Below are 57,671 nucleotides of genomic sequence, written 5' to 3' on the forward strand. Positions count from 1 at the left end.
CCACCACGTCCATGAGCTCGGCGTCCGCGCTCGCCAGCACCGCCTCCAGGTCGGCGGCGGCCGGGTCCGCCCCCGCGTCGGCGGCGGCGGACAGGCGGCTGAGGGCTTCGTGCACTGCGGTCATGGCAAAAATCTTGCCACAGCGCCGCGGCGGGGAACCTTTCGCATGGTTCAGGGGAATTGCGCGCAAATGACCTCCGGACGTCACGCTCGGACCGGAGCGTCGCGATCCGCCTACACTTGCTACAGTGGGTGGTCGGTGCTGCGAAGAACGCTGCAGGCTGGATCTCCTGCTCGCGTTTCGAACGACGAACCGCTGAAACCTTCCGGAGAGAACCAACCGTGCCGATCGCACCTGGACAACCGGCGTTGATCGCCGTCGCAGTCGCGACCCTCTGGGCCCAGCCCTCGGCCCCTGGACCGGAGGACCGACTCGCCCTCGGCGTGCCTTCGGCCATCAGGGAATGGGTCGCCCGGCTCACCAACGACATCCGCGCCCACGGCCTCAAGGGGCGTGTGCGGACGCAGTGCCTCCTCGGGACCCCCGTCGACGTCCTCCAGATCACCGACGGCTGGGCCCAAGTGGCCTGCCCGGCGCAGGAGACCTCCGGGTGGCTGCCGATCGACCAGCTCGTCTACCCCGCCGAGGGCGACGCGGAAGGGGTCGAGCACCTCGTCAGCGCCACCGCGACCGCGGTCCGGGACGAACCGGGCGGCGACGTCGCCATCCCCGGCGTGACCCTGGGGACCCGTCTGCGGGTCGTCGGCAAGCCCTACCGGGGCTGGGTGCCCGTGGCCCTGCCGGGCCCGCGGCAGCCCGGCTGGGTGCCCCAGCGCGACCTCGCCGCCGAGCCCGTGTCCGCGGCGTCCTCGACCGGCGTGATCGCCGCCGGGCTCGACGCGGTGAAACTCGCCCAGCAGCTCCTGGAGATCCCCTACCTGCACGGCGGCGTCAGCGCCTACGGGATCGACTCCCCGGGGCTGGTGTGGATCGTCTACCGCCAGCTCGGGATCGACGTGCCGCGGTTCAACGAGGCGCTCATCGACATCGGCGAGTCGGTCGACTTCGAGGACCTGCACCCCGGCGACCTGGTGTTCATCGAACACGGCGGCGACCCGAAGACCCCGGCGATCATGGCCGAGCGGGGCCAGACGGACCTGCCGGAGGTCATCTTCTCCTCCCCCGTCTACGGCAAGGTCGTCGTCGAGTCCCTCAAGGACTCCGAGCTGACCCAGATCACCGCCTGCCGCCGCCTGCCGGTGCGAGTCTGAGGGCCCGTTCCCGCGACGCGCCGCACGAGCGGCACCGGCACGGCGAACCCCGCCGGCGGCTCCGACCGGGCCCGAGAACGAAACGGCCCGCCGCCCCTTCCCATGGGCGGCGGGCCGTTGCCGTTCCGCTTACTTCTCGGCGACCGCCACCGCGGGGGCGGAGGGCTCGTCCAGCACGGCTTCGGACTCCGCGAAGAGCTCCTTCCAGGTCTTCCCCTCGCGATGCAGCAGGACCCCGTTGGCGATGACGACCGCGGCGAGCACGCCGACGATGACGCCGAGCGAGAGCGCGGTCGGAACGTGCGGCAGCCACTCGATGTGGTGCCCGCCGTTGATGAACGGCAATTGGTTCTCGGCCAAGCCGTTCATGACGAGCTTTACGCCGATCCAGCCGAGGATCGCGGACAGGCCCAGCGCGAGGAACTTCAGCGACTTGAGCATCGCGGCCAGCAGGAAGTAGAGCTGGCGCAGGCCGAACAGCGCGAAGATCGTCGCGGTCCACACCAGGTACGGCTCTTGCGTGAGGCCGAAGATCGCCGGGATCGAGTCGAGCGCGAACAGGATGTCGGTCGAGCCGATCGCAAGCATCGCCAGCAGCAGCGGAGTCGCGTAGCGGAGCCCGTCGATCCGGGTCAGCAGCTTGCCGCCGTGGTACTCCTTGCTGACGCGCATCTTCGACTCGGCGAACTTCATGAACCTGGAGGGTTCGTACGCCTCGTCGTCGCCCTTGTCGCGGAGCAGGCCCACGGCCGTCCAGATGAGGATCGCACCGAAGATCAGGAAGACCCAGCTGAACCGCTCGACGAGGACGGAGCCCAGCGCGATGAAGATGCTGCGCAGGGCGATCGAGAGCACGATGCCGACCAGGAGCACCCGCGACTGGAGCGGTTCGGGTACCCGGAAGGCCTGGATGATGAGGAGGAATACGAAGAGATTGTCGACCGACAGGGCCTTCTCGGTGAGAAACCCGGCGAGGAACTGGCCCCCGTACGTGCTGCCCTGCGTCCAGAACATGACGCCGGCGAAGACGAAGGCGGCGGCGATGTAGACGCCTGACCAGGTGGCCGCTTCACGCAGGCCGGGACGGTGGGGATTACGGATCGCGCTTGTCAGATCCAGGACCACGACCGCCGCGAGCACGATGAGCGTGAGGGCCCAGACCCAAGGTGGGAGTTCCAATGTGTTGCCTTCCGCATGACTCTGGATGGTCACATGGTCTCTCCCGATCCTCGCGGACCAGCGCCACCGGGGACCGCTCAGGATCCCGTGCATTGACGACGACGCTAACAGCGGCAAGCGCTGCAGGATACTCCCCACAAACCTGATGATGATCGAACTGAACCAGTCTGCCTGCTCGAACCCGACTTGTCATCAGTCAGATTTGTGACTTCACTCTCGACGCCGTTCCAGGGGATTCCGACGCGGTGAAAGCTGTGGGAGGCTCCGCGCATGGTTCTGGAAGTCGCTGAAATCAAGATCACCCCCGGTCGGGAAGACGCTTTCAAGGAGGCCTATCGCCAGGCCCGGGAGTTCGTGCGGGTCTCCCCCGGGCTGCGCTCGATGCGCATGACCCAGGGCGTGGAGAACCCGAGCCGGTTCGTGCTCCTCATCGAATGGGACTCGGTCGAGGCCCACGATCAGGGCTTCCGCGAGACGGACCGGTTCCCGAAATGGCGTGAGGCCATCGGGCCGTTCTTCGCCGAGCCTCCGTTCGTGGAGCACGTCGTCGACGTCGATTGAGCGATGGGGGCGGGCGCCGGTTCGGCGGCCGGAGACCGCCCGCCGTATGCAGTCGTGCGCTGCGCGGTCTGGTGGAGGTGCCCGAGCGCGCGAGTCAGCCCGCGACCCGAGCGTTTCGGCGGTCCCCTGCCGACCGTCTCACCTACACCAAAACCGGGGCAAGCCTGACACAGGGAGCCAACCGACTCAAGAAGCGAGTTCTGTCCCGTGGACGACTCAGGCCCCGGCCTGGTCGATCTCGCGGAGCTCCCGCTTGAGGTCGGCGATCTCGTCGCGGTAGGCGGCGGCCAGTTCGAAGCGCAGCTCCCTTGCGGCGGCGAGCATCAGGTCGTTGCGCTCCTCCAGCTGCTTGAGGATCTCCGAGCGGACCTTGCCGGCGCCCTTCTCCTGCTTGCCCTTCGGCAGCTCCGCCCACGGGTCGTGCTCGACCAGGTCCTTGGTCTCGGCCGCCGTGTCGTACAGGTCCTCCATGATGTCGCCGATGCGCTTGCGCAGCGGCTGCGGGTCGATGCCGTGCTCGAGGTTGTAGGCGATCTGCTTCTCGCGGCGGCGGTCGGTCTCGTCGAGCGCCGCCTTCATCGAGTCGGTGAGGTTGTCGGCGTACATGAGGACCGTGCCCGAGACGTTCCGGGCCGCGCGGCCGATGGTCTGGATCAGGGAGGTCGCCGAGCGCAGGAAGCCCTCCTTGTCGGCGTCGAGGATCGCCACGAGCGAGACTTCGGGCAGGTCGAGGCCCTCCCGGAGGAGGTTGATGCCGACCAGCACGTCGTAGTCGCCGCGCCGCAGCTCCCCGAGCAGCTCGACCCTGCGGAGCGTCTCGACCTCCGAGTGCAGGTACCGCACCCGGATGCCGTTGTCCATGAAGTAGTCCGTGAGGTCCTCGGCCATCTTCTTGGTCAAGGTGGTCACGAGGACGCGCTCGTTCTTGGCGGCCCGCTCGTTGATCTCGTGCATGAGGTCGTCGATCTGGCCCTTGGTGGGCCGGACCTCCACGTGCGGGTCGACCAGGCCGGTGGGGCGGATGACCTGCTCCACGAACTGGCCGTTCGTCTGCGCCATCTCCCACTTGCCGGGGGTGGCCGAGAGGTACACGCTCTGTCCCACGCGCTCGCGGAACTCGTCGAAGCGCAGCGGGCGGTTGTCCATCGCGCTGGGCAGTCGGAAGCCGTAGTCCACGAGGTTGCGCTTGCGTGAGGCGTCGCCTTCGTACATCGCGCCGATCTGCGGGATGGTCTGGTGCGACTCGTCGACGATGGTGACGAAGTCCGAGGGGAAGTAGTCGAGCAGCGTGTGCGGCGGGGTGCCCGGCCCGCGGCCGTCGATGTGCCGCGAGTAGTTCTCGATGCCGTTGCAGGTGCCGATCTGGCGCATGTTCTCCAGGTCGAACACGGTGCGCATCCGCAGCCGCTGCGCCTCCAGGAGCTTCCCCTGGTGCTCCAGCTCGGCGAGGCGCTCCTCGAGCTCGACCTCGATGTCGCGGATCGCGCGGGCCATCCGCTCGTTGCCGGTGGCGTAGTGCGAGCCGGGGAAGATGAGCACCCGGTCGACCTCGCGGATCACGTCGCCGGTGAGCGGGTGCAGGTAGTAGAGCCGGTCGATCTCGTCGCCGAACATCTCGATGCGGATCGCCAGCTCCTCGTAGGCCGGGATGATCTCGATCGTGTCGCCGCGGACCCGGAAGGTGCCGCGGGTGAAGGCGAGGTCGTTGCGGCCGTACTGGACGTCCACGAGCCGCCGCAGCAGCTTGTCGCGGTCCCATTCCTGGCCGACGGCCACCTCGGTGGCCTGCTCCAGGTACTCGGCCGGCGTGGCGAGGCCGTAGATCGCCGAGACCGTCGCGACCACGACCACGTCGCGGCGCGTGAGCAGCGAGTAGGTGGCGCGGTGGCGGAGCCGCTCGACCTCCTCGTTGATCGAGGCGTCCTTCTCGATGTAGGTGTCGGACTGCGCGACGTACGCCTCGGGCTGGTAGTAGTCGTAGTAGGAGACGTAGTACTCGACCGCGTTGTTCGGGAGCAGCTCGCGCAGCTCCTTCGCCAGCTGCGCGGCCAGGGTCTTGTTGTGGACCATCACGAGCGCGGGCCGCTGGAGCTTCTCGATGAGCCACGCGGACGTGGCCGACTTGCCGGTGCCGGTCGCGCCGAGGAGGACCACGTCCCGTTCGCCGCGGTGGATGCGTTCGGTCAGCTCGGCGATCGCCGTCGGCTGGTCGCCGGACGGCTCCCAGTCGCTGACCACCTCGAAGCGCCCATCGGCGCGCGGAATATCGAATGCCACGGCCCAACCGTAGCGCCGGGGTACGACACTCCTCCACCGCATTCGCGTCCCCGGGCCGGTGACTTTTCACGGCCCGACTCGTTTGACCATCCGTGAGCTCTAGTACCGCAGTTCCCTGGAAATCGGCCCTCATGTGGGTCACGGCCGTCATCGCCGCGATCGCCCTGGCCGGGTGGTTCGCCGTCTCGTGCGGTCCGACCGACGCGAACGCCGAGCGGCCCGTCAGCGAGGAGGAGGCCGCGCTGCTGGCGGGTATGCGCGAGCGCAACCACGACGCCGATCCGGTCGCGGTGCGCATGAGCGTGCCGATGGACGGCGAGACGGTGATCGCCGACGGCTACCTCGACTGGCGGCTGCCGATGCTGTACGCGCGCGTGCCGGACGCCGAGGGCGACCACCGGCTGGTCCAGGCCGTCCCGGGTCTCGTCGCCACCCGAGCCGACGACGAGGCGGCGTTCGCCGAGCTGCGGGTCCCCGAGGACGGCTGGACGACCCGGCAGATGCTGTCGGGCGCGGGCACGCCCCTGGAGACCACGTTCGACATCCTCGCCTCTTCGCTGTTCACGCTGACCGCCGAGCAGGCCGACGACCCGGCGGTGTTGGGGGCGCAGGCCACCTGGCGCGAGGAGGGGGTCATCGACGGCGAGCCCGTCGACTCCTTCCGAGCGCCGATCATGGTCGAGTCCGACGAGCGGGGAGCGAGCCCGGAGGCCCTGTACTCGCTCGACGAGGAGGGGAACCTCCGCCGCTTCCAGGTGAACACCGGCGAGGAGAGCCTCTCGGCGGTGGACTTCCTGCGCGACGTCGGCTTCGACCCCACGGCCCTGGTGCCCGTGGACCTCCTCGGCGGTCCCGCGATCGAGCCGAGCGCGGTCGACGAGGACCTCGCCGCCGTCATCGCGGCGGTGCGGGAGCGGAACTGGTCGCGGTCGGCCACCGTCGAATTGACCGTGCCGACCGCCGACGGGCAGATCACGACGGGCACCGGCTCGATCGACTGGCGCACGATGACCGCGTACCTGCACCTCACCGACGCCGCGGGGCAGCGGCTGTTCTTGGCGCGGCCCGGCGGCTACGCGACCCTCCCGGTCGACGACGGCGAGCTGCCCGAAACCCCGCCCGCCGAGGGGTGGGCGGCCCATGCGCTCACCGACGAGGACGTCGCCGAGACCTTCGGTCCGGTCGAGTCGCTCGTGTACCGGCTCCTGGAGATGAGCGCCGAGGAGGCCGAGGACGCGGAGGCGATCGCCGAGTCGGCGTTCCTGCTGCGGGTCGACGAGACCGACGGGGGTCCGGTGCAGGTCGTCGAGTTCCCCGTGGCGGGCGACGCCGAGGCGGCCGTGGGCCGGTCGGCGTTCCGCTATCACCTCAGCGACGAGCGGCTCAGCGAAGTGGAGATGGTGTCCTACTTCGGGGTCGCCAGCGCCGAACTGGCCTACGAGGACTATCCGATGGTCGAGATCCCTTGGGCCGTGAGCGAACAGATCGGGTGAGCCGGTCGGAGCGCCTCCGGCTGCGATGAGCGGGACGTGCGGCCGCACCGATGCGTGAGCGCTCCGGTGCGGCCGGTCGATGAGCAATAGGCGCGCAGGACGCGACGCGGCTGAGGCGTTCGCGCGAGGCGGCGGGTCGGTCGCGCAGCGCGGGACCCGGCGCGGACGTGTCGACGGGTCCGGCCGTTCGGCCGGGCCCGTCGGTTCTCGCCTCCGCTAGCAGACCGGGGGCTGCCAGCCGGTCTCGGCGGCCCAGCGGTTCGCGCGCGGCCAGGCCTCGCGGTCGAACCACGGTTCCTTGGCCTCGGTGTAGCCGGTGGTGGAGTCGACCTTCGCGGCGAGCACGCCCTTGGCCTGGGCGTAGTCGGCCCGGGAGGTCGCGTCGGCGCGCATCCAGTCGCGGAACAGCAGGGCGAACCGCTGGCCGGGGCTGTCGATGGGCCGGAAGTGGACGTGGGCGATGTTGCCGGGGTCGGCGTAGCCGTAGAAGCGCTTCTCCCAGTCGGCTTCGTCCGGGTACTCGGGCTTGGGCGAGTCGTGGAGGACGCGGCCGAAGAATCCGGCTTCGCCGAGGTCGTCGGCGAAGGCGTCCACGATCCGCAGGGACACGACGGTCACCTGGATGTCGATGACGTCCTTCGCGGGGAGCCCCGCGACGGCGGTGGAGCCGACGTGGTCGATGCGGACGGCGCTGGGGCCGAGGACGCGGCGGAGTCGGGCGGCGAGGCGTTCGAAGCGCCGGGGCCAGGCCGGGTCGGATTCGACGAACTGGAGTTTCTCGGGCCGTGTTTCCGCGCGGCCGGCGAGCAGGTTGTCGGCGTAGGGGACGATGCGCTCCTCCCAGAGCATGGTCACGCGGTGCTCCAGCTCGTGGAGCCCGTCGCGGTTGTCGAGGACGACGTCGCAGACCTCGCGGCGCTCCGCGTCGGAGGCCTGGGCGTCGATGCGTCGGAGGGCGTCGGCGCGGGACAGGCCCCGCTCGGCGAGGCGTTCGAGCCGGAGCTCTCGCGGCGCCTCCACGTCGATGTTGAGATGGAAGCCGGGTGCCTGGCCGGTCTCGGCCAGGAGCGGGATGTCTTGGACGACGATGGCGTCCGCGGGCTGGGCGTCGGTGAGTTCGCGGGCGCGGGCGCGGACGCGCGGATGGACGATCGCCTCCAGTTCGGCCCTCGCGGCCGGATCGGAGAAGACGGTCTTGGCGAGTTCGGCGCGGTCGAGCGAGCCGTCGGCGGTGAGCACGTCGGGGCCGAAGCGGGAGACCACCGCGGCGAGTCCTTCGGTGTTCGGGGCGACGACTTCGCGGGAGAGGGCGTCCGCGTCGATGACGCGGGCGCCGAGTTGCGACAGCTTCGCTGCGACCGTGCTCTTACCGGCTCCGATGCCACCGGTCAATGCGACTTTAAGCACAAGTAAAACACTACCCGCCCCAGGCGAACAGCCTGGGACGGGCAGTGGTCTGTCAGTTGAAAGAGTGACGGGTGCTAGTTGCCGGCGAGCTTCTCGCGGAGTGCCGCGAGCGCCTCGTCGGTGGCCAGCGTGCCCTGGGGCTCGGCGGGAGCCGACTTCTTCTCAGAGGTCGTCTTCTTGGGGCCCTTCTCACCCTTGGGGGCGGCTTCGCCCTCGGCGGGCTTGGCGGGGGCCTCGGTGATGACGCGCTCGGCGATCTGCTTGCCGTGCTCCTCCCAGCGGGTGCGGGCCTCGGCGTACTGCCGCTCCCACTCCTCGCGGGCCTCGTCGAAGCCTTCCATCCACTCGCCGGTCTCCGAGTCGAAGCCCTCCGGGTAGATGTAGTTGCCCTGGTCGTCGTACTGCGCGGCCATGCCGTACAGCGTCGGGTCGAACTGCTCCTCGTTCTCGACGAAGGCCTCGTTGGCCTGCTTGAGGGAGAGCGAGATCCGGCGGCGGTCCAGGTCGATGTCGATGACCTTGACCATGGCGTCGGAGCCGACCTTGACGACCTGCTCGGGCACCTCCACGTGGCGCTCGGCCAGCTCGGAGATGTGCACCAGGCCCTCGATGCCGTCCTCGACGCGGACGAACGCGCCGAACGGGACGAGCTTGGTGACCTTGCCCGGGACGATCTGGCCGATCGCGTGGGTGCGGGCGAACTGGCGCCACGGGTCTTCCTGGGTCGCCTTCAGCGACAGGGAGACGCGCTCGCGGTCCAGGTCCACCTCGAGGACTTCGACCTCGACCGGCTGACCGACCTCGACGACCTCGGACGGGTGGTCGATGTGCTTCCAGGAGAGCTCGGAGACGTGCACCAGGCCGTCGACGCCGCCGAGATCGACGAAGGCGCCGAAGTTGACGATCGAGGAGACCGTGCCCTTGCGGACCTGGCCCTTGGCGAGCTGGTGCAGGAACTCGGTGCGCACCTCGGACTGGGTCTGCTCGAGCCAGGCGCGACGCGACAGGACCACGTTGTTGCGGTTCTTGTCGAGTTCGATGATCTTCGCCTCGAGCTCGCGGCCGACGTACGGCTGCAGGTCGCGCACGCGGCGCATCTCGACCAGCGACGCGGGGAGGAAGCCCCGGAGGCCGATGTCGAGGATGAGACCACCCTTGACCACTTCGATGACGGAGCCGCGGACGACGCCGTCCTCGTCCTTGATCTTCTCGATGGTGCCCCAGGCGCGTTCGTACTGCGCCCGCTTCTTCGAGAGGATCAGACGGCCTTCTTTGTCCTCCTTCTGGAGGACGAGGGCCTCGACGTGGTCGCCCACAGAGACGACGTCTTCAGGGTCGACGTCATGCTTGATCGACAGCTCGCGCGAGGGGATGACGCCCTCGGTCTTGTAGCCGATGTCGAGCAGGACTTCATCCCGGTCGACCTTGACGACGGTACCTTCGACGATATCGCCGTCGTTGAAGTATTTGATGGTCGCGTCGATCGCGGCGAGGAGGTCCTCGTCGGAAAGAATCTCTTCGACCGTGCTGTTCTCAGCGTTGCTCGAGGTGGCCTCGATGCTGCTCGTCATGTGGGCTGGTGCTCCGGATACGTAAGAATCGTGGGCTCGCAGCCGCGCCCTCGCAAGACGCGAATGCTCGCAGTTCGTTCCCGGGCCGCCCTTGCCGCTGGCACGCGCCCTGCTCCCTACTGAGGACGCGGACATGCCCAGGCCATCCCAGGTTACCGTGCGCGATAATCCCGCGCCAGTCCGGGCCCGAACCTCGTGTCGATTGCCACCGCTAATGGGCGGCGGCTTCCCAGGAGGCGCCGAAGCCGGCGGACACCGTGAGCGGCACCGCGAGCTCGGCGGCGTTCGACATCTGTTCGCGCACCAGGGTTTCCAAGCGGTCGGCCTCACCGGGTGCGACTTCGCACACCAATTCGTCGTGGACCTGGAGGAGCACCCTGGAGCGGAGGCCGGAGGACCGCAGCGCGCGGTCGACGCCGAGCATCGCGGTCTTCATGATGTCGGCCGCGCTGCCCTGGATCGGGGCGTTGAGGGCGGCCCGCTCGGCCATCTCCCGGCGCTGGCGGTTGTCGGAGGTGAGGTCCGGGAAGTACCGGCGCCGGCCCATGATCGTCTCGGTGTAGCCGGTCTTGCGGGCCTCCTCGACGACGCGGCGCAGGTAGTCGCGGACCTTCCCGAAGCGCGCGAAGTAGTCGTCCGAGAGCTGCTGCGCCTCCTCGGTCGAGACGCCCAGCTGCTGGCTGAGCCCGTACGTGGACAGGCCGTAGGCGAGCCCGTAGGACATGGCCTTGATCTTGCGGCGGTGCTCGGCGGTGACCGCCTCCGGCGCGACCCCGAAGACCTTCGCGGCGACGACCCGGTGGACGTCCTCGCCGGAGACGAACGCGTCGATCAGGTTCTCGTCGCCCGTCAGGCTCGCCATGATGCGCATCTCGATCTGGCTGTAGTCGATGGTCATGAGCGACTCGAAGCCCTCGGAGACGACGAACCCGGCCCGGATGGCGCGGCCGGCCTCGGAGCGGACCGGGATGTTCTGGATGTTCGGGTCCGCCGAGGAGAGGCGCCCGGTGGCGGCCACGGTCTGGTGGAACGTGGTGTGGATGCGCCCGTCGGTCTGGATCGTGGCGCGCAGGGTCGCGACGATCTGCTTGAGCTTCTCGACGTCCCGGAACCGCAGGAGCTGCTCCAGCAGCGGGTGCCCGGTCTTCACGAACAGCTGCTGCAGCGCCTCGGCGTTGGTGGTGTAGCCGGTCTTGGTGCGCTTGGTCTTCGGCATCTTCAGCTCGTCGAAGAGGATCTCCTGAAGCTGCTTGGGCGAGCCGACGTTGAACGGGCGGCCCACGATCTCGTGGGCGCGGTCGGTGGCCTCCTTCGACTGCATCGCGAAGCCGGCCTCGATGTCGGCGAAGTGGCCCTCGTCGGCGGCGATCCCGGTGATCTCCATGCGCGCCAGCACGCTCGCGAGCGGGTACTCCAGGGCCTCGGCCAGCTGCGCCTGCTGCCGCTGCTCCAGGCGGGTCCGCTGCTCGACGGCGAGCTCCCGGACGGCGGCCGCCGCGGCGCAGTCGGCCTCGAGCCGCGCCGAGTCGTCGGACATGGCCGCGTCGAGGCCCATCAGCGCGCCGTCGGCGGCGGGCGTCTCGGGGGTCTCCAGCTCCCGGCCGAGGAACTGCATGGCGAGATCGCCGAGCGCGTACGAGCGCTGCTCGGGCTTGAGCAGGTACGCGCCCAGCACCGTGTCGGCCTCGATCCCGGCGACCTCGGGCCAGCCCGCGGCGTCGGCGCCCCACAGGAACGCCTTGACGTCGTGGACGACCTTGCGCTTCGCGGGGTCGGCGAGCCAGTCGGCCCAGGACTGCTCGTCCTCGGCGTCGAGCTGCGCGGGGTCGAACCACAGCGCCTGGCCGCCTTCGGCCAGCGCGATGGAGTCGAACGAGCCCGCCCCGGAGGCGAAGGTCCCGGTGTAGGCGATGGCGACGTGGCCTTCGCGGGCGTCGAGCCAGGCGGCGAGGCCGCCGGGGACGAGCGCGGCGGCCTCGGTGTGGTCGACGGCGGCCGCGGGGGCGGCGACGGCGCCGACGGCCTTGTCGGCGAGGTTGGCGTTGAGGCGCTCGCCGAGGGCGCGGAACTGGAGGGCGTCGAAGAGGCGGTTGGTCTCGGTGACGGACCAGCCCTCCCACTCGAGGTCGGCGATGTCCGCGTCGAGTTCGAGGTCGCGGACGAGGCAGTTGACGCGGTGGTTGCGGAGCACGTCGTCGAGGTGGTCGCGCAGGCTCTGGCCGGCTTTGCCGGTGATCTCGTCGACCTTGGCGACGAGGCCGTCGAGCGAGCCGTACTTGACGATCCACTTGGCGGCGGTCTTGGGGCCGACGCCGGGGACGCCGGGCAGGTTGTCGGCCTTCTCCCCCACGAGCGCGGCGAGGTCGCGGTAGCGGTCGGGGGTGACGCCGTACTTGGCCTCGACGGCTTCGGGCGTGTACCTGGCCAGCTCGGTGACGCCCTTGACCGGGTAGAGGAGGGTGACGGCCTCGTTGACGAGCTGGATGGCGTCCCGGTCGCCGGAGGAGATCAGGGTCGACAGGCCCGCCGCTTCGCTGCGGGCGGCGAGGGTGGCGATGATGTCGTCGGCTTCGAAGTTCTGCTTGGTGAGCCACTTGATGCCGAAGGCGTCGAGGAGTTCCTGGATGATCGGGATCTGGCTCTTGAAGTCCTCGGGGGTCTCGCCGCGGCCGTCCTTGTACGCGGGGTACTCGTCGGTGCGGAAGGACCGGCGGGAGACGTCGAAGGCGACCGCGACGTGCGTGGGCTCCTCGGCCTTGAGCAGGTTGATGAGCATCGAGGCGAAGCCGTAGACGGCGTTGGTCACCTGGCCGTCGTCGGTGGCGAACTTCTCGGCCGGGAGGGCGAAGAACGCGCGGAAGGCCATCGAATGGCCGTCGATCAGGAGCAGGCGGGATTGCGAAGCGGTCACGCCCCCGAGCCTAGCGAGTGGGTCCGACAAGTCCGGTACGAGTGGGCGGCGGCGTGGCTCGGGAAGCGAACAGGCCCGCCGACCCTCCGGTCGGCGGGCCTCGACGGCTCAGGGGTCACTCGCTGGCCTGGGCTTCCTTCTGCTCGGCTTCGGCGATGACGCGCTCGGCGACGGCCCGCATCGAGAGCCGGTGGTCCATGGCGGCGCGCTGGATCCAGCGGAACGCGTCCGGCTCGGGCATGCCGTACTGGGTCATGAGGAGGCCCTTGGCGCGGTCGACGAGCTTGCGGACCTCGAGGCGCTCGGTGAGGTTCGCGACCTCCTTCTCGAGGGCGGTCATCTCGGCGAAGCGGGTGAGGGACAGCTCGATCGCCGGCACCAGGTCGGACTTCTGGAAGGGCTTCACGAGGTAGGCCATGGCCCCGGCGGACTGGGCCCGGCTGATGAGGTCGCGCTGGCTGAAGGCGGTGAGGATCACGACCGGCGCGATGCGCGCGGAGACGATCTTCTCGGCGGCCTGGAGTCCGTCCATGATCGGCATCTGGATGTCGCAGATGACCAGGTCGGGCTGGTGCTCCTGGGCGAGGCGGACGGCGGCCTCGCCGTCGGCGGCCTCGGCCACGACCTCGTAACCCTCCTCGGTGAGCATCTCGGCCAGGTCGAGGCGGATGAGCCCCTCGTCTTCGGCGATGAGCACGCGCTTGCGCGGCTCCTCGGCGGCCTTGCTCGTCATGCGGTCCGTACCTTTCATACGCGGCGGTGTACGTGGGGCGTGCGGCGATGCAGGCACACCAGGACGCTAGCTTAGCCGCAGCCGGATGCGTCCGCACGTTCCTATGCCGAGCGTTTCGGACGACAGGGCCTCGGCTTCGGCGGCCGCGCCGCTTGCGTATCATGTGACGCCGTTTCGGGCCCGTTCGCGGCGCATCCCTTGCCGCGCATCCGGTCAGTAGACTGCCGCGCAGCCGGTTCCGCACCGTGGCAACGAGAAGGGGAGCGCATGGCATCCGAGGTCCTCGTCGTGCACGCCAATGAGCCGCCCCCGGAGTGGTGGGACGCCGCGGTGTTCCTCGCCGGGCCGCTCCCCCGGTCCGCCGAGGTCGCCTCGTGGCATCCCGAGGCGATCGGGCGTCTGCGCGAGCGCTGGGGCGGGGACGGCCGGCTGGTGGTGTTCTCGCCGGAGCCGCGGGCGGGCGTCACGGCGGACTACACCGGCCAGATCGACTGGGAGCATCGCGGGCTCCACGACGCGGACGTGATCCTGTTCTGGGTGCCGCGCGACCTGGAGACGATGCCGGCGTTCACGACGAACATCGAGTTCGGCTCCTGGTACGACTCGGGGAAAGCGGTGTTCGGCGCGCCCCCGTCAGCGCCGAAGAACGAGTACCTGCTGCATCTGGCCGAGTCCCGCGGGGTGCCCGCGGCGGACACGCTCGAGGGCGCGGTCGACGCCGCGCTGGCCATGGTCGGCGCCGGGGCGCGCCGCGAGGGCGGGGAGCGGTCGGTGCCGCTCCTGGTGTGGCGGACCGACGGCTTCCAGTCCTGGTACGGCGCCCAGCGCGGCGCGGGCAACCGCCTCGTCGGAGCGCGTCTGGAGTGGACGTTCCGGGCGGGTCCCGACCGGAGGACCGTGCGCTGCTGGGCCGCGCACGTCCAGGTGCACGTCGCGGCCGAGGACCGGGTGCAGTCGAACGAGGTGGTGCTCTCGCGCCCCGACACCGCGCATGTGCTGCTGTACCGGCCGGGAGCCACGGTGGACGAGACGATCGTGATCCTGGTGCGCGAGTTCCGGTCCCCGGCGGCCACGGCGGACGGGTTCGTCCACGAGCTTCCCGGCGGCAGCGGGACCGAGCCCGAGCCGGTGCTGCAGGCGGCGGTGGAGGTCGGGGAGGAGACCGGCCTGTCGGTCGACGCGGATCGGCTCCGTCCGGTGGGCGTGCGGCAGGTCGCGGGCACGGTCTCGACCCACCGGGCGCACCTGTTCGCCGCCGCGATCACCGACGCGGAGCTGGCGTGGCTGCGCGAGCGCCAGGGGACGCCCGGCGGCGTGGGAGGCGGCGAGCGGACGTGGATCGAGATCGCCTCCTACGGTGAGATCCGCGAGCGGGGGCTCGCGGACTGGGCGACGATCGGCATGATCGCTCAGGCCCTCGGTTCGTAGCGGCCGGTCGGCGGTGCGGCCCGCGGGCCGCACCGCCGACCGGATCAGCGCTCGATCGCTTCGAGCGGGAGGCTCGCGTCGAACAGGCGGCTGAGGTATTTCAGGCCGTCGACGGTGATGCGCACTTGCGGCGGGTCGATGAGGAGCTCCCCGGTTCTGGGATGGCGGTGGGACTGCGCGCGTTCGGCCATGCGGCCGGCGTCGATCTGCGCCTGGTAGACGCGCCAGGCGCCGTCGCCCTTGTCGCGGTAGATCCAGCCGTGCAGTTCCAGGAAGGCGAAGAGGCGGATCATGCCGATCTCGATCGCCGGGTGCCGCGACAGGAGCTTCGCGGCGTCGCCGACGCTGTAGTCGCCTTCGGCCGAGGCGAGGGTCCGCCACGCCATCGCGTCCGGCTTCAGCGCCTCGGCCCGGGCTTCGGCCGAGTCGGCCCGGTCGGCCTCGCGGATGACGAGTTCGGCGATCTCGCGCGGCGTCAACGGGAGGCGGAAGGCGGTGGTCGCGGCTTCGCGGGAGCCGGGGCGGGTCCTGGCGTTGCCGGGGCGGCGGTTCGGCTCCGATGAGGGGGACGTGCCGTCGTGAAGCGGGTGAAGACGCATGGGCAGGCTCCATTCCTGTCGCGTGGCTTGCCCGCCCGTCCGGTCGAACCGGACGGAACCGGGGGCCTGATCAGGGGTTCTTCCCTGTCGGACCCGCTCAATCTATCGCGTGGGTACGACAATTCGGCCCGGTCGAAAGGGCCCTGCCGACGCCCCTCATGCGGCGACTTCGCTGGGCGCCTCGTCCGGCGCCCGGGGTCGCGGCGGGGCCGCGCGCAGCCGCAGATAGAGCAGCGCGAGCGCGGCGACGGCCGAGGGCACGAGCAGGTACCACGTGAGGGCCAGCGCGATGGCGGCGGTGCAGGCGGTGGCGATGAGGGCGGCGGCGCGGGAGCGTCCGGTCAGGAGCCGGACGGCGGCGGCGCAGGCGAGCACGGTCACTGCGGCGAGGCAGGCCGAGGTGGCGCGCATGAGCTGGTCGAGGTCGAGGTCGTACGCGGTGGCGGCGGCGAGGACCGCGCCGGTGAGGGCGGCGAGGAGGGCGAGGCTGCGGTGCGGGATGCGGCCGGGTTCGTGGCCGCGGGCCAGTGGCGCGGGCATGGCGCCGTCGCGGGCGAGGGCCGCCCCGAGTCGCGAGGCCCCGGCGATGAAGGTGTTCATCGCGCCGAGGCCGAGCACGGCCGCGCAGACGGCGGTCAAGGGTGCGGCGGCCGCACCGAAGCCGTAGGCCAGCAGATCGGTGAGCGGCGCGGTGGTGGTCGCGGCGGCGGGGCCGAGGACGCCGGCGGTGGCGGTCGCGAGGCCGAGGTAGACGACGGCGATGAGGCCGAGGGTGAGCGCGGTGACGCGGCGGAGCTGGCGGGCGGGGTCGGTGAACTCCCCCGAGAGGTGGCTCGCGGCCTCCCAGCCGGAGAAGGCGAAGAACAGGACGGCGGCCGCGGAGAGGATCCCGGGGAGGCCGTGGGGCGCGAAGGGGCGCAGGTTCGCCGGGTCGAAGTGGGGCAGCGCGGCGGCGCAGGCGGCGCCCATGAGGAGGACGAGGAGTCCCATGAGGACGAGTTGGGCGCCGCCGGAGAGGCGCAGGCCGATGTGGTTGGCGGTGAACGCGGCGACGACGAGCGCGGCCGAGCAGGCGGCGGTCGCGGCGGTGCCGAGCCCGGCGGCGTCGCCGATGTAGGCGGCGGCGACGTTCGCGGCGGAGACGGCGCCGACGGGGATGACGCTGTAGAACCACCAGCCGCAGACGGCCGCGGCCCGGTCGCCGAAGGCGGCGCGGGTGAAGGTGGCGACGCCGCCGGCGTCGGGGCGGCGGGCGGCGAGGCTCGCGAAGGTGGCGGCGACGGGGACCGACAGGGCCAGGAGCGCGATCCAGGCCACCAGCGCCGCCGGTCCGGCGGCGGCCGCGGCGAGGCCGGGGAGCGCGAGCACGCCGGGGCCGAGGATCGCGCCGAGGTAGAGGGCGGTGCCGCGCGCGGTGCCGAGGGTGCCGACATGAGGTGTTCGGACGGTCATGGACGGCAACGCTAGACGCATGGTCGGCGCTTGCGAGGTGGGATCGAACGTTCGGCTGGAATCGGAGGGATAATCCGTGGATGGACGAACTTGACGAGGCCATCGTGCGGTTGCTCCAGTCGGATGCTCGGCTGTCGAACCGGGAGGTGGCCCGCCGGCTCGGCGTGGCGCCTTCGACTGCGCTGGAACGGGTGCGGGCGCTGACGCGGCGCGGCGTCATCCGCGGGTACGGGGCGGACGTGGATCTGGCGGCGCTCGGGCGGGGGGCGGAGGCGCTGGTGTCGGTGCAGATGACGCATCACCAGCGCTCGACGTACGAGGCGTTCCGGGAGACGGTGGGGTCGTGGCCGGAGGTGGTGACGCTGTTCGTCGTCTCCGGCGGCAGCGACATCGTGCTGCACGTGGCGGTCCAGAACACCGAGCGGCTGCACGCGTTCCTGGTCGACCGCTTGGGCTCGCGCCCGGAGGTGGCCAGGTTCCAGACCTCGATGGTGTTCCAACGCCTGCACAACCGCGTCCTCGACCCGCTCCCCGAGGAGCCGTAGCGGCATCCCGCGGGGCCGGAGCACCGTCACCGCGCAACGGGGTATCATATGCAGCGGTCCAGGCCGACTGGACCACTGCTGGGCCCGGTATTCCAACTGGCAGAGAAGACGGATTCAAAACCCGTACAGTGTGGGTTCGAATCCCACCCGGGCTACAGACCATAGCCCCAGCTCAGGGGCATAAAACCGCCGTTCATCAGCAATAACGCTGAGGTGCGGCGGTTTTTCCTTGTGCCGATGTGCCCAGCCAGTAGCAACCATAGGCAATCACCTGTGGAGGCACGGTGGATGCGGATCCAGGACGGGCCGGGCGATGCGATGAGATCGGCGAAGGGCTCGAGACCTCGCTCGATCCGGGCATGCCTGGTGCCGTCCGACACTCGTCGATTTCATTACCCTTCACGCGGTCCCAAGAACCCGTATCCGGCCGGAGCCGTTGTCGGAAACTGGGCTACACCGAAGACAGATGGCAGTCGAGCACGACATCGCGGTCGGTCCGCCCCTGCGTGGGCGGGGAGCGCCAGAGTGACTTGAACCCCCGCGTCCATAATAGGACACTAACACCTCAAGCTAAATTTACATATCATAATATCCGATTTTTTAAATGGATCTGCTGCTCAATACCGAAGGGCAGCAGTCACTCTGGACCATGAGACCGATCTAGCTTCTGGATTTCAGGAGGGGCAGGCCGTTCGGGTTCGAGTCGTTGAAGTGGACCTGGTTCGACGCAAAGTGCGGTTGGTTGCTTCATGAGGTTGGCGGGTATCGCCGACGGCCGAGCTTCTTGTAGCAGGCGAGGGCTGCTGCGAGGGCGAGGAACGCGGCGAAGAGGTGGCCGTAGCGTTCGTACCGGATAGTCAGGCGGTGGTAGCCGCCGAGCCAGGCGATGGACCGTCCGATGACCCAGCGGTGTCGGTCGAGCCGGGTCGAGGACTCGATGCCGCGGCGGGCGATGCGGTCGCCGATCCGCCGTTCGCGCAGGGCGTGGTGGCAGTCGGGGAGGTCGTAGGCCTTGTCGGCGTGGATCTTCGCCGGCTTCCTGCGGCGCGGTGCGCGTCGGGAGCGGATCTTGGGGATCCCCTGAACCAGCGGTTCGAGGGCTTGTGAGTCGTGCATGTTCGCGGCCGAGACACCGCAGTCCGGCGCGGTCGGACAAGACGTGGATCGTCGAACCTGACTTGCCGCGATCGACCGGGTTCGGACCGGTCGGCGATCCCCTTTTTTGGCGCGCGGACTCGCACCATCGACGATCGCGCGGGACCAGTCGATCTCACCGGCCGCGCCGAGCCGGTCGAGTACGGCCCGGTGGAGTTTCGCCCATAGCGCGGCTTCGGACCATTCGGTGAAGCGCCGGTGCGCGGTCTGGTGGGAGACGCTGAAGGTCGGTGGCAGCTGCCACCAGGCACAACCGGTGGCCAGGACGAACACGATCGCCGCGAACACCTGTCGGGCATCAGCTCGGGGAGTGCCACCGCCCTGGGCGCGTTTCGGGGAGGCCGTTACCTGACGCTCCCGATCGCGGAGGTCGCCGAGGGCTACAAGGCCATGGACGAGCGCCGCGCCATCAAAGTGCTGCTGCAGCCGTAACGGAAGGTCACGGGGACCGCATCGCCCTCAGTCGCTCCGCGGTCACCTCACCGATCACCAGCGCGATCCTTAACCGGCCCAGCTCGAAAACCGCTCCGCTACCACGCCCGCGCTGCCGGAGCCGCCCCTCGTCCACCCTCGGACCGGTGATAACAGCATCTTGATTGCGGTGTGTATATCAACGAAAACAGTGTAGTGTTATCTCTGATAACAGAGGAGTTGCTATGAGCATTACCAGATGGGCCGCGATCGGAGTATCGGCCGTGTTCGCGCTCGCCGCCTGCACATCGCCGTCGGAGCCGACGCCGAGCTACAGCCCGAGCGGCGGAACCGACGCGGGTCAGGATGCGGCGGTACTGGCCTCGCCCGGCGAGCCGGTCGAGTTGACGAACGGGCTCGACTCGCCGTGGGGCCTGGCGTTCCTGCCGGACGGCTCGGCGTTGGTCTCATCCAGGTTGAGCGGAGAGATCCGACGCCTCCCGGCCGAGGGCGGAGAGGCCGAGTTGGTCGGGGTCGTCCCGGACGTCGAGACGAGCGCCGAGGGCGGCCTGCTCGGTCTGGCGACCTCGCCGGACTTCGGGACCGACCGGACCGTGTTCGCCTACGTATCCGCCTCGCCGACGAACCGAGTCGTGGCCCTGCGGATCGGCGAGGACTTCGAGTCGGTCACCGAGGAGCGGATCCTGCTCGAGGGCATCGAGACGGCAGACCGCCACCACGGCGGCCGCCTGCGCATCGGTCCGGACGGGCACCTGTGGATCGGCACCGGCGACGCCTTCGAACCCGAGAACGCCGCCGACGAGGACTCGCTGAACGGCAAGATCCTGCGCATCGCGCTCGACGGCTCAATTCCCGAGGACAACCCGTCCGGCACGGCGATCTACTCCAGCGGGCACCGCAACGTCCAGGGCATCACCTTCGGTCCGGACGGCACCGTCTACGCCTCCGAGCTGGGCCACCGCACCTGGGACGAGGTGAACGTCCTGGGGGCCGGCCTCGACTACGGCTGGCCCGAGTCCGAAGGCATCGCCGGCGACACCGGCGAGCCACCGATCTTCACCATCCATCCCGACCAGGCCTCGCCCTCCGGTCTCGCCTACGCCGAAGGATCGCTGTGGATGGGCGCCCTCGGCGGGCAGCGCCTGTGGCAGCTGCCCGTCGACGGCGCCCAGGCGGCCGGAGACCCGATCGAGCACTTCGTCGGTGAATACGGACGCATCCGCACCGTCGAGGTAGCGCCGGACGGCTCACTGTGGATCGTTACCTCCAACACCGACCGTGCCACCTGGGGCGGCACCGAGCCGCGAACCGGCGACGACCGCATCCTCCGCATCGAACTGAACTGATCCGAGCACCTCGAAGACAGCCAGGCTCGGATGCAGGGCCAGATGGCCTACGAGTTCCTATCCGAGGAACCTGAACTGCCGGTCGAGAACCCGCCTGCGTCGCCCACCGACAGGGCCTAAGTTGTCGGTGGTGAGGACGACGCGGAAACGGGCCTTGCCGGAGAGCATCCGGTCGTATCCGGCGCTGATCTCGTCGAGCCCGTAGGTCTCGGTCATCGGCCGCACACCGGTCAGCGCGGCGAACCGCATGGTGTCCTCGACGTCCTTCGCGGTGCCCGACGGGTGCCCGTGGATGGTCCTGCTCGTGGGCAGGATCTGGAAGGGGCTGACCTCGATCGGCTCCGGCGTGGCCCCGACGACGAGCAGTTCGCCGCTCGGGGCGAGCCCGTCGATGGCCGCCGACATGGCCGCCGAGCTCATCGCGGTCGCGAGGACGACCTTGGCGCCGCCGAGCCGCTGCAGTTCCGCGGACACGTCGACCGCGGTGGAGTCGATGTAGTGGTGAGCCCCGAGCCGCCGGGCGAGCTCAGCCTTCCCGTCGCCGCGGGCGATCGCGGCGACCTCGAAGCCCATCTTGTTGGCGAACTGGACTCCGAGGTGGCCCAGACCGCCGATGCCGAGCACCGCGACCAGGTCGCCGGGACGGGCGACGCTGCGGCGCAGGGAGTTGAACGTGGCGACGCCGGCGCAGCCCATGGGAGCCGCATCGACGGCCGACAGGTCCTGGGGGATGCGGGCCAGCGCGCTGACCGGCACGACCGTCGCGTCCGCGTACCCGCCGGAGTAGTGCCAGCCGGGCACCTTCACTTCCGCGCAGTGGATGAAGTCGCCTCCGCGGCACGCGCCGCAGGTGCCGCAGTTGCCGCCGAACCAGCCGACGGCGACCCGCTCGCCGACGGTCCAGCCGTCGACGCCTTCACCCAGCGCGTCGATGCGGCCGGCGATCTCGTGGCCGAACACCGCGGGCCACTCGACCGGGTAGCCGCCGTTGACGAAGTAGTGGTCGGTGTGGCAGACGCCGACCGCTTCGACGGTCAGGCGGACTTCGCCGCGGCCGGGCTCCGGGATCTGGTCGGTGACGAGGCCGAAGGCACCGCCGGCTTCGGCGATCTGGGCGGAACGGATGGTGGACATGGGAACTCCTCTGCGAAGCTGGTCTCGCCGCGGTGATCGGCGGGATGGTTCAAACCTAGGTTCGGCAAGGCTCGGATAGGGCCGTTCCGTTGGCCCTCTGAGCCCTGGGACGCGTCCGCCTAGGATCGCAGTCCCAGGCAGGGGCGGTGAACCGCTGGCATGATGGGAGCATGACGACGGTCAATGGCGAGCTCGCGGACTTCCTGCGCCGGGCTCGGAGCAAAGTGGACCCGGCGACGGCGGGCCTCCCGCACGACGGCCGCATCCGGCGGGTTCCGGGACTGCGCCGAGAAGAGGTGGCGCTGCTGGCCGGCGTGTCGACGGACTACTACACGCGCTTGGAGCAGGGCCGCCGGATCACGCCCTCGGACAGCGTCCTCGACGCGATCGCGCGGGCGCTCGGACTCGACGAGACCGGCCGCGCCCACCTGGGCCATCTGGTCGGCGCCCCGGCGGGCTCGGCCCGGCGCCACAAGCCCACGGTGCAGCGCGTGCGGCCGGGCCTGCACCAACTGCTCGACACCTTGGTGGGCCACCCGGCGCTGATCCTGGGACGGCGGACCGATGTGCTCGCGAGCAACCGACTGGCGCGGGCGCTGTTCGCCGACTTCAACGCGATGCGCCCGACCGAGCGCAACTACGCGCGCTGGATGTTCCTGAGCGACCAGGCGCGGGCCCTGTTCGTGGACTGGGAGGAGCACGCGCGCGCCTGCGTGGAGAACCTGCGCCTCGACCTGGGCACCTACCCGGCCGACGAGCTCGCGCTCGGGCTCATCGCCGAGTTGACCGAGCAGAGCCCGGAGTTTCGCGCCTGGTGGGAGGAGCACGGCGTCTTCCAGCGTACGTTCGGCACCAAGCGACTGCGCCACCCCGTCGTCGGCGAGCTGGCCGTGCAGTACGAGACCTTCACCATGCCCGGCGATCGCGACCAGGCCCTTTTCCTGTACACCACCGAAGCGGGCACGTCCTCGCGTGAGGCGATGGGCCTCTTGGCGAGCTGGGTACTCGCCGAAACCGGTCGGCCGCAGCCGTCGGCTCCGGATTCGGAAGGCTGAACCGTTTCACGGCAACTAGGCAGCATTTGAGAACTGAGGGAGCCTCCAGTTAGTTTTATTGTGGCGCAACGAAACTCAATACTGGAAGCTCTTGGTGTCAAGCGTATCGGTCTACTGTGCTCACCGATGGCCAGTGGCGTCACCTCAGCCGCTGGCTGCCCGCTCCGGCCCCGACCGGCCGCCCGATCACCCGGCCGCGCCGGACGCTGGTCGATGCAACCGCCTGGCGGGTACGCGCCGGGGCTCCCTGGAGGTGCCTCCCGGTCGCCTTCGGCCCCTGGCAGACGGCTACTGGCTGCTCCGCACCTGGCAGACCGCCGGCATCTGGCCCATGATCGTCAAGGCGATCTGGACGTTCCTCGACGCCGCCCGGCGACTGACTTGGACTCTCAATGTCGACTCCACGGATGGTGCGCGCCCACCATTCAGCGGGCGGCGCAGGGTCCCGACCGGTCCCCGGCGAGCCTGAGGGCCCTGCCTTGGGCCGCTCTCGCAGCGGCTCGTCGACATCGCTGAACGTGCCGTCCTCAGCGATGCGGAACGCGCTCGAGGCGCCCTCGTGGAGGGACAGCCAGACGAGGCGGCGGGCGAGGAGGCCGGTGAGGGCGTGCTCGACGTGGAAGCGGCGGAACTCGCCGCCAGCCCAAGTGCGCCCGGTGACCATGGCGGTCTCCAGGCGGGCGACCTGCTCGGCGGCGACGGTCTTGAGTTCCTTGCGGAAGGACTGGAAGCGCTCGTAGGCGTCCGCGGCGAGGACCGCGTCGTACTCGTCGTCGGAGGCCGCGGCGAGAAGCGCGCATCTCGGCGATCACGCCGTTGTCCAAGTCGCGGTCCATGGCCCGGAACTGCTGCCAGGGCGCGGTCGTGAGCGTGAGGTGCTCGATCGGAGGCCGGACGCCCTCGGAGTACCGGTAGCGGATCTGGACGGCGTAGCGCTCGACCGCCGCGGACACGGCCCAGGACAGGCCGTGGGTCTGGAGCCAGGCTTGGAATTCGAGGCGGTTCCACCAGTCGACGGTGTGCGGGCCGACGTAGCGCAGCAGCTCCCCCATCGCCACGCCGCCGCGGGTGTCCGGTTCGCCGGCGACGAAGGCGTGGATCGACTTCTCGAAACGACGGTTGTCCTTCAGATGGAGAAGCTGCGCGAGGAGGTCGGTGTGGATCTCGAGCTGCTCGGCGAGGAGGTCGGGGGCGTCGGGGTCGATCTCGACGGGGTTCCCGAGGCGCTTGCCGCGGTGCGGGAGAAGTTTCGCGGCCCGGGCCGCCGGGAAGTCGAGGTGGTCGTGCGGCGGCGCGGCGTGATCAATCCTGAAGCTCTTTCAAGCGTCCGGTGGGGTGCCGCCCCGAGGAGACGACCGGGACGACACCGCCCGCGATGAGTGGGAAGGCTACGAACGGTCGGTCAGGCGGGCCAGGGAGCCGAGGACCTCGGCGGCGGTGATCTCGTCGGTCTGCTTGGGGAAGGGGCGGTTCGGAGGGTCCTGATCGGACCACCAGTACCGCTCGGCGTCGGTGAGCTGCACGCTCGTGAGCGTCTGCTTCGGGGCCTCGCCGACATCGCCGACCCAGATGCCCGGTTTCAGTGCGGCCGTGACGAAACCGCCGCCGGGCAGCGGGAACGCGATCCCCGGTTCGACGCCGCCGCCCTCGGGCGCGGCCCGCCGCCAGCCGCGCTTGGTCAGCCCGAGGATGCGGCCGGTCTCCACAGTGGCGCCTTCGAAGCGGGCCAGTCGTCCGGTCGCGAGCTCGTCGGCGGTGAACGCCAGGACGGGCCGGGCGAGCTGCTCGAAGGGCTGGAGGATCTCGTGGTCGGCGAACAGCACGGCCCACGCGTCGACCTGGTCCCCCAGGTGGACCGGGTGGGCGACGCGGACGACGGCGTCCGCCGGGAGGTCCACGGTGTCGTCTTCGACGTCGCTGAACGTGCCGTCCTCGGCGATGCGGAAACCGGACCGCGACCCGCCCGATTCGACGGTCCACACCAGGCGGCGTGCGAGGTGGCGGGTGAGCGCGTGCTCGACGAAGAAGCGGTGGAACTCCTCCCGGGTCCAGGCCCGGCCGCTCGCCATCGCTGCTTCGAGACGGGCGATCTGGTCGGCGGCGACGGTGCGCAGCTCCTTCTTCAAGGCGGTGAAGCGTTGGTACGCGTCGCCCGCGAGCTCCGGGTCGTCCTTCGCGCCGGGCTTGGGCAGGGTCTTGCGGGGCTTGCCGTCCTCGTCGGTGACGAAGGGCTTCAGCGCCTCGTCGAACGCTACGGTGAACTTGCGCGGCCCGTAGTCGAGGACGAGCGCGGCCTCCTCGCCGAGTCCGAAGTCCGGCACCAGCCGGTCGGCGAGCTGCTCGCGGTTGAGCCCGAGACTGGCGGCGATGCGGGTGATCTGCTGTCCTGCCTCCTCCTTGAGCGCCTTGAACTTCACGCGGTCGGCGATGACCCGGATCGCGCGCAGGGCCTCCTCCGAGCCGATTGCGCCGAGCACGCCGAGGCCGCTCACGGCCCGCTTGTGCTGCGACTGGCCGGGCCATTCGCGGATCAGCGGCGCCAGCATCCACACCGTCTCGTCCTCGGCGAAGTGCGCGAGCTGGGTGAGGGCCCACGCGTCCTTCGCCGGCGCGCCAACCGAGAGCCACAACTGGAACAATGCGCGGGAGAACCGCGCGAGCGAGGCCCGGTCGCAGGCGTCGGCGACCACGTCGAGCCCCGGGTACGGGTATTCGGGGGTGGCCAGCGCGAGCACGGTCAGCAGGTGCCGCACGGACTCGGCGGGCAGGGCGCGCTCGCCGCCTTCGAGGAGGACCTGAGGGAGCAGCGCCGGTGAGGCCCAGGGCCCGGGCTTGGGGAGCTTGGCACCGCGCGGTTCGAGCAGGTCGCCCGCGAGGAGTTCGGCGACGGCCGCGGCCGCTTCGGGGCCGTACGGTTCGGATTGTGCCGCAACGGCTTCGGCGCCGCGGTGCAGGGCCAGGTGGAGGAGGGCGGTCTCGGCGTACTGCCGGCGCTTCCGTTCGGCGCCGAGGGCGTCGGGGACGAGGTAGGGGACGGCGGCGAGGCCGTGCCGTGCGAACCACTGCGCGGTGGAGATGCGGGCGGACTTGAGCCGGTCGAGGCGCTCGGCGGCGAGGCGGGCGGCTCCGAGGCTCAAGATCGGGCCGGGGAGGAGCAGGAAGGTGCCGTCCTTCGCGGCGGAGGCGAGGGCGCGGTCGATGACGCGCTCGCCGTAGCGGGCCAGGATGCGCAGGAGGGTGAGCTCGGAGCCGGCGTAGCCGCGGGCGAGCCAGCCGTCGAGGTACCGCTCGGCCTGCGCGGGGTCGCCGTAGGCGAGGAAGGACTCGATGCCCCAGTTGTCCGGGGCGATCTCGGCGGCCGGGTCCTGGAGTTCCTTCCAGTAGTACTCGTAGTGGTGGGCGTAGGGGTCGGTCAGTGCCGCCCATTCGTCCTGTTCGCCTTCGGCCCAGAGCAGCCGCACGTCCTCGGGCGGGACGAGGCCGTGGATGACGACGGGCCTGGCCTTGGCGCGCTTACGGGTCCATGGAGGACGGACCAGGAGCGGCGGGAGGTCGGCTGGGTCGGCTTCGGAGGCGCGGCCGTGCTCGGCGAGGAGGCTCTCGACGGCGTCGCGCTCGGGTCCGGTGAGGCGGGCGCGGTGGGCCTGGGGGACGGCGGCGGCGAGCGCGATGAGCCGGAACCGGGCGTCGCCGGTGGTGCCGTCGGCGTGTTCGAGGACGGTGCGGAGTGCGCGCAGGGGGAAGCGCTCGGCGGCCTCGGTGGCGGGTTCGAACACGTGGGGTCGGCCGAGGTGCTTGACGAGGTAGTGCATGGCCTGGTCGGCGGGGAGGGCGGCGATGGCCTTGTAGATCAGCTTGCGGGTCTCGGTGGAGTAGGCGTCGGTCGAGTCGGCGGCCGCGGTCAGCATGGGGAGGGCGGCGGGGCCGACGGCTTCGAGGATCCCGGCGAGGGAGCGGGCGTCGAGGTGGTAGTCGGACAGCATGCCGATGCCGGCGGCGTCGAACTGCGCCGGGCTGCTGAGGGACTGCACGATGAGAGGGTCGGTCCAGCCGTGGCTGCGCAGCCGCGCGTACTCGGGCATGGCCTCGTCGACCCAGGCGGTCTCGTCGGGGAGGAGGAGCGCGGCGTTGATGCGCTTCAGCGGGGTGTCGCGGACGGCGGCCGCGGCGGCGACGACCTCGGCGTAGGCGTCGTCGGCGAGGTCGGCGGTCAGCGAGCGGACCGCGGCGATGCCGCCCTGGTGGTACTCGTGCACGTGCATGCTCATGTAGTCGAAGCGGTTCGGCACGAGGACGCGGTTATCGTAGCCGTTGCCGTTACCGCTGGCCTCGTGGTGGAACGCGAGCCGCTCGACGGCGGCGGCGACGGCGAAGGGGAGGCCGTGCAGCGCGGTCCAGGCGTCGAGTTCGGGTCGAAGCCAGGAGGAGTGGGTCCGGACCCACTCCTCGCACATGAGCGCGGCGACGACGGCCGCGCCCTGCGGGTCGGGCTCGCCGGCGATGAACGCCTCGGCGGCGCCGACGTAGGCGGCGTTCTCCGCGCGTTCGAGCGCGAGTCGGACCTTGGGGGCGCGGCCTTCGACCTTCCGCTGCAGCTCCACCGCGGCCTCGGGGTCGAACTCGACCGGTTTGCCGGTGCGGCGGCCGCGCCGCGACAGCAGCCGGGCACCCCAACCGGTGGGCAGCTGGAGCTGGTCTTCTCGGGGTGCAACGTGTTCAGTCATGCGTGTCCTTCAGAGGCGACCGGGTTGAGTGGCCCGAGAGTAGAGCCCCGGTGCGACACAGTTTTGTCGAACAACGCACAGTCACTCGATGACATCAACGTTCCGGAAGGAAGCGTTCGGCGCGTGCGCAGCGCTCCGACTGACCCATGACCGCTGCCAGGCGAGACATCGACACCGCTCGCATGCGCTCAGGCGGCTGAAGCCGCCGCACAAGGATCAGGTGGTGCGAGCGGCGTCGGTGACGCCTTCGCGGCTGTCGCCGTAGCGGGGCGGCTTCGGGGCGACGGTTCCGCCGGGGGTATGCGAGCGTCCAGGTGAGTCGGTAGGCGATGCGGCCTATGGCGAAAACGGGCCCCGGGCCGGAGTACGCGGTGCCGTTGAAGAACACATGGTCTCGGCCCGAGTGCACGGGATCGGGGACGACGGTGGACTTCCAGACGCCGATCTGGTGCCATGGCGTGCCGTCAGTGCTGCTGAGGAGCTGGATCTCGGCGGTCCGCAAGCACCGGACCGACCGGAACCGGCTGGCGCTCTACGTCGCACCCGGGTTGCAAAGGCGGTGAGGAGCGGAGCCGCAGCCTCGGTGGCGAGCGACCGCTGCTGCCTGCACGCCTACCAAGCATGGGCGCCGGACGCGCATGCGGGCACCGACGGCTGGAAGGAAGTCAGCCGGATGAAGCAAGAGGCGGAACGGACGTGGCGAGACCATGGCCGCCGCTGACGACTGGTATCCCCTTCCGCGCCTTGAGGACGTACTAAACGACGACAGCGGCCGCGTCGTCCTCGGGCTCGACTTCGGCGGCGTCGTGAACTGCGACCGGCCGCGCTGGCCCGACAAGCCGCGGAAGAAGCACGTACGCACGTCCGTCGGCGAGTACCTGATCACATGGTCACCGGGCTTGCGAGACGAGCTGAAGGCTCTGGCGCAGCACCCGCGTGTGCAGATCGGCTCACGAAGCTTCGGACTCCGAGCGTGCGCTCGGCCGTCTCGCGGCCACGATTTCGTTGCACCAGCCGATCGTGACGACCGAAGTGCTGAGTGCGTTCGATCCCTGGACCGCTCGAGCAGTCATGGGGGCGCTCGCCGCCCTGGCGGGATCCAGCGCCTTGGAGGACCACATCGGGTTGTGGAAGCCGGCCGACCCGCCGCCATCGCGACCGGGCAGCTATTGGCTTGGACCTGAACCGAAACGGCCGTTCAAGCCTGTCCCGAATCTCGCCGGTCGAGGTACTCGTAGGTAGCCCGAACGGGTGTTGGGGGGCGTGGCATGGGGCAACTGATTTCGCTCGGGTTTGATCGGGACGAGCGGGAGTTCTTCGCTCGGACACTCGAGCAGTGCGAGGGCCCGCTCAAGTCACCGATGCCTTGGCGGTGTTCATCGGCTTCACGGATGCGAGCGACATGGTCAAGCGCTGCTACGGCATAGCCGACCGGGTCCGTCGAGACGGCCGCATCGAGGATGCCGACCTCAAACGGGGCCAGCTCGCGTGCGAGATCCTGTTCAGCAGCGACATCTACGGCTCTGGCCTGGACCGGGTAGCGACCACCGGACTCGACGATGCCGACGCGATTGGGCTGCTGAGACGCATCCAGGTCAAGATGCTGAACCTGCGTTACTGAACCCCTCACCTGCCAACTAGCCACCATGATTCCGTTGGCGTGCTTGTACTTACGATGCGGCAGCGGGTGTGGTGAGGGTGTCTGAGGAGATCTGGATCGAACCGTTCTCGGGGCTGCGGCCCAGGGTGTTCGCTCGGTTGGTGCGCGAGCTGGAGCGCGAAGGCGCCGACGCTGCTGGGCCGGGCCGTCCCCGGAACCTGTCGCTGGCCGACCGGGTGCTCCTGGTCGCCGCCTACTGGCGCACCAACCTGACCATGCGCCAGCTCGCGCCGCTGTTCGGGATCTCGAAGTCGGCTGCCGACCGCATCATCGACGACCTCGGCCCCAAACTCGCCTTGCGGCCGCGCAGGCGCTTCGCGCCAGGCACGGTCCTCATCGTCGACGGCACGCTCGTCCCCGCCCGCGATCGGGCGATCGCCGTTTCCAGCAAAAATTACCGGTACTCGACCAACCACCAGGTTGTCATCGACGCTGATACACAACTGGTCGTCGCCCTCGGCACGCCGCTGCCGGGCAACCGCAACGACTGCAAAGCGTTCGGCGAGTCCGGCGCCGAGCACGCCTGCCGCAACGTCGACGTCATCGGCGACGGCGGCTACATCGCCACTTCCGCGATCATTCCGCACCGCCGCCGACCAGGTGAAGCACTGGTCAGCGGCGGTTTTGTCATGTGCGGCTCTGCGCGGCCGTCGGACGCTCTTGCGCGGTTATCTGTGGACGAGACGTGGACGGGAATCGGACCTGGTCTCGGTCTTCCGAACGACACAGGACGACCTGGGTCCGCGTGATCTGTACCGACTCCGACCATCTCAACCAAGGGTTCGCGACAAGTTTGGTCCGAGGCGGGCGGCAGCAGGTTTCGGCCGTGCGGGACGCGGATCGCGCTCGAGTTGCGACGGGCATGCCCTCGACGCACTCGACGGTGGCGACTAGTGATGGTGCGCCGGGATGCCCCGCTGCATCTTCTTGCGGCGCTCGTACGCACTGGCTCGCCATCTCGACGACTTCGCCGCCTCCTCGGCAACGCTCTGGAAGAGGAACAAGCGCGCCGTCTCGTGGGCTCCGGCAGTAGATGAAGTACCAGGCCAAGGCCGCCGACCCGTCTTCGCCGGCCGCGGCTGCGCCATCGTCGCGATGATTTCCCGCGGCCAAAAGTAGAATGGCGATCGTGACACCTCCTCGCAAGCGCCGGGCGATCATCCTCTTCGGCGCCATCGGTCTCGCAGGCCTCGTCGGAGCAGCGTTCCTCCTCGCCCCCAACCAGATCACTGAGGCTCACCCCGGCACCTGCGTGTCCCGGTATCTTGGCGGCAAATACCTCATGGTCGACTCCTGCGATTCGATGTTCGCCACGTACGCCGTCATCACGTCAAACCCCGTCCCAGAATCGATGAACGACTCCGCCGACTGGGAGGAGCGCTACTGCGAAGAGCGCGTCGACGGCTGGTCGACCTACAGCGTCGCCGAAGCCGACGGTGAGGACCACATCGTCTGCCTGGGCAGGGCGAACCATTAGCCCGAGCAGCTGCAACGTCGTCGTCACTGAAGCCCCTGGCGTTCACCGCCGCCTCGGAGCGTGCGGCGAAGCGGATGTCGAATGAGGGGCGGATGAACTCGCCGAACTGCTGGGACACCTCGATGCCGCCTGACGCCGAGACGACCGCCGAACACGTCTTCGTCGCACTCTCGGACGCGACTCGGGGCGCCGTCCAGGCCGATCCGGCGTCCCTGTCACCGAATTCGCCGGCCAGTCGCCGGTCGGACCATCGCCATGAAGCTCCTGAAAGCACAGTTCGAGCAGACCATGGGCTTCTACCGAGACGCAGCTAGGACGGGGCCTCGGTCGTCGTGCAGTCCGCACCTCATGCGGCGCTCCGATCGAAGAGCGCCGGAACAAGGCCACCGGGGCCTGCTCGCCGCACTCCTCATCGTCCCCGGGAGCGTCTCGGCAGCGGGATCGGGAGGTCCCCTGGTGCACAGTGGTCTCCGGGAGGCGTCCGGTGCGGTCGCCGTCTGTCGCTCCATTTGGGGCGGATGTGGATCCTGCTGCCGAAGTGATGCGAATTGATTCCGACTCTTCTTGAACCCCAGCAGAAATGGCGGAGAACTTCATCCACTTTGCGGTGGCATTGATCAGGCGATTCATCGTCCGCGCGCAATGCGGAACGCAATGACCCTTGACACACCGTGACCGACCGAGTCACTATTGTCCCGACAGGAAACCCTCATGCGGCCAATCGGAATACACCTCTGGCCAGCCGCAGTAGACCGAATCACGAAAGGAAACTCCCGCTCTCAGTCGGCCGCAGAATGATCTTGGCCGCGGCGTGCCCCGCTCTTGCGCGTCGCGCGGGGTCACCGTACCCGCCAGACAGATACGGCCGAAAGGCCTTCGAGCTGACACGCGGGCATTCCAGCATGCCGTGGGCCGACCGTCATCCGACTCACCCGCTCACCGAAGAGGAACTGGATGATATTCCAAGAAGCCTTTGACATCGTCAGCGACGACATATTCCTCGAACTGCGACACTATGTTCCGGGATCAACCGTCTACCTCAAACTCGAAGGACTCAACCCCGCCGGCTCGATCAAGATCAAACCCGCCATCGCGATGGTCGAGGAGGCCGAGAAACAAGGCCGACTGCGGGAGAACTCGCGCGTCATAGAGTCCTCATCGGGCAACCTCGGCATTGCCTTGAGCACCGTGTGCGCTGCCAAGGGCTACCGACTCACCATCGTCACCGACGCCAACACGCAGGAACCGGCGCTGCGCGCGATGGCCGCTCTGGGCACCGAGCTCGTGGTCATCGACCGGCCCGACGCCCGAGGCGGCTTCCTCCACCAGCGCATCGAATACATCACCGCGGCACTGCGCGACGATCCGGAACTGGTGTGGCTCAACCAGTACGCAAGCCCCGCCAACCCCCGCGCCCATACCGAGACCACCGCGCGGAGCCTGCACGAGCACCTCGGCGACATCGACGTCCTCGTCGTCGGCACGGGAACCTCGGGAACGCTCATGGGGTGCCTGGAATACCGCCGCCGATACGGCCTGCGGCACCGGGTGGTCGCCGTCGACGCCGTCGGCTCGGTCACCTTCGGCGGCCCGCCCCGGCGCCGCTACATCCCCGGATTGGGCGCCAGCCGCCGACCGGAGGTCTACACCGACGCGGAGGACTTCGAGAAACTCCTGGTCGAGGAGGCCGACACGGTCGCCGAATGCCGGGCCGTCGCCCGCCGCTACGGACTGCTCGTCGGCGGCTCGACCGGCAGCGTCCTCTTCGCGGTCCGCCGCATCGGCGCCGAGCTGCCGCACGGCTCGCGCATCGCGGCGATCTCGCCCGACCTCGGCGAGAAGTACCTGTCCACGGTCTACTCCGACGAGTGGGTCGCCTCCCATCCCACACTGCAGACGAACAACGGAGCCGTCCATGTCTGACTTCCACGTCGTACCAGGTCCCGCCGTCGCCGCGATCATCGCCGAGGACCCGGCACGGCTGCGGCGCATCGCCATCGACACCTACCGCACGCACGAGCAGGGCCGCACCGTCAACCCCGACAGCTACTTCCTCCGGTTCCCCGACCGGCCCGACAGCCGCGTCATCGCCCTGCCGGCCTATCACGGCGGCGAGGTCGACCGCATCGGCGTCAAATGGATCTCCAGCTTCCCGGCCAACCTCCAGGCGGGCCTGCCGCGCGCTTCGGCGGTGCTCATCCTCAACGACTACGAGACCGGCCGTCCCATCGCGTGTTTGGAAGCCGCCGGGATCAGCGCCGCTCGGACCGCCGCCTCCGCGGCAGTGGCGGCCGAAGCCCTCGGCGGCTCCGGGCCGCGGTCGGTGTCCGTCGTCGGCGCGGGCCCCATCGCACGCGCCGTGCTCGCCCAGATCGCCGACACCGGCATCGACATCACCGAACTGAGCTGCTTCGACCTCGACCGCGAGCGGGCGCTCTCACTGCTCGACGACGCCGCCGAGATCACCGACGCGGCTCGCCGACCGGCCCGCGACCTGGCGGACGCCTGCACGAGCGACCTCGTCGTCTTCGCGACCACCGCCGCCAAGCCGTACGTCCCGGCCGACACCCCGTTCCGTCCCGGCCAGCTCCTGCTCAACGTCTCGCTGCGCGATCTCGCGCCCGAGACGATCCTGCAGGCGGCCAACTTCGTCGACGACGTCGACCACTGCCTGAAAGCCGACACCTCGCCGCACCTAGCCGAACAGCTCACCGGTGGACGCGAGTTCATCACCGGCACCATCGGCGCGGTGCTCGCAGGGGACGTCGAACCCGTCGGCGACCGCCCGATCATCTTCTCCCCCTTCGGGCTGGGCGTCCTCGACATCGCCGTCGGCTCCCACGTGCTCGACGAAGCCGTGCGGCGGGGAACCGCCGTCCCGATTCCCTCCTTCTTCGCGTAGACCAGAAAGGACTTCCATGTCCGGCGACATCGTTCTCGACACCGGGGCGGCCCAGCAGGCCCGCAGCGTGCTCGGCGGCAAGCTCTCCGTCCCCGCGGGGGAAACCGTCGAACGCCTCTACCGGCAGTACTTCCCGCCCGTGCCCGACTTCGAGGGACTGCCAGGGCCCTTGGAGGCCTTCCTGCACGACGGCCCGCAAGCGCGCGACCAGCGCCTCGCCGCCCTCCGCGGCGACCGCGAAGCGCACGGCCGCTTCCTGCACGAGTCCCTCGGTGAGCTCTACCCCAACGTCTTCGGCTACCGGGACAGCCCTTGCGCCGAAACCGCCGACGACGACCTCGAGGTCGCCATGTTCTCGGCCCGCGTCCGGCTCGAGCGCGAATACCTGGAGCACTGGCTGCCGTTCCCCGACGTCCCGCGATTCGACGATCAGCGAGATGCCGCCGACCATCTCGACGAGCTCGCCGAGACCAACCCGGGCGTGCACCACCCGCTGTTCGACTACCTCGCCACCGAGGCCCCGATCGAACACCTGGAGATGTTCCTTCGCGGCGAGACGATCCGCAACGAGATCGTCGACGACGAGGTGGCGCTGCTGACCGTGGGCCTCCAAGGCACGCAGAAGGCCGTGGTCGCAGCGAATCTGTGGGACGAATGCGGACGCGGGAAGCTCGAGAACTTCCACACCTTCTGGCTGCGGCGACTCATCGACGCGTCGCCGGGCGGCTGGGACGGCTTCGCCGAGTACCGGACCGGCCATCCGTGGTTCGCCAAGATCACCTCCAACACCAACGCGATGCTCCTGTCGCGCCCGGCCTACGTGCAGCAGGCGTACGGCTGCTTCCTGGTCTTCGAGAGCTGGGTCGCTCCCCACTTCGTCAACCTCCTGGCGGCCATGGACCGGCTCGGCGTCCATGATGACGACCGGCGCATCTACTTCGCGGCGCACGTCGCGGTCGACCCGCGCCACGCACAAGAACTCGCCGACGGCCTCCGGTTCCAGCGTCCGGAGCCGACTCCCGGCGAACTCCACCGCGTCGTGCAGGGCGCGCACCTTGCAGCGGAGGCCGGTCGCCTTCAGTACGATTACTGGCTGTCCCACTTCACCGGCGAAACGGCGGCCTAGCTCCATGATCACGCTGGCGGCGGTCTCACCGCTCCTCTTCGCCCTTGCCGCCACCGCCGTCTTCCGCCGCCCCGCGCACCTGGCCGCGGTCCTCGGCGTGGCGGTGACCGCCGCCGTAGTCGTGCTGGTGCCGCACTTCGGCGCAGCGGCGGGCGAGCTCGGGCGGGCGATGGCCGCCGCCGGCCTCATCACGTTGAGCGCCGCGGTCGTGATCGGTCCCGGCCTCTACCTCAACCAGCAGCTCACCGAGCGGAAGGTCCACACTAGACTGGTGCAGTGGACCGAGACGCTGCCGCTCGACGCCCCGCGCAAGTCCGCGCTGATCGTGGTCGGCCTCGCTCCGGCACTGGAGTCGATGACCGGATTCGGCGTGTCCCTGCTGGTGACCGTCCCACTGCTGATGGCGGTGACCGACCGACCGAAGGCATTGCGTCAATCGCTGCTGAGCATGAACATCATGCCCTGGGGCACCCTCGGGCTCGCCACGTTGGTGGGCGCCGCGCTCGCAGGGCGTTCGACGACGGACCTCGCGCTGGGCACGGCCGTGGTCAGCGCCGCGGTGTTCCCGCTCTTCGGAGCGCTCTCGGCCGCCTTGGCCGCCGCGCCGGGCCGCCGCTGGACCGCCGCCGTCTCCGGCGGACTGCTCGGGGCGGTCTTCTCGGCGTTCCTCGTGGCCTTCAACTGGCTGGGCATCGTGGAGCTGGCCGGAGTGCTGGCGGGATTGACCGCCGTGGTCCTGGGCCTGCTGATCTTCGCCGGCGGCCGTCCGGTCACCCTGCCGCCCTGGGAGGTGGTGCGGCCCTATGCGATCGTGTTCGCGCTCGTGGCGCTGATACGGTTCGCACCGCTCGTCGGCGTCCCCGTGGAGCGGGCCGCCGTCGCCGCGGGCGACGTCTCGTTCAACCCGCTCAGCTCGCCCGGGCTGGCCCTGATGGCGGCCGTGCTGATCCTGGGAAGGTCCCGCTTCGAGCGACCCCTGCTCGCCGCGGCGGGTTCGCGCGCGTGGAAACCGATCCTGGCCCTGGGGGGCTTCACCGTGATGGCCCAGCTCATGCTCGCCGGCGGCATGGTGCAGGCCATCAGCGAAGCGCTGCCGGTCGAGACGGCGCTGGGATTCGTCTTCCTGTCGGTCCTGGTCGGCATGGCCTCGGGCTACCTGACCGGTTCGGGCGTGGGCGGCAACGCACTGATGATGCCGATGCAATCGGGCATCGGCCAGGACCTCGGCGATCCGCTCCTGTTCTCCGCGATCCAGAACTCGGCGGCAGGCCACACCGTCTTCGCGTCGATGCCGATCGTCCTCCTGGTCCTCGCCATAGCCGGAGGCGCCGAGCGAGGAGAGGACACCAAGCTGATCCGCTTCAGCCTGCTGACGGCGGTGCCCGTCTACGCCGCGCTCACACTCGGCGCTTTGACCTTGTACGGCTTGGTCGACTGAACGGGCGTCCCCGCCCTCACCGCCGAATTGATCCGACGCCGCGGCCTGCATCGGCTCGCCGAAGCGGTCATCGTCGCCCCGACGCCCTCGACGCGCTCGTGGGGACGACCATGGGATGGCGCCCACTCACTGGCGACGGCGTCGAGATCTCCACCCCCGCCCTGCCGGTGACCAAGTGACGAGCCGAACGACCACCGAAGGCCCACACGGTCAAGATGATCAGCGCCGTCACGAGACGCCGGCCGCTCCGAGAACGCCATGCACGTACTGTTGTCGGCCTCGGCCTCCACGGCCTGCTGCGACCTGTTCGCTCTGCCGGGCCGCACCGAGACGTTCGGCCCCGACTGGCCGGGCGGAGGACTTTGAGGACCATTGGTTTTGATCTGGTCCGATACACTCGTTCGAGATGGGTCAGGACGTTCTCCGCCTGTCACAAGTTGAACCAGAAGTTTCTCGCGCCCCACTGCGCCCATGAACCACAGCCGATGGTCGATGCACAATTCAACCGAAAAACAGGTCAATTCCCTGCTGCACTGAGACGCAAACCCGTCACAAGGCGAACTGAGAACCGGCACCTCCAGCTAAGGAACGACACCCGCATGAAACGTATCGTTGGGCGAGACTCCGAACTGGCGCAGTTGCGCGAGATTTCCACCGCGTTGCTGGAGGGAGAGGGACGTTGCCTGGTCATCGAGGGGCCTCCCGGGATCGGCAAGAGCCTCATGCTCTCGGTGGCGGTTGAGCAGGCGGTCAACAGCGGCATCACCGTCGCGGCGGGCATGGCCACTGCAATCGACCGGGCCGCGCCATTGACCACGCTGCTGACTTCGCTTCGCTCCTGCGACCCTCCGATCTTGGAGGAATTGGCGAGCATCGGCGGCCCCGACACCAACCGGTTCCTGCTGGTCGATCAATTGGGCGCAGTGATCGAGTCGTATGCGCGAGAACATCCCCTCCTCATCACAATTGATGATCTTCAATGGGCGGATGAATTGACGGTGCTCGCCCTGCGTGTGCTCATCCCCCAGTTGTCCGGCTCTCCGGTGTCGTGGATCTTCGCCAAGCGCGACCTCCCCGTGGAGACCCCTGGGCAGCGCCTCGTCCTGTACCTCGCCGAGGGTTCGGCCGGTCGGATGACCTTGGACTCGCTGTCCGAAGACGCCACCGCGGTCTTCTGCCGCCAGTTCCTCGGCGCCCGGCCCAGCGACGCGCTGCTGGCGATGGCCAACCGCTGCGGCGGCAACCCCTTCCTGCTGCGGCAACTGCTCGGCAGCGTCCGATCCGACGGCGGCATCCGAGTCGACGGCTCGCAGGCCAAGCTGATCACCGACGACGTGCCCGACAGCTTCACCCGCATCCTGGACACCCGGCTCGGGGAACTGTCGACGGACGCAAGGCGGCTGGTGGAGGTCGGGGCCGTCCTGAGCAGACCCTTCGACATTTTCGAGATCTCCCGGTTCCTGGGCATGGACTCCACGGAGGTGGTGCCGCTGGTGGCCGAGACCGAGCGGACCGACGTGCTGGTGGCGCACGGCTCGGAGCTCACCTTCCGCCACGAGCTCATCCGGGAGGCGGTCTACCGCCGCATATCGGCGCCGGTCAGGGAGATCCTGCACCGCCAGAGCGCCGAGGTGCTGCGCACCGAGGGCAGGTCTCCTGCCGAGATCATCGACCACCTCATCCGCAGCGGGCGCGGCGGCACCTCTCAGGCCGTGGAGATCGCCTTCCAGACCGTCGACCAGATCGCCATGACCGCCCCGGGCCATGCGGCCGACATACTGTGTCAAGTGCTGAAACTGCTCGACGAGGACCACACCGAACGGCCCGCCATCGCGGTGGAGGCGGTCAGGCTGCTGGCCTCGGTCGGACGGCTGCGGCAGGCCCGCGAACTGGGCGAATCGATGCTGCGCCCTGGGCTGCCGGTCACCGTCGAGGCGGCCATCCTGCTGGGGCTGGCCGAGGCGCTCAAGCACGCGGGGCAGGATCTGGCCGTGGTCGACTACACCGGCCGCGCTTTGGAAAAGGCCGGCCTGACGACGGCGAAGGCCGCCAAGCTCCACGCGATCCGGGCCCACGCGATGCTCAACGCCGGATGCATCGACGACGTCGAGGAGATCGCCGGCAAGGGCGTCCTCCTGTCGACTGAGGCCGACGCTCACGGCGCCCACGTGTTCTGCCTGACGGCCCTGATCACCGTGGAGCAGGCGAAGGGCAACCTGGCGGCGGCGCTCAGCCAGGCCCACGAGGCCGTCCGGGTCGCCGACAGCCACGGCGGCGAGTCCGTCCACTGGCACCCGCGTCTCTGGCTGGGGCAGGCGCTGATGATGGTCGACCGGATCACCGAGGCCAATTCCGTACTGGAGCTGGCCTGCAGCGAGACCGAGCAGCTGGGCACCGCCTGGGCTCAGCCGCTGTACTACTACCTGCAGGCCGAGCTGTGGATGGCGCGCGGCCGACTCGCGGACGCGAAGGCCGAAGCCGAGGCGGGGTTGTTCAGGGCCGAGCAGATGACCGCGTACGCGCTCAGCGTGCCGTTGCTGAGCACCCTGATCAAAGTGGCGGTCCGCGAGGGCGACATGCAGCAGGCCTGGCGACTGCTGGACGACGCCAGGAAACTGGTGGACGACGGCATAGGCTCCCGGATGGAGGACTACCCCCTGGCCGCGGCCATGGCCCATGACGCCGACGGCTGCCCCGAGACGGCCATGGCGGAGGTGTCGGTGCTCTATGAGGCGATTCCGAAGCGGCGGCTGGTGCTGACGCAGGACCCTACCGTCGGACCCTTCCTGGTCCGCCTGGCCCTGAAGCGCCGCGACCGGGCCGCCGCCGCGAAGGTGGTCGAGGCGCTGGCCGATCTGGCGCAGCGCAACCCGGAGGTGCGGTCGCTGAGCGGCGCGGCCTTCCACGCGCGCGGCCTGTTCGAGGCGGACGTCGACGCCCTCCGGCGCGCGGTGGAGATCTTCGATTCGGGGCTGCGCGGTCTCGCCGCCGCCGAGTCCTGTGAGGACACCGCGATCGCCGAACTCGACGCCGGACGCCCCGAAGCCGGCCGTGAGCTGCTGGAGGAGGCGAGGCGCCGCTATCTCGACTGCGGGGCCCTCCTCGGCGCAGGCCGGGTCGCCGACAAGCTCAAGTTCCTCGGGGCGCCCGGGCGCCGGACGGGCCGCGGCGCCGCTCCGGGCACGAGGTCGCACGGCTGCCCGCTGACCGAGTCGGAGCTGCGCGTGGCCAGGCTGGTGGCGCAAGGGATGACCAACCGCGAGGTCGGCGTCGCCCTGTTCCTGTCGCGCCACACGGTCGACAGCCACCTGCGGCACGCGTTCACGAAGCTCGGCATCAACAACCGGGTGAGCCTGTCGCGCTGGGTCATGGAGTACGACGCCCTCGGGTCGGCCCAGAAGGCCGAGGCCCGGAACGGCTGACACCGCAGCGGGGCCCGGTGACCGGGCCCCGCTGCGGTGGTGCGCGTATCCGTCGAAAACGGAGGTGAGGAGGCTCGGCGCCTCACACCTCGGTGAACACCCGGCCGTACTCCAGGCGCGGCAGGCGCGAGAACCAGGCGTCCTCGGCGGGCTTGCCGATGTTCACCACGGCCAGCACCCGGTGGTCGTCGGTGAAGAACTCCTCGCGCAGCCCCTCCATGTCGGCTCCGGTCATCGGACCGGCCGCCAGGCCCGCGGCCCGCACGCCCAGGATGAAGTACCCGAGCTGGAGCGCGCCGTTGAGGAACGCGTCCGTCTCGCGGACCTCGCGGTCGGCGAAGACCACGTCCTTGGCCTCGGGGAACACCGGGAACTGCTCGGGCAGGTTCTCGTGGAAGTTGTAGTCAGCGGCCAGGACCACCGACAGCGGCGCCCTGGCCGTCTTGTCCTTGTTGGAGTCCCACATGTGCTTGACCAGCCGTTCGCGCGCCGCGGCCGAGCGCACCAGCAGCGCGCGCAGCGGCTGCTGGTTGAAGGAGGTCGGCGCCCATTTCACCAGGTCGTAGATCGCCTGGATCTGGGCGTCGGAGACCGGTTCGTCGGTGAAGGCGTTGGCGGTGCGGGCCTCCCGGAACAGGAGGTCCTGAGCGGCGGCCTCCAGACGCAGCAGGCCGTCGTTCTCTGCGGTCATGTGGATGTCCTCTCGTGCTCGGTGGTCGCGGGCGGCTCCACTGGCGTGGCGCCTCCACTATCGCCGGCGCACGCGGGTAATCGCATCACGCATTCACGTGATCCCGGCCGGGGCCCCGCCGCGGCGGACCGCTCGGCGGTCAAGATCCCTTGAACGTGTGATGTGGCGCGGGCGCAGGTCCCCGGACACTTTCGATGTCGCTTCGGCAGAGGCGAGCAGGCGATTCGAAAGGAAGCGGACATGAGCGTGCCCGACGGATTCACGCTGGCACCCGGCGAAGGCAAGCCGATCGGCGACCAGGTGACCTTGAAGGTGGGGGACATTCACACGCCGAACTTGCTGGCGGTCGAGTGCAGGTTCGGGCCCGGGTTCGACGTCGGAGCCCACATCCACGACACCCACGAAGAGGTCTTCTACGTGCTCGAAGGCGAAGTCGAACTGTTCGCCTTCAACCCGAAGGAGCGCACCAGCGAGCCCGGTTCGTGGACGCAGTGGGAGTCGGCCGACGGCGACCGGGCCTACCGGGCGACCCCCGGCAGCGTGATGTACGTGCCGAAGGGCTGCCCGCACGCCTTCAGGAACCCCGGGAAGAAGCCGATGCGGTTCCTGCTCGTCGCCACCCCCGCCGGCCACGAGCACTACCAGCAGGCCATCGCCGACCTCATGGCCGCGCCCCCGACCGAGGAGGAGGAGCTGCGCCGGGCGGTGGAAGTGATCCGGCAGGAGCACCACACCGAGCAGCTGACGCCGGTGGTCCGATCCATCGACGACCTCCTGTCCTGACCCCGAGCGCCGGCCGGGCGTGGGGCCCGGGCCGGCGCCCGAAATCCCATGAACGCGTGATGTGGCATCGCGGGCGGCCCCTGAACACTTTCGCATGTCACTTCGGTAGCAGCAAAGGTAAAGACGCATGGACAACGTCCCCGTAGTCGTAGTCGGCGCCGGTCCGGTCGGGATGATGGCGGCGCTGGAACTCGCCCATCACGGTGTGGCGTGCCTGCTCGCCGAACAGAACGCCGGCCCCACCGTGCACCCGAAGATGGAGTTCACCAACCCCCGGACCATGGAGCACCACGCCAGGCTGGGCCTCGCCGACGACATCCGCCGGGCGGGCGTGCCCCCCGAATTCGCCTTCGACGTCATCTGGTCGACCGGCCTCGACGGCGAACGGCTCGCGGTCTGGCGCCAGCCCTCGGTCGAGGACCGGTGGCGCCGGATCCGGGAGCGCAACGACGGCACCCAGCCCAGCCAGCCCTACCAGCGGATCTCGCAGGCCGACCTCGAACCGGTGCTGCTGGAGCACTGCCGCCGCAATCCGCTGATCGACGTCCGCCTCCGCTGGCGGTTCGAATCGCTCACCCAGGACGAGGACGGCGTCACCAGCACCTTCCAGGACCTGGCCGGCGGCACCGCCCGGACGGTCAGGTCCCGGTACCTGGCCGGATGCGACGGCGCCTCGAGCGCGGTCCGCCGGGCCGTCGGCATCCCCCTGACCGGCGGCGGCATCGCCGACGGCGAGGGCGGCGGGGTCCGCGACCTGCCCGCCGCATACTCCGTGACCTTCCGCAGCACCGACACCGAGCGGCTGTTCGGGCACGGCTACTTCTGGCACTACTTCACCAGCCGCTACGTGATCATCTCGCTCGACGAGGCCGGGACCTGGTCCTTCCACGCCATGCGGCAGTCCGACTTCGACCCGCCGCCGGAGGACCCGGCCGCCTGGATCCGCTCGCTGCTCAATGTGGACGTGTCCATCGACGAGGTGACCGTGAGCTCGCTGTGGCGGCCGCAGTACCTGATCGCCGACCGCTACCGGTCCGGCCGGGTGCTGCTCGCGGGCGACGCCGTGCACCAGATGTTCCCCTCCGGGAGCCACGGCATGAACACCGGGGCGGGCGACGCGGTCGACCTGGGCTGGAAGCTCGCGGCGGTCGTCAGAGGCTTCGGCGGCCCCGGGCTGCTCGACAGCTACGAGGCGGAGCGGCGGCCCGTGGGACTGCGCAACATGGCCATGTCCCGCCGCCACCTCGACGTGCACTTCCACCACATGCGCCTGCGCGACGAGGGCGCGACGGCCGCTGAGCTCGGCGACTTCCTCGGCGACCAGCCGGGCGAGAACACCTACGAGGGCGTCTACCTCGACTACCGGTACGCCCGCTCGCCGATCGTCTGGGACGACGGCACCGACGAGCCCGATGCCGACCCGCTGCGCTACACCCCCAGCACCTGGCCGGGCGCGCGGCCGCCGAGCCTGCTGCTCGCCGACGGCACCCAGCTGTTCGACCACTTCGGACCCGATTTCACCCTGCTCGACACGGTCGGCGACGGCGAGGCCGACGCCCTGCTGGCCGCTGCCGACGAGCGCGGCCTGCCGGTCCGCCACGTCACGGTCAAGGAGGGCCCGGTGCGGGAACTGTGGGAACGCGACCTGGTGCTGATCCGCCCCGACCAGCACGTCGCCTGGCGCGGCGACCGCGCCCCCGCCGACCCCGCGGCGGTCGTCGACCGGGTCAGGGGCGCCGCCGAAGGCCACTCCGACATGCAACACCCCCAACGAAGCACCGCAGAACCGCATTCGACATTCAGGAGGCGTCCGTGACGACCGAAGTGCCCAAGCCGACCCGAGACCGGACCGGGCCGACGACCGCTCCAGCCTGGGCGGTCCTGACGCTCGTGTGCGTCTGCCAGTTCATGGTGATCCTGGACGCGGCCATCGTCAACGTCGCCCTGCCCGCGGTCCAGGACGAACTCGGCTTCAGCCACACCGGCCTGGCGTGGGTCGTCAACGGCTACCTGCTGACCTTCGCCGGATTCATGCTCATCGGCGGCCGCGCCGCCGATCTGTTCGGGCAGCGCCGCATGCTGATCGCCGGACTGTTCGTGTTCTCCGCCTCGAGCCTCGTCGCCGGCGTGGCCATGACCCCGGGCCTCCTCGTCGGAGCCCGCATCGCGCAGGGCGTGGGCGCGGCCATGATGGCCCCGGCGACGCTGGCGGTCATCAACACCGCCTTCACCGGGGAAGGCGCCCGCGCCCGCGCATTCGGCGCGTGGTCGGCCGCGGGCGGTGTCGGCGGCATGGCCGGAGCGCTGGTCGGCGGCGCCCTCACCACCGGCATCTCGTGGCGCGGGGTGTTCCTGATCAACGTCCCGATCGGCGCGGCGCTGATCGCGCTGGCCGTGTTCTCCCTGGCCGCCACCCGAGCCGAGGGCCGCGCGTCGCTCGACCTCACCGGCGCGATCACGGGCACGGCCGGGCTGGCCGCGCTCATCTACGGGGTCATGCAGAGCGCCGACCAGGGCTGGGGGTCGGTCACGGTCCTCGGGCCGGTCGCGGCGGGCGCCGTGCTGCTGGCCGTCTTCGTCGCGGTCGAGGCGCGTTTCGCGGCCGAGCCGATGATGCCGTTGCGGCTGTTCAAGATCCGCTCGGTGGCCGTCGGCGGCGTCATGATCCTGCTGTTCGGCGGGATCGCCATCGCGATGTGGTACTTCACGTCGCTGTTCATGCAGAACGTGCTCGGCTACTCGGCGCTGGAGGCCGGTCTCGGCCAGACGCCCGCGGCGGTGATGTTCCTGGTGGTCGCGCGCTGGGCTGGTCCGCTGCTGCCGCGGACCGGAGTGCGTCCGCTGGTGCTGGCCGGGTGCCTGTGCTTCCTGGCCGGGTTCGGCTGGCTCGCGCAGGCGGGCGCCGACAGCGGCTACCTCGTCAGCGTGCTCGGGCCGACGCTGCTCATCGCGCTCGGCATCGGCCTGGTCTTCCCCACGCTCATGGCGGCGGCGACGGCCGACGCCCCCGCAGGCGACGCCGGGATCGTCGGCGGGCTGGCCACCACGGCCCAGCAGGTGGGCGGTTCGGTGGGCCTGGCGGTGCTCGCCACCGCGGCCGGCGCCAGGGCCGCGGCCGAGGCCGGCGAGGGCGTCTCGGCGGCCGAGGAGCTCTCCGCGGGATACAGCCTGGTATTCCTCCTGGCGGCCGGGCTCGGCCTGGCGATCGCGGTGGCCGGCCTGCTGCTGCCGCGGCATGGGCGCCCCGCCTGACAGTGCGGCGAGCATGAAGAGCGCCTTGCGATTCGGGTGCGCACCCGAATCGCAAGGCGCTTCGCCGTTCACCCGAAGAGGTCGTCGAGCCAGTCCTCGGCCCACTGCGGGTCGTAGCGCTCCAGCCGCGGGAAGCCGCCCTGGTCGGGTCGGCCGGTCCAGTGGTACTCGGCGCCGGGGTTGTGCGCGGCGCGTCCGCCGGCGGTGAACAGGTGCGGGCTGCCCTGCACCCGCGGGGTCTCGGCGACCTCCCACTGGCGGTACAGCTCCTTACGCCCGGCGCCCGCGGCCAGCGCCGCGGCCAGCGCGTCGGCGTCCACGTGCTCGCATTCGGCGGCGAGGTCGAGGATCTCGGAGGGGATGCTGATGCAGCGGGACTCGACGTAGAAGGCGCGGCGCAGTGCCGCGTCGAGCTCGTCGCCGCCGCGCAGACCGCCGATCGCCTCGTCCTTGGCGGCCTGCACCGCCTCCATCGGCGGCAGCATGGTCACCGGGTAGGTGGCCGCGGACGCCGACCACGCCTTCCAGCCCAGCTCGGTCCGGTGCCCGGCCACCGCCACCACCTCGGCGTCCAGAATGTACTTCGGGGTGGGCATGCGGTTGAACAGTTCGAGCGGGAAGGCCCGGTGGTCGATCAGGAGGTCGACCTCGCGCCGTGCCGCCGCGGCGTGCAGCGTGTGGAGCGCCAGGCTGGCCCAGGGGCAGCCGAGGTCCGACCACACGGTGATCACGCGGGGGTCGGGGTGGACCAGGTCGGTGTCGATGCCTGCCATGCGTTCGTTCGCCTCCATCGTCGGTGTCCAGGCGATTGTCGCGGACCGCTCCCCGACGGGCATCACGTGAATCCGGGATCGTCGCGTCCGGTCAGCCGTAGCAGGCGTCGACCAGTTCGGCCGCCTGGTCGGGGTTGAGTCGCGGATCGCACAAGGTGGTATAGCGCCGCCGCAGCATGGCCTCGTCGCTCACGTTGCCGCCCAGGCACTCCGTGACCGCCTCGCCGGCGGTCTCCAGGTGCAGTCCCCCCGACGGCACCCCGGCGTCGCGCAGGATGGACTCGAAGGCCCTGACCTCGGCGATCAGGTCGTCCAAGTGCCTGGTCTTGCGACCGGCGCAGGCGGTGGCGGTGGTGGTGTTGCCGTGCATGGGATCGCACAGCCACACCACGGGATGGCCCGCCTCGCGGACGGCCGCGACGAGGCGGGGCAGGCGCTCGGCGATGCGGCCGGCGCCCATGCGGGAGATGAGCACGAGCCGTCCGGGACTGCGGTCGCGGTCGAGGGCCGCGCACAGCCGCACCAGGTCCGCCGCCGCGACGTCGGGACCCACCTTGTAGCCCACGGGGTTGAGGACGCCCGAGAGGAAGCGGACGTGGGCCCCGTCGACCGCTGCGGTGCGCTTGCCGATCCAAGGCAGGTGCGTGGAGCCGATGTAGACGCCGCGGGCGCCGGTCTCGTCGGCGGTCGCCCGCAGCAGCGCCATCTCGTAGTCGAGCACCAGGGCCTCATGGCTCGTCCACAGCGCGCTCTCCACGGGCAGTTCGCGCAGCCCGTCCATCACCCGGGCGGAGGCCTGGTACGCCCACAGCATGCGGCGCGGGTCGTGGCGGCGCGCGGCGGCGTCGGGAACCTCACCGTTGATCATGTGCCCGCGGAACGACGGCAGCCGGGCGCCGTCGACGGTCTCGAAGTCCTGCGAGCGGGGCTTGGCGTACTGGCCGGCGATCCGGCCGATGCGGATCACCCGGTCCCCGGTGCGCTCGGCGAGGCGCTCGGCGATCCGGTGCACGGTGGCCGCCTTCGCCCTGGTGTGCGCGACGGTGCACTCGTAGAAGCTCTCGGCGCAGTCACCGGCCTGGAGCAGCCGCGCCCGCCCCCTCGCCGCTTCGGCCAGGGTCCGCCGCAGCGCCAGCACCTCCGAGCCGGGGACCAGGGGCGGCGCGGCCGACAGTTCGCGGACGACGGCGGGAAAATCGGGGTGGTGCGCCCACTGCGGCTGCTGGGCGGCCGAGCCGGTGACCGATCCGACCGCGGCGAAGAACACCTCGGCCAGAGGGCCGGCATCGCCGGTGCGGAGGGGAAGATCGACGGTTGTCATGGTCCGTGGCTGCCTTTCGGGACGTCTACGCGCCGCTGGTGCTCAGCACCCGGGCGAGCAGGCTTCGCAGGATGACCGGCCCGTGCTCGGTGAGCACGGACTCCGGGTGGAACTGGGCGCCGGCGACGTTGCCGCCCCACATGGCGTGGACTCGGCCGGAGCCGGGGTCTCGGCTGAAGGTCAGCGGCCCGCCGGTGAAGGGGTTGACCGCGGTGTCGGTGTGGCTGACGGCGGCATAGGAGTTGTAGAACCCGACGCGGTGCCGCTCGCCGGCCAGGTCGATCTGCGACTGGGTCCCCTGGTTGGGCCGCTCCAGGCGCCGCAGCCGCAGCCCGAGTGCGCCCGCGATCATCTGGTGGCCCAGGCAGACGCCCAGCAGCGGCGTCCGGTCGCGCAGCAGCCGGCGCGCCATGCGGTCCAGGGCGGCCATCTTGGGGACGGAGAGGTCCCGCGGATCGCCGGGCCCGGGCCCGAGGACCACGAAGTCGTACCCGGCGAGGTCGGCCGGTTCGCTGAACCGCCGGACGGTCATGTCGGTGCCCAGGGCGCGCAGCTGCAGCGCGAGCATCGCGGTGAAGGCGTCCTCGGCCTCGATGAGCAGGCCGCGCCTGCCGAGCAGTTCGGGGGCGGGCTCAGGCCGGGCGCCGTCGCCGTGCAGCCAGAATCCGGCGATGCCCCGGTTGCGCGAGCGCAGCGCCTCCCGCACCAGGCGGTGGTCCGCCAGATCCGCCGGCGCGGCGACCTGAGCCCCGGGGCCGGCGGTTCGATCGTCGAGCGCGGACCGGGCGCCGAAGGCGGCCATCATGGCGGCGGCCTTGGCCCGCGTCTCGGCCACCTCGCCGGCCGCGGTGGACCCGCGGACCAGGGTCGCGCCCACGCCGATGCGCAGGTCGCCGTCCGGTGCCACGTCCGCGGTGCGGATCAGGATGGCCGAGTCCAGGCTCTCGGCGCCGTCGCCGTCGCAGCCGATGAGCGCCGCGACGCCGGAGTAGTAGGCGCGCGGGCCCCTCTCGTGGCGGGCGATCACGTTGAACGCGTTATCGAGCGGGCTGCCGGTGACCGTCGGGGCGAACATGGTCCCGTGCAGGATCTCGGCAGGGGACCGATCGGTGCGGCCCTCGATGAGGTACTCGGTGTGCGCCAGCCTGCTCATGGCCTTCAGGTAGGGGCCGCGCAGCCGCCCGCCGTCGGGGCAGACCTTCGCCATCATCTTGAGCTCTTCGTCGACCACCATGTAGAGCTCGTCGGTCTCCTTCTGGTCGCCGAGGAACTCGACCGCCTCTTCGAGGCGCGGGCCGCCGGGCGGGTAGCGGTAGGTGCCGCTGATGGGGTTCATGACGGCCGTGCCGCGATCGAGGCTGACGTGCCGCTCAGGGCTCGCGCCCACGAAGCTGCGGTCGGGGGTGTGGATCAGGAAGGTCCACCAGGCGCTGGACTCGGCCAGCAGCAGCCGCCGGAACGCCGACAGCAGCTGCGTCGGGACCGGGCCGCCGCTGAGGCGGGACCGCAGGGTGCGGTGGATGACGAAGTTGGCGCCCTGCCCGGTGGCGATCTCGGAGTCGAGCACCCTGCCGACGAGGTCGGCGTAAGCGCTGTCGTCGATGTCGAACTCGGGGTCGGCGGGCGCGGTCGGCCAGTCGTCGATCGCGGCGACGGCGGCTTCGGGGGAGACCCGGTCGTGCCGCTCCACCGCCATCGTGAGGATCGGCTCGCCGTCGTCGTGGCAGGGCATCCCGAGCTCGGTGATCTGCCGGTAGGGGATGACCGCCAGCAGCCGGCCGCCGGGTTCCACCGGAGGCAGGTCGCCCAGCAGCGAGGCCTTTCCGGCGGTGCCGGTGAGGATCTCGACCTCGCGGCGGCCGGTCGACTGCGGTCGGTACACCAGCGCGAAGCATTCGGGGGGGTCGGCGGTCAGCTGTGCAAGGAGATCGTCCATCATGCCTCGTCAGTCCGAGTCGGTGCGCCGGTCACCAGGTCGAGCAGCGCGTCGGGGTTCGCAGGGGCGTGGTTCCCGCGCCAGGCCACGTGCTGGTCGGGCCGCACGAGGACCAGGTCGCGCTGCCAGACGTCGCGGACGTCGGCGTCGTCGACGGCCAGGTGCGTCATGGGGATGCCGCGCTCGACCGCGCGCGCCACCAGTGCCTTGCCGGTGTCCACCTGGGACATGTCCACGAGCGTGAATCCGGTGCCGAAGGCGTCGAAGAGGGCGGTGCCGTCGCCGAGCCGGATCGAGGGCGGCCGGCCCCCCGGCCAGGTGCTCGGGACGATGGCGGTCCAGTCCCATTGCGGCGCTTCGCCTTCCTCGGCGGCGATCACCGGCGAGCCCTCGTACCGGTAACCGAAGTGGACGCCGGTGTTGTCGGCCTGGTAGGCCTCCTTGGCCAGGAATCCGGCCCGATGGGCGCGGGAGGCGCCGTCCGCGGACATCCGGGCGTAGCGGCGCCAGACCTCCAGGAGGTTGGCCGACATCTCCCGGTTGAACAGGGCCACCGGGCGGCGTTCGGCCTCGTAGCTGTCCAGCAGGGCCGCTCCGCCCCAGCCGCCGAGGACCGCGGCCAGCTTCCAGCCGAGGTCCACCGCGTCGGCGATGCCGGTGTTGGCCCCGTGGCCGCCGAAGGGGTAGAAGCGGTGCGCGCTGTCGCCGGCGAGGAACACCCGGCCCGAGCGGTAGCGTTCGGCCACCGACAGGGCCCCGTGCCATCGGTTCACGCTGAGCACCTCGTCGACCGCGAAGTCCGCTCCGAGCTTCTCGCGCATGACCGCCACCGGGTCGATGTCGGCCGCCTCGTCCGGGTCGACCGGGAAGGAGGCGGTCCACAGCTCCTTCTCGTCCCGGGAGACCAGGGCGATGCCGCGCGAGGAGGTGGTGATGAACGCCCGGCCCCAGCGCCGCAGCACCGGGTCGCCGCTGCGGAAGTACACCGAGCAGCGCTCCGAGGGCTGGTCGGCGAACTCGGACTCGATCCCGGCCGCGGCGCGGACGGCCGATCCGGCGCCGTCGCAGCCGACCAGGTATTCGGCCGCGAGCTCGCGAGTCCGGGAACCGGAGGCGATGACGGCGGTGACGCCGTCGTCTCGGCGGCGCAGGGACTCGAAGGTCCAGCCTTCGAGCACGGTGCAGTCGGGGTGGTCGCGCAGCCGCCGCCGCAGCAGCTCCTCCAGCAGGGCGCCGGCGATCCGCAGGTACGGCTCCAAGGGGGCCGTGCCCTCGTCGGCCTTGCGGGCCGCCGCCTGCTTGGCGGCCGGGGACTCCTGCCGCCACACCGCGACCGGCGGCTGCGGCAGCGAGTCGATCCACAGGAAGTCGGACGAGTGCTGGCGGTCGACGCCGCCTTCGCGGATCGGTTCGGCCAGGCCGAGTCGGCGCAGCAGTTCCATGCTGCGGCCGTTGATGTAATCCATTTTGGGGAACAGCGGAGCCGCGGTGGAACGCTCGACCACAGTGCACGGTACATTGTGCCGAGCCAATTCCAGCGCGAGTATCGATCCGACCGGACCGGCTCCGACGATGACAATTCTGGATTGTGTGATATCGTCCCTTTTGCCCACGCCCGATACTCCCTGGTCGCCTCGTTGAGTTGCTTCGACCGTAGGGTCGCAAGGCGATCGGCTGAATCACAGATCTACGTGATTCTCGTAGTCTCGCGTCCACGTTGCGTAGTCGCTTCGAATCCCCAGAAACCGTGATGTCCGCTGCGCGTTCGTCACGCATGGTTATCGGTACGGCTCCGACGGAATATCGGATCGCGGGGCCACAATCGATGGGACGTCGATATGTGCCGTGTGGTGAAAAAGTTCGGTGGAAGCTCTCTGTCGACTATGGGCAAAATTGCCCGGATTGCCGCGCTCCTCGCCGCCGAAGCCGAACGGCAGGGGCCGTTCCCGGTGGTCGTCTCCGCCCGCGGCGGCACGACCGATCAGCTGCTGGAGCTCGCCGCCGCCGCCGGCGGCCCCGATCCCGCTGCGCGTGAGGTGGACCAACTGCTGAGCACCGGCGAGATCGCCTCCGCCGCGCAGCTGGCCCTGGCGCTGGGACGGTGCGGCGTTCCGGCGGTGTCCCTGACCGGGACGCAGGCCGGCATCAACGTCAGCGGCCCCGGCGGGAACGGGGCCGTCGCCTCCATCGACACCACCCGCATCCAGGCCGAACTGGCTGCGGGCAAGGTCGTGGTGGTCGCCGGATTCCAGGGCGTCGACGCCGTCGGCGACGTGGTCACGCTCGGGCGCGGCGGTTCGGACACCACCGCCGTGGCCTTGGCCGTCGCCCTCGGCGCGCGCCGCTGCGAGATCTACACCGACGTCGACGGTGTATACACAGTGGACCCCCGGCTGGTCGCCGACGCGCAGATCCTCCGGCACGTCGATCCCGACGTGATGACGGAGATGGCCTTCGCCGGTTCCAAGGTGCTGCACCCGCGGTCGGCGCAGCTGGCGGCCACCCACGGACTGGAGCTCCACGTCCGCGACGCGGCCGGCGGGGATTCCGGGACGGTCGTCTCCCGGCGGCCGCTGGAGACCGCGCCGGCCGTCAGCGCCGTGGCCTGCGACCCGCGCGTCGCCCGGGTGCTCATCCGCTCACCACACGGCCGCGATCTCGCACCCGAGGTCCTGGAGGCGCTCTCGCTCCACGCGATACCGGTGGACCTGGTGGCCCGGTCGGGCCCCGCCGAGGAGGAGTTCCGGATGGGCTTCACCATCGACGCCGGGAACCTCGACACCGTCAGGCGGGCGCTTCGCGAGGTCGCCGACCCCAGGGGCGCGACCGTGGTCATCGACGAGAACGTGTCGAAGGTGTCGGTCGTCGGACCGGGGATACGCGCGCGGCCGGCCTACATCGCCCGGATCACCGCCGTCCTCGCCGAAGCCGGCATCGACATCAGCTGGGTGGCGCTGTCGGCCAACCGCGCCTCGGTGACGGTGGCGCGCGACCGCAGGGCCGAGGCGGTCCGGCTGCTGCACCGCGAGTTCCACGCCGACATCACGGCGTCTCAATCGGGCGGCGACGACGCCGAACCGCTCGACACCGTCGAAGAGCTCAAGCCGTAACGGGATGGAGGTATTCGCACCATGGGCTTCAACCACTACGCTCGCGAACTGCGGCTGCAACGGCTGCACCACCACAGCGACCGACTCATGATCGTCCCCCTCGACCATTCGATCGCGGACGGACCGGTGGCGGGGCCGGCGGGCCTGGACGCGCTCGTGGCCAGCCTGGTGTCGAGCGGCGTCGACGCCATCGTCGTCCACAAGGGAAGCATGCGGCACATCAGGCACGAACGGCTGCACCGCATGTCGCTGATCGTGCACCTGAACGCCTCCACCCGGCACTCCCCCGATCCGGACGCCAAGTACCTGGTGGCGGGCGTGGAGGAATCGCTGCGGCTGGGCGCCGACGCGGTCAGCGTCCACGTCAACATGGGCAGCCGCGACGAAGCGCGCCAGATCGCCGATCTGAGCGCCGTGGCCGAATCGTGCGACCGCTGGAACATGCCGCTGCTGGCCATGATGTACCCGCGCGGTCCCGAGATCACCGATCCGACCGCCGCCGACCTGGTGATCCACGCCGCCACCCTGGCCGCCGACCTCGGCGCCGACATCGTCAAGACCCCCTACGTCGGGTCGGTGCAGGCCATGGCCCGCATCACCGCCGTCTGCCCCATCCCGCTGGTCGTGGCCGGCGGCGCCGCCCAGGACTCCCCGGACGGGGTGCTCTCGTACGCCTCCCAGGCGCTCAGCGGCGGTGCCGCCGGCCTCGCCATGGGCCGCAACATCTTCCAGGCGAAGGACCCGGGCCGCATGGCGCGCTCCGTCGCCGACCTCGTGCACGGCAGGGCCGGACAGCGGCTGCTCCCGGATCCGCAGACCCTCGCCACCGCCCGATGACCCGCAACACGTCAGGAGAAGGGACGACCATGAAACTGTGCTGGATCGACATTCGCTCAGCCGGAGGGGCCAAGAAGGCCATCATCGAGGAGGCGGTCCACCAGCGTGCGAACGCGATCGCCTCGGCCAACCCGGCCGACCTCAAGGACCTGCCGCCGACGGTCACCAAGGTGCTGCTGGCGCTCGACAAGGAGCTGCCGGCCGACCTCGCCGATGTCGACGTGCTGATCCTCCCCCACGGCCGGGGCGACGCCGCCAAGCTGGCCAAGAAGTACCCCAAGCTGGAATTCGGATCCTATGTGGAGATCGTCGACGCCGAATCCCTCGACCGCGCGTGCGAAGCCGCGCGCAGCCGGCAGTGGAGCGTCCTCGACTTCGCCGACCCCACCAAGATCCCGCTCGAGATCGTGCTGGCGGCCGCCGCGGGGGCCGAGGGCAGCATCATCACCACCGTCGCCGACGTCGAGGAGGCCGAGATCGTCTTCGGGGTCCTCGAACACGGCTCGGACGGCGTCATGCTCGCGCCCCGCACGGTCGGCGAGGCCACCGCCCTGGTGAGCGCCGCGGCCTTCGAGCCGGGCGAGCTCGAACTGACCGAGCTGACCGTCACCGCCACCGCGCACATCGGCATGGGCGACCGGGCCTGTGTGGACACCTGCACGCATTTCCGCAAGGACGAGGGCATCCTGGTCGGATCGCACTCCAAGGGGATGGTGCTGTGCGTCAGCGAGACCCACCCGCTCCCGTACATGCCGACACGCCCGTTCCGGGTCAACGCCGGCGCCATCCACTCCTACACGCTGTCCCAGGGCGGGCGCACCAACTACCTCAGCGAGCTCACCTCGGGCTCCAAGGTCATGGCCGTCGACGTCAAGGGACAGACCAGGATGGTCAGCGTCGGCCGGGTCAAGATCGAATCCCGGCCGCTGATCTCCATCGACGCCGTCGCGCCCTCGGGCCAAGAGGTCAACCTGATCATGCAGGACGACTGGCACGTGCGGGTCCTCGGCCCCGGCGGCGCCGTCCTCAACAGCACCGAGCTCAAACCGGGCGACAAGCTGCTGGGCTACCTCCCCACCGAGGACCGGCACGTCGGCTACCCCATCAACGAATTCTGCCTGGAGAAATGACATGAACTCGCCACCGGCGGCCGGCCCCGTCCTAGACTTCCACGCCCGGCTGACCCCGCGCCCCGGCGCCCTGGACGACCTCCTGGCGTCCATGGCGGCGTCCGGGGTCGCCGCGGCCGGCCTGGCCGCCGGGGGCGTGCTCGACCTGGAGACGCTGGCCCGGCAGGTCGCCCTGGGCGGCGCCTCCACCGCCGACGCCGACAACGCCGCGGTGCTGGCGGCGAGCCGGTCCTCGCAGGGGCGACTGGTCCCGATCTACTTCGCCAACCCGCACGCCGGGCCCGAGCCCTACCAGGAGGCCGCCGACGACTTCGCGGCCCTGGAGATCTCACCCGCCGTGCACGGGTTCGACTTCGACGACCCGCGCGTGGAGGAACTGGTGGCGATCGCGCGCGACAGCGGACACGCCGTGTACACGGTGTGCCTGCCCAGGCCCGGCACCGGCGTCGCCGACCTGGCCGACCTGGCCGCGCGGTTCCCTGACGTCGACTTCGTCCTGGGCCACGGCGGAGTGAGCCTCATCGACCTCCACGCGATATCGGTGATCGCCGACCACCCCAACATCGCGCTCGAGACCTGCGGCCCCTACGCGGCCGTCGTCCGCCTCGCCCTGGAGCGCCTGGGACCGCGGCGGCTCGTCTTCGCCGCCGAGCACCCCCTGCAGCCGGTCCGCGCCGAACTGGCCAAGTTCGCCGGGCTCGATCTGAGCGCCGACACATGGAACAGCGTCGCCTGGCACAACGGCAGGCGGCTGCTGGGAATCGAGGAATCATGAACCGTCACGACACCGAGCTGCCGCAGCTGGGCCAGTGGTCCTCGCCGGAGGAACTGCGCGGACTCCAAAACGAGCAGCTGGCACGCATCTTCGACACCGCCGCCAAATCCCCGTTCTACGCCGAACGGCTCCAGTCGGGCATCGGCTTCGACCGGGACGGCCTGGAGACGCTCCCGGTCACCACCAAGCAGGACCTGCGGGACAACTACCCCTTCGGCATGCTCGCCGTGGACAAGGCCGAACTGGCCACCTACCACGAGTCCAGCGGCACCGCCGGCACGCCGACCCCCTCGTACTACACCGGCGACGACTGGATCGACCTGGCCGAGCGCTACGCCCGCAAGATCGTCCCGATCGGGCCCGACGACACCTTCCTGGTGCGCACCCCCTACGCCCTCATGATCACCGGCCACCTCGCGCAGGCCGCCGCCCGCCTCGAAGGGGCCACCGTCGTGCCCGGGGACAACCGGTCACTGGCCATGCCGTACTCACGAGTGGTGCGCGTGCTCCGCGACCTCGAGGTCTCCCTGACCTGGTCCATGCCCACCGAGATCCTGCTGTGGACCGCCGCGGTCCGCGCCGCGGGCGGCGACCCCGCCACCGACTTCCCGGCCCTGCGGGCGTTCTTCGTCGGCGGCGAGCCCCTCAGCCCCGCCCGGCGGGCCCGGATCACCGAGATCTGGGGCGTCCCGGTGGTGGAGGAGTTCGGCTCCACCGAGACCGGCAGCCTGGCCGGCCAGTGCGAGCGAGGCCGCCTGCACCTGTGGGCCGACCGCGCGATCTTCGAGGTGCACGACACCGAGACCGGCCGCATCGCCCCCGCCGGCCGCGGACAGCTCGTGGTCACCCCGCTGTACCGCAAGGCCATGCCGCTGCTGCGCTACGACCTCGCCGACCTCGTCGAGGTCTCCTGGGACGCGTGCGACTGCGACTGGGTGCTGCCGACCGTCAAGATCCTGGGGCGCGCCGCCTTCGGTTACCCCGTCGGCGACGCCCGGGTCACCCAGCACCAGGTCGAGGAGCTGGTCTTCTCACTCCCGGCCTCCTACGAGGTGCTGTTCTGGCGCGCCCAGGCCCACCCCGATCGGCTGGAGGTCGAGATCGAGGTCCCCGGCGAGCACCGCGAAGCCGCCTGCGGCGAGCTGTCCGCCGCGATCGCCGACACTCTCGGCGCGAACGCCCAGGTGACCGGCGTCCCCGTCGGGACGCTGGTGCCGCACGAGACGCTGACGGCGATCAGAGACGTCGTCAAGCCCCGCAGCCTCTTCGGTGCCGACGAGGACTGGGGCAAGGCGATCCTCTACTACTGAACGGAGGCTCCAATGGGACCAGAGGGCATGCGAGTGGCCATCGTGGGCGCCGGCATCGCCGGGCTCACCGCCGCGATCGCCTTGCGCGAGATCGGCGCCGACTGCCACGTATACGAACGCGCCACCCACCTGCGCGAGATCGGTGCGGGAATCCAGCTGTCGCCCAATGGGACGCGGATCCTGCACCGGCTCGGCCTGGCCGAGCCGCTCGCACGGGTCGCGACCCGGCCGCGGGCGGTGGAGGTGCGCCGCTGGGACGACGACAGCCTGATCGGCAGGACGCCGCTGGGCGAGCCCTGCGAGGAGCTGTACGGCGCCCCGTACTACGTCCTGCGCCGAGCCGACCTGCACCAGACGCTGCTGGAACGGCTGCCGCAGGGCATCGTCCACCTCGGTCTCAAGTGCACGCGCGTCGACGTCGACCGCGAGCGCCCCCGCGTGGACTTCGCCAACGGCCACACCGTGGAAGCGGACCTGGTGCTGGCGGCCGACGGCATCCGCTCCAGCGTGCGCTCCCAGCTGCTCGGAGACGAGCCGCGGTTCTCGGGCATCAGCGTCTACCGCGGGGTGGTGCCCTCGCACCTGGTCGACCACGACCCCGAGGGGCCCCGGGTGCTCATCCGCACCGGACCCGGCCGGCACGCCGTCGCCTACCCCGTCGACAACGGGCGCCTCGTCAGCTTCGTGGCCACCACCCCGGACCGGGGAGAGTGGCGCGAGGAGTCTTGGACCGCCGAGGGCGACCCCGTCGACCTCCTGTCCCATTACGAAGGGTGGGCGCCGCCGCTGCGGGCGCTGTTCGAGGCCGCCGAGTCGGTGACCCGGTGGGCGCTGTACGACCGGCCCTCGGTCCAGGGCTGGACCACTCCCAATCTGGCTCTGGTCGGCGACGCCGCCCACCCCATGCTGCCCTTCGGCGCCCAGGGCGCCAGCCAGGCCGTCGAGGACGTCGCCGCGCTGGCCGCCTGCCTGGATCAGGTCTCGCCCGACGACCTGCCGAAGGCGCTCCAGCGGTACGAGACGGTGCGCCGCGAGCGCACCCGGACCGTCCAGAGCTTCGTGCAGAAGAACGAACGGGACCACCACGCGGACGACGGCCGGGAGCAGATCGACCGGGACCGCCGGGCGCTGGACGAATGGAGTCTGGAGGGGCGTGGGTGGCTGTTCGGTTACCACGCCGAGAAGGAGGCAGTCGAATGAGTCAGACCATTGTGGATGACAACCACTTCTCCGGAAAGGTCGCGCTGGTCACCGGTGCGGCCCAGGGCATCGGCGGGGCCGTGGCCCGGCTGCTGGCGAGGCGGGGCGCCGCCGTCGCCGCCTGCGATTCCAACGCCGACGCGCTCGCCGCGCACGTCGCGGAGCTGACCGCCCACGGCGGCAAGGTCACCGGCTTCCCGATGGACGTCGCCGACACGGGCGCCGTGGACTCAGTGGTCGAGACCGTCGAACGGGAGCTCGGGCCCATCGAGATCCTGGTCAACGTGGCCGGGGTGCTGCGCACCGGACCCGTGACCGAGCTCGACGACCAGGACTGGGACCTCGTCTTCTCCGTCAACACCCGCGGCGTGTTCGGCGTCAGCCGCGCCGTGGCCAGGCTGATGCGGCCGAGGGGCACCGGCGTCATCGTGACGGTGGCCTCCAACGCCGCGGGGGTGCCGCGGATGAACATGTCGGCCTACGCGGCGTCGAAGGCCGCGTCGGTCATGTTCACCAAGTGCCTCGGGCTTGAGCTGGCCGGCTCGGGCATCCGCTGCAACGTGGTCTCTCCCGGATCCACGGACACCGCCATGCAGCGGGCGATGTGGCGGGACGGCGACGCCGCCGGCCGGCAGGCCGTGCTCGACGGCTCCATGGAGACGTATCGCGTCGGGATCCCCCTGCGGCGCATGGCGCAGCCGGAGCAGGTGGCCGAGGCCGTCCTGTTCCTGGCCTCGGACCGGGCCTCGCAGATCACCATGCACGATCTCTATGTGGACGGAGGCGCGTCGCTGTAGCGAACGCGCCCGACGCTCGGGCGCGGGCCCCGCATCGTCGCGGGTCCGCCCGCGCCCGCCACCCGCGAAGCAAAGGAACAGCATGACCATTCCCGCCATCGCCGGTTACCGGATTCCAGAGTCGCTGCCGCCCAACGCGGTGGAGTGGCGGCCGGAGCCCGATCGAGCGGTGCTGCTCGTTCACGACATGCAGCAGTACTTCATGGACAAGTTCCCCTCGGGGGCCGAGCCGGCGAGCACCGTGGTGAGCAACATCGCGCTGCTCCAGTCGGCCGCGCGTTCCGTGGGCGCCCCGGTGGCCTTCACCGCCCAGCGGGGGGACGCGACCCCCGGCGAGCGGGGGCTCCTGCGCGACTTCTGGGGCCCGGGCATGAGCGCCGATCCGGCGCACACCCGGATCGTGCGCGGCCTCGAGCCCGGCCCCGAGGATCTGGTGCTGCGCAAGCACCGTTACAGC

44 protein-coding genes, 1 tRNA gene and 3 pseudogenes (2 of these 48 cut by a window edge) are annotated in these 57,671 nt (G+C 70.4%); 30 read left to right on the forward strand and 18 right to left on the reverse strand.

Annotated elements, in window-relative coordinates:
- Positions 1-124, reverse strand: the start of a protein-coding gene (gene bioB / locus K3N28_RS00495; RefSeq protein WP_255640243.1) for a biotin synthase BioB. Its footprint begins 944 nt before the window's first position; the window shows 124 of its 1,068 coding nt (coding positions 1-124); its start codon is at positions 122-124; the stop codon falls past the left edge of the window.
- Positions 125-369: 245 nt separating this feature from the next.
- On the opposite strand from bioB, the gene K3N28_RS00500 reads away from it, so the two are divergent.
- Positions 370-1,272 (forward strand): NlpC/P60 family protein, encoded by a 903-nt coding sequence (locus K3N28_RS00500; protein ID WP_228090516.1) that lies wholly within the window; start codon positions 370-372, stop codon positions 1,270-1,272.
- Between the two features lie 129 nt (positions 1,273-1,401).
- On the opposite strand, the gene K3N28_RS00505 is transcribed toward K3N28_RS00500, so the two are convergent.
- Positions 1,402-2,451 (reverse strand): TerC/Alx family metal homeostasis membrane protein, encoded by a 1,050-nt coding sequence (locus tag K3N28_RS00505; protein ID WP_228090517.1) that lies wholly within the window; start codon positions 2,449-2,451, stop codon positions 1,402-1,404.
- 270 nt (positions 2,452-2,721) lie between these two features.
- On the opposite strand from K3N28_RS00505, the gene K3N28_RS00510 reads away from it, so the two are divergent.
- Positions 2,722-3,012, forward strand: coding sequence for a putative quinol monooxygenase (locus K3N28_RS00510; RefSeq protein WP_228090518.1), 291 nt, complete (start codon positions 2,722-2,724; stop codon positions 3,010-3,012).
- 216 nt (positions 3,013-3,228) lie between these two features.
- On the opposite strand, the gene uvrB is transcribed toward K3N28_RS00510, so the two are convergent.
- Complete coding sequence (uvrB, locus tag K3N28_RS00515) at positions 3,229-5,289, reverse strand: excinuclease ABC subunit UvrB (protein ID WP_228090519.1); 2,061 nt, start codon at positions 5,287-5,289, stop codon at positions 3,229-3,231.
- 92 nt (positions 5,290-5,381) lie between these two features.
- On the opposite strand from uvrB, the gene K3N28_RS00520 reads away from it, so the two are divergent.
- Complete coding sequence (locus K3N28_RS00520; RefSeq protein ID WP_228090520.1) at positions 5,382-6,782, forward strand: hypothetical protein; 1,401 nt, start codon at positions 5,382-5,384, stop codon at positions 6,780-6,782.
- A 216-nt stretch (positions 6,783-6,998) separates the two neighbouring features.
- Here K3N28_RS00520 and coaE read toward each other — a convergent pair whose 3' ends face one another.
- The 4 genes from coaE to K3N28_RS00540 form a co-directional block, all read right to left on the reverse strand.
- Positions 6,999-8,189, reverse strand: coding sequence for a dephospho-CoA kinase (coaE, locus tag K3N28_RS00525; protein ID WP_228090521.1), 1,191 nt, complete (start codon positions 8,187-8,189; stop codon positions 6,999-7,001).
- A 74-nt stretch (positions 8,190-8,263) separates the two neighbouring features.
- The gene (gene rpsA, locus K3N28_RS00530) at positions 8,264-9,760 is read right to left on the reverse strand and encodes a 30S ribosomal protein S1 (protein ID WP_228090522.1); all 1,497 of its coding nucleotides are present in this window, start codon (positions 9,758-9,760) and stop codon (positions 8,264-8,266) included.
- Between the two features lie 211 nt (positions 9,761-9,971).
- Positions 9,972-12,671, reverse strand: coding sequence for a DNA polymerase I (gene polA, locus K3N28_RS00535; protein ID WP_228090523.1), 2,700 nt, complete (start codon positions 12,669-12,671; stop codon positions 9,972-9,974).
- Positions 12,672-12,786: 115 nt separating this feature from the next.
- Positions 12,787-13,404 (reverse strand): ANTAR domain-containing response regulator, encoded by a 618-nt coding sequence (locus K3N28_RS00540; RefSeq protein ID WP_228090524.1) that lies wholly within the window; start codon positions 13,402-13,404, stop codon positions 12,787-12,789.
- A gap of 267 nt (positions 13,405-13,671) precedes the next feature.
- Here K3N28_RS00540 and K3N28_RS00545 point away from each other — a divergent pair, with 267 nt between their 5' ends.
- Positions 13,672-14,832 carry a nucleoside 2-deoxyribosyltransferase domain-containing protein gene (locus K3N28_RS00545; RefSeq protein ID WP_228090525.1) on the forward strand — a complete coding sequence of 387 codons (1,161 nt, stop codon included), beginning with the start codon at positions 13,672-13,674 and terminating at the stop codon, positions 14,830-14,832.
- A 44-nt stretch (positions 14,833-14,876) separates the two neighbouring features.
- Here K3N28_RS00545 and K3N28_RS00550 read toward each other — a convergent pair whose 3' ends face one another.
- Both K3N28_RS00550 and K3N28_RS00555 read right to left on the reverse strand, forming a co-directional pair.
- The gene (locus tag K3N28_RS00550) at positions 14,877-15,431 is read right to left on the reverse strand and encodes a phage antirepressor KilAC domain-containing protein (protein WP_228090526.1); all 555 of its coding nucleotides are present in this window, start codon (positions 15,429-15,431) and stop codon (positions 14,877-14,879) included.
- Between the two features lie 156 nt (positions 15,432-15,587).
- Positions 15,588-16,883 (reverse strand): APC family permease, encoded by a 1,296-nt coding sequence (locus K3N28_RS00555; RefSeq protein ID WP_228090527.1) that lies wholly within the window; start codon positions 16,881-16,883, stop codon positions 15,588-15,590.
- An 80-nt stretch (positions 16,884-16,963) separates the two neighbouring features.
- Between K3N28_RS00555 and K3N28_RS00560 the strand changes: the two genes are divergently transcribed.
- The gene (locus tag K3N28_RS00560) at positions 16,964-17,428 is read left to right on the forward strand and encodes an Lrp/AsnC family transcriptional regulator (RefSeq protein ID WP_228090528.1); all 465 of its coding nucleotides are present in this window, start codon (positions 16,964-16,966) and stop codon (positions 17,426-17,428) included.
- Positions 17,429-17,509: 81 nt separating this feature from the next.
- Positions 17,510-17,583, forward strand: a tRNA-Leu gene (locus tag K3N28_RS00565).
- Between the two features lie 592 nt (positions 17,584-18,175).
- On the opposite strand, the gene K3N28_RS00570 is transcribed toward K3N28_RS00565, so the two are convergent.
- Entirely contained in the window at positions 18,176-18,871 is a 696-nt protein-coding gene (locus K3N28_RS00570; protein ID WP_228090529.1) for an IS5 family transposase, read from the reverse strand.
- A gap of 60 nt (positions 18,872-18,931) precedes the next feature.
- Between K3N28_RS00570 and K3N28_RS23430 the strand changes: the two are divergent.
- A pseudogene (locus K3N28_RS23430) lies at positions 18,932-19,015 on the forward strand (alcohol dehydrogenase); the annotation flags it as partial.
- A gap of 224 nt (positions 19,016-19,239) precedes the next feature.
- Entirely contained in the window at positions 19,240-20,361 is a 1,122-nt protein-coding gene (locus K3N28_RS00580; RefSeq protein ID WP_228090530.1) for a sorbosone dehydrogenase family protein, read from the forward strand.
- A 57-nt stretch (positions 20,362-20,418) separates the two neighbouring features.
- Here the strand turns inward: K3N28_RS00580 and K3N28_RS00585 are convergent, their stop codons facing one another.
- Positions 20,419-21,495, reverse strand: a complete 1,077-nt coding sequence (locus K3N28_RS00585) for an alcohol dehydrogenase catalytic domain-containing protein (protein WP_228090531.1) — start codon at positions 21,493-21,495, stop codon at positions 20,419-20,421.
- A 170-nt stretch (positions 21,496-21,665) separates the two neighbouring features.
- Here K3N28_RS00585 and K3N28_RS00590 point away from each other — a divergent pair, with 170 nt between their 5' ends.
- Both K3N28_RS00590 and K3N28_RS23435 read left to right on the forward strand, forming a co-directional pair.
- Positions 21,666-22,550 carry a helix-turn-helix domain-containing protein gene (locus K3N28_RS00590; protein ID WP_228090532.1) on the forward strand — a complete coding sequence of 295 codons (885 nt, stop codon included), beginning with the start codon at positions 21,666-21,668 and terminating at the stop codon, positions 22,548-22,550.
- Positions 22,551-22,666: 116 nt separating this feature from the next.
- Positions 22,667-22,885, forward strand: a complete 219-nt coding sequence (locus K3N28_RS23435) for a transposase (RefSeq protein ID WP_374209635.1) — start codon at positions 22,667-22,669, stop codon at positions 22,883-22,885.
- A 173-nt stretch (positions 22,886-23,058) separates the two neighbouring features.
- On the opposite strand, the pseudogene K3N28_RS23440 reads toward K3N28_RS23435, so the two are convergent.
- A pseudogene (locus K3N28_RS23440) lies at positions 23,059-23,301 on the reverse strand (DUF4132 domain-containing protein); the annotation flags it as partial.
- Positions 23,302-23,536: 235 nt separating this feature from the next.
- On the opposite strand from K3N28_RS23440, the gene K3N28_RS00595 reads away from it, so the two are divergent.
- A complete protein-coding gene (locus tag K3N28_RS00595) occupies positions 23,537-23,929 on the forward strand; it encodes a hypothetical protein (RefSeq protein ID WP_228090533.1) in 393 nt (130 codons plus the stop codon).
- A 9-nt stretch (positions 23,930-23,938) separates the two neighbouring features.
- On the opposite strand, the gene K3N28_RS00600 is transcribed toward K3N28_RS00595, so the two are convergent.
- The gene (locus tag K3N28_RS00600; RefSeq protein ID WP_228090534.1) at positions 23,939-27,274 is read right to left on the reverse strand and encodes a DUF4132 domain-containing protein; all 3,336 of its coding nucleotides are present in this window, start codon (positions 27,272-27,274) and stop codon (positions 23,939-23,941) included.
- Between the two features lie 1,366 nt (positions 27,275-28,640).
- Between K3N28_RS00600 and K3N28_RS00605 the strand changes: the two genes are divergently transcribed.
- The 8 genes and pseudogenes from K3N28_RS00605 to K3N28_RS00640 all read left to right on the forward strand — a co-directional run bounded on the left by K3N28_RS00605 (position 28,641) and on the right by K3N28_RS00640 (position 39,299).
- Positions 28,641-28,895, forward strand: coding sequence for a hypothetical protein (locus K3N28_RS00605; RefSeq protein ID WP_228090535.1), 255 nt, complete (start codon positions 28,641-28,643; stop codon positions 28,893-28,895).
- A 68-nt stretch (positions 28,896-28,963) separates the two neighbouring features.
- Positions 28,964-29,539: pseudogene (locus tag K3N28_RS00610) on the forward strand (transposase family protein); the annotation flags it as partial.
- 524 nt (positions 29,540-30,063) lie between these two features.
- Positions 30,064-30,411, forward strand: coding sequence for a hypothetical protein (locus K3N28_RS00615; protein ID WP_228090536.1), 348 nt, complete (start codon positions 30,064-30,066; stop codon positions 30,409-30,411).
- Between the two features lie 954 nt (positions 30,412-31,365).
- A complete protein-coding gene (gene sbnA / locus K3N28_RS00620; protein WP_228090537.1) occupies positions 31,366-32,334 on the forward strand; it encodes a 2,3-diaminopropionate biosynthesis protein SbnA in 969 nt (322 codons plus the stop codon).
- Positions 32,327-33,313 (forward strand): 2,3-diaminopropionate biosynthesis protein SbnB, encoded by a 987-nt coding sequence (gene sbnB / locus K3N28_RS00625; RefSeq protein ID WP_228090538.1) that lies wholly within the window; start codon positions 32,327-32,329, stop codon positions 33,311-33,313. The genes sbnA and sbnB overlap by 8 nt, the downstream gene beginning before the upstream one ends.
- A 16-nt stretch (positions 33,314-33,329) precedes the next feature.
- Positions 33,330-34,439 carry an iron-containing redox enzyme family protein gene (locus K3N28_RS00630; protein ID WP_228090539.1) on the forward strand — a complete coding sequence of 370 codons (1,110 nt, stop codon included), beginning with the start codon at positions 33,330-33,332 and terminating at the stop codon, positions 34,437-34,439.
- A 4-nt stretch (positions 34,440-34,443) separates the two neighbouring features.
- Positions 34,444-35,877 (forward strand): L-lactate permease, encoded by a 1,434-nt coding sequence (locus K3N28_RS00635; RefSeq protein ID WP_228090540.1) that lies wholly within the window; start codon positions 34,444-34,446, stop codon positions 35,875-35,877.
- A gap of 215 nt (positions 35,878-36,092) precedes the next feature.
- Positions 36,093-39,299, forward strand: a complete 3,207-nt coding sequence (locus K3N28_RS00640) for an AAA family ATPase (RefSeq protein WP_228090541.1) — start codon at positions 36,093-36,095, stop codon at positions 39,297-39,299.
- 82 nt (positions 39,300-39,381) lie between these two features.
- Here the strand turns inward: K3N28_RS00640 and K3N28_RS00645 are convergent, their stop codons facing one another.
- Positions 39,382-39,990: a malonic semialdehyde reductase gene (locus K3N28_RS00645; protein ID WP_228090542.1), complete on the reverse strand. Its 609-nt coding sequence runs from the start codon at positions 39,988-39,990 to the stop codon at positions 39,382-39,384.
- Between the two features lie 240 nt (positions 39,991-40,230).
- Between K3N28_RS00645 and K3N28_RS00650 the strand changes: the two genes are divergently transcribed.
- The 3 genes from K3N28_RS00650 to K3N28_RS00660 all read left to right on the forward strand — a co-directional run bounded on the left by K3N28_RS00650 (position 40,231) and on the right by K3N28_RS00660 (position 44,025).
- On the forward strand, positions 40,231-40,773 hold the full coding sequence (locus K3N28_RS00650; protein ID WP_228090543.1) for a cupin domain-containing protein: 543 nt from the start codon (positions 40,231-40,233) through the stop codon (positions 40,771-40,773).
- Positions 40,774-40,900: 127 nt separating this feature from the next.
- Positions 40,901-42,589, forward strand: coding sequence for an FAD-dependent monooxygenase (locus K3N28_RS00655; RefSeq protein WP_228090544.1), 1,689 nt, complete (start codon positions 40,901-40,903; stop codon positions 42,587-42,589).
- On the forward strand, positions 42,586-44,025 hold the full coding sequence (locus K3N28_RS00660; protein WP_228090545.1) for an MFS transporter: 1,440 nt from the start codon (positions 42,586-42,588) through the stop codon (positions 44,023-44,025). The genes K3N28_RS00655 and K3N28_RS00660 overlap by 4 nt, the downstream gene beginning before the upstream one ends.
- Before the next feature lie 68 nt (positions 44,026-44,093).
- Here K3N28_RS00660 and K3N28_RS00665 read toward each other — a convergent pair whose 3' ends face one another.
- The 4 genes from K3N28_RS00665 to K3N28_RS00680 all read right to left on the reverse strand — a co-directional run bounded on the left by K3N28_RS00665 (position 44,094) and on the right by K3N28_RS00680 (position 49,668).
- Complete coding sequence (locus K3N28_RS00665) at positions 44,094-44,798, reverse strand: DsbA family protein (RefSeq protein ID WP_228090546.1); 705 nt, start codon at positions 44,796-44,798, stop codon at positions 44,094-44,096.
- Positions 44,799-44,889: 91 nt separating this feature from the next.
- A complete protein-coding gene (locus K3N28_RS00670) occupies positions 44,890-46,119 on the reverse strand; it encodes a 3-deoxy-7-phosphoheptulonate synthase (protein ID WP_228090547.1) in 1,230 nt (409 codons plus the stop codon).
- A gap of 25 nt (positions 46,120-46,144) precedes the next feature.
- Positions 46,145-48,058, reverse strand: a complete 1,914-nt coding sequence (locus K3N28_RS00675) for an anthranilate synthase family protein (RefSeq protein ID WP_228090548.1) — start codon at positions 48,056-48,058, stop codon at positions 46,145-46,147.
- Positions 48,055-49,668 carry an FAD-dependent monooxygenase gene (locus tag K3N28_RS00680; protein WP_228090549.1) on the reverse strand — a complete coding sequence of 538 codons (1,614 nt, stop codon included), beginning with the start codon at positions 49,666-49,668 and terminating at the stop codon, positions 48,055-48,057. Before K3N28_RS00680 ends, K3N28_RS00675 begins: the two co-directional genes overlap by 4 nt.
- 225 nt (positions 49,669-49,893) lie before the next feature.
- On the opposite strand from K3N28_RS00680, the gene K3N28_RS00685 reads away from it, so the two are divergent.
- The 8 genes from K3N28_RS00685 to K3N28_RS00720 form a co-directional block, all read left to right on the forward strand.
- The gene (locus K3N28_RS00685) at positions 49,894-51,165 is read left to right on the forward strand and encodes an aspartate kinase (RefSeq protein WP_228090550.1); all 1,272 of its coding nucleotides are present in this window, start codon (positions 49,894-49,896) and stop codon (positions 51,163-51,165) included.
- A 21-nt stretch (positions 51,166-51,186) separates the two neighbouring features.
- A complete protein-coding gene (locus K3N28_RS00690) occupies positions 51,187-52,002 on the forward strand; it encodes a 2-amino-3,7-dideoxy-D-threo-hept-6-ulosonate synthase (protein ID WP_228090551.1) in 816 nt (271 codons plus the stop codon).
- 29 nt (positions 52,003-52,031) lie between these two features.
- The gene (locus K3N28_RS00695; RefSeq protein ID WP_304608661.1) at positions 52,032-53,132 is read left to right on the forward strand and encodes a 3-dehydroquinate synthase II; all 1,101 of its coding nucleotides are present in this window, start codon (positions 52,032-52,034) and stop codon (positions 53,130-53,132) included.
- Position 53,133: 1 nt separating this feature from the next.
- Positions 53,134-53,907 carry an amidohydrolase family protein gene (locus K3N28_RS00700; RefSeq protein WP_228090552.1) on the forward strand — a complete coding sequence of 258 codons (774 nt, stop codon included), beginning with the start codon at positions 53,134-53,136 and terminating at the stop codon, positions 53,905-53,907.
- Entirely contained in the window at positions 53,904-55,217 is a 1,314-nt protein-coding gene (locus K3N28_RS00705) for a phenylacetate--CoA ligase family protein (RefSeq protein WP_228090553.1), read from the forward strand. Before K3N28_RS00700 ends, K3N28_RS00705 begins: the two co-directional genes overlap by 4 nt.
- A gap of 12 nt (positions 55,218-55,229) precedes the next feature.
- Positions 55,230-56,417 carry an FAD-dependent monooxygenase gene (locus tag K3N28_RS00710; RefSeq protein ID WP_228090554.1) on the forward strand — a complete coding sequence of 396 codons (1,188 nt, stop codon included), beginning with the start codon at positions 55,230-55,232 and terminating at the stop codon, positions 56,415-56,417.
- Positions 56,414-57,214, forward strand: coding sequence for a 2,3-dihydro-2,3-dihydroxybenzoate dehydrogenase (locus tag K3N28_RS00715; protein ID WP_228090555.1), 801 nt, complete (start codon positions 56,414-56,416; stop codon positions 57,212-57,214). The genes K3N28_RS00710 and K3N28_RS00715 overlap by 4 nt, the downstream gene beginning before the upstream one ends.
- A gap of 82 nt (positions 57,215-57,296) precedes the next feature.
- Positions 57,297-57,671, forward strand: partial view of an isochorismatase family protein gene (locus K3N28_RS00720; protein WP_228090556.1) — the 5' portion only. 288 nt of this gene lie beyond the right edge of the window; 375 of the gene's 663 nt are visible here — the first part of the coding sequence; it begins with the start codon at positions 57,297-57,299; the stop codon falls past the right edge of the window.

This window comes from Glycomyces sp. TRM65418, assembly GCF_019710475.1.
Lineage (GTDB): Bacteria > Actinomycetota > Actinomycetes > Mycobacteriales > Micromonosporaceae > Glycomyces.

Bases quoted from the DNA above. Each gene is read 5' to 3' on its own strand.
- K3N28_RS00510 (WP_228090518.1), top strand. From the start codon at position 2,722: ATGGTTCTGGAAGTCGCTGAAATCAAGATCACCCCCGGTCGGGAAGAC.
- rpsA (WP_228090522.1), bottom strand. From the start codon at position 9,760: ATGACGAGCAGCATCGAGGCCACCTCGAGCAACGCTGAGAACAGCACG.
- K3N28_RS00540 (WP_228090524.1), bottom strand. From the start codon at position 13,404: ATGACGAGCAAGGCCGCCGAGGAGCCGCGCAAGCGCGTGCTCATCGCC.
- K3N28_RS00545 (WP_228090525.1), top strand. From the start codon at position 13,672: ATGGCATCCGAGGTCCTCGTCGTGCACGCCAATGAGCCGCCCCCGGAG.
- K3N28_RS00550 (WP_228090526.1), bottom strand. From the start codon at position 15,431: ATGCGTCTTCACCCGCTTCACGACGGCACGTCCCCCTCATCGGAGCCG.
- K3N28_RS00555 (WP_228090527.1), bottom strand. From the start codon at position 16,883: ATGACCGTCCGAACACCTCATGTCGGCACCCTCGGCACCGCGCGCGGC.
- K3N28_RS00560 (WP_228090528.1), top strand. From the start codon at position 16,964: ATGGACGAACTTGACGAGGCCATCGTGCGGTTGCTCCAGTCGGATGCT.
- K3N28_RS00580 (WP_228090530.1), top strand. From the start codon at position 19,240: ATGAGCATTACCAGATGGGCCGCGATCGGAGTATCGGCCGTGTTCGCG.
- K3N28_RS00585 (WP_228090531.1), bottom strand. From the start codon at position 21,495: ATGTCCACCATCCGTTCCGCCCAGATCGCCGAAGCCGGCGGTGCCTTC.
- K3N28_RS00590 (WP_228090532.1), top strand. From the start codon at position 21,666: ATGACGACGGTCAATGGCGAGCTCGCGGACTTCCTGCGCCGGGCTCGG.
- K3N28_RS00600 (WP_228090534.1), bottom strand. From the start codon at position 27,274: ATGACTGAACACGTTGCACCCCGAGAAGACCAGCTCCAGCTGCCCACC.
- sbnA (WP_228090537.1), top strand. From the start codon at position 31,366: ATGATATTCCAAGAAGCCTTTGACATCGTCAGCGACGACATATTCCTC.
- sbnB (WP_228090538.1), top strand. From the start codon at position 32,327: ATGTCTGACTTCCACGTCGTACCAGGTCCCGCCGTCGCCGCGATCATC.
- K3N28_RS00630 (WP_228090539.1), top strand. From the start codon at position 33,330: ATGTCCGGCGACATCGTTCTCGACACCGGGGCGGCCCAGCAGGCCCGC.
- K3N28_RS00635 (WP_228090540.1), top strand. From the start codon at position 34,444: ATGATCACGCTGGCGGCGGTCTCACCGCTCCTCTTCGCCCTTGCCGCC.
- K3N28_RS00640 (WP_228090541.1), top strand. From the start codon at position 36,093: ATGATCAGCGCCGTCACGAGACGCCGGCCGCTCCGAGAACGCCATGCA.
- K3N28_RS00645 (WP_228090542.1), bottom strand. From the start codon at position 39,990: ATGACCGCAGAGAACGACGGCCTGCTGCGTCTGGAGGCCGCCGCTCAG.
- K3N28_RS00650 (WP_228090543.1), top strand. From the start codon at position 40,231: ATGAGCGTGCCCGACGGATTCACGCTGGCACCCGGCGAAGGCAAGCCG.
- K3N28_RS00655 (WP_228090544.1), top strand. From the start codon at position 40,901: ATGGACAACGTCCCCGTAGTCGTAGTCGGCGCCGGTCCGGTCGGGATG.
- K3N28_RS00665 (WP_228090546.1), bottom strand. From the start codon at position 44,798: ATGGCAGGCATCGACACCGACCTGGTCCACCCCGACCCCCGCGTGATC.
- K3N28_RS00670 (WP_228090547.1), bottom strand. From the start codon at position 46,119: ATGACAACCGTCGATCTTCCCCTCCGCACCGGCGATGCCGGCCCTCTG.
- K3N28_RS00675 (WP_228090548.1), bottom strand. From the start codon at position 48,058: ATGATGGACGATCTCCTTGCACAGCTGACCGCCGACCCCCCCGAATGC.
- K3N28_RS00685 (WP_228090550.1), top strand. From the start codon at position 49,894: ATGTGCCGTGTGGTGAAAAAGTTCGGTGGAAGCTCTCTGTCGACTATG.
- K3N28_RS00690 (WP_228090551.1), top strand. From the start codon at position 51,187: ATGGGCTTCAACCACTACGCTCGCGAACTGCGGCTGCAACGGCTGCAC.
- K3N28_RS00695 (WP_304608661.1), top strand. From the start codon at position 52,032: ATGAAACTGTGCTGGATCGACATTCGCTCAGCCGGAGGGGCCAAGAAG.
- K3N28_RS00700 (WP_228090552.1), top strand. From the start codon at position 53,134: ATGAACTCGCCACCGGCGGCCGGCCCCGTCCTAGACTTCCACGCCCGG.
- K3N28_RS00705 (WP_228090553.1), top strand. From the start codon at position 53,904: ATGAACCGTCACGACACCGAGCTGCCGCAGCTGGGCCAGTGGTCCTCG.
- K3N28_RS00710 (WP_228090554.1), top strand. From the start codon at position 55,230: ATGGGACCAGAGGGCATGCGAGTGGCCATCGTGGGCGCCGGCATCGCC.
- K3N28_RS00715 (WP_228090555.1), top strand. From the start codon at position 56,414: ATGAGTCAGACCATTGTGGATGACAACCACTTCTCCGGAAAGGTCGCG.